Origin of the sequence: Ruoffia sp. FAM 20857, assembly GCF_045528645.1 — a bacterium.
Lineage (GTDB): Bacteria > Bacillota > Bacilli > Lactobacillales > Aerococcaceae > Ruoffia > Ruoffia halotolerans.
This window is the reverse complement of record NZ_JBGQRB010000004.1, coordinates 1-57,671: the sequence shown is the minus strand read 5'-3', so window position 1 is coordinate 57,671 and position 57,671 is coordinate 1. Positions and strand designations below refer to the sequence as shown.

Genomic DNA, 57,671 nt, shown 5'->3' with positions numbered 1-57,671 from the left:
ATGGTTGTTTGTAGTGAATTAACCATATCAGAAAGTGGTTCTTTTTTCATCACCTAATGGGTGATGAAGTAAGTTGCTTTAAATACTATTAAATTAATGTTTAAAAACAATATTAGTAAAACTATGAATTATTCAGGCTAAATATTAGTTCATCTGTTATTATTTATGCTTTTAATTTTTTCTTGCATAACTTTTAGCCTAGCCAAGCCAGCTTCAATCATCTTAGATTTTTCTTCTAAGTAGTTTACTTTATTATCTAATAGTTGGATGATTTCTTGATAATCATCATGTGTCATTGAGTAGATTTCATCAATTGATTGATATTTTTCATCAATATCAACAAGCAACTTTATTTCAGAAAGCGTAAAGTCTAAACCTTTTAATTGTTTAATTTGTTCTATTCTTTCTAAATCATGATCTGCATATTCTCTGGAATAACTTTCCCTATTAGGTTTCACAAGTCCTAATTTTTCATAAAACCTAATTGTATCTTTTGATAAACCAGATAACTTAGTAATATCTTTTGTTTTCATTTTGATTACCTTTCTCTTGACATAGACCTTACTCCATCTTTTAAGATAAGTATAACAAATAGTAAAGGAGAATTTCATGATTTTATTTAGAATATTTATTTTTTTGTATGGTTTACTTACTGTAATTGCTGTTGGGGAAGAAGTTAAGGTTGAACAATTCAATTGGTCGCATCCAATCTATATTTTGTTAAGTCTTTGCTTAATGATATTTGCGGTAAAAACTGATCCAGAATGGCTATTGTATTTTGGATTGATTGCTCTTATCATTTTTGCAGTATTCATGGGAGTGACAACAAACTCTTTTCACTGGATACATCTGATTGTCCGATTAATCACTTCAATTACGCTTATATTCGTATGGAATTGGTTGAAATAAGATAACTAATGATTGTTGAATAAATCAATTGTTAGATGTTATCTTACCTAAATTATGAAAAGTTTCTAAAAATTCAGGTAAAACACTAATTTAACAGTGTTTTACCTGATTTCTTGTTATTTTCAGTTTCTTACTATTGCTTGTGTTATATGTAACTATTATAAAATAAATGCTTATTACAGGGAAAGTATTAACCACTTAAAGTATCTTTTTCAATAATTCAAAAGAACGTTTGAGTTCCATTTTTTTGTAATATAATCCAAATAAAAGGAGACATGGATTGAAACATTACACTATAAAACAAGTGAATGCACTTGAATATCAAATTTTACAAAAGTTTCTTTATGAGGCATTATTTCAACCGGATCCCAAGAATCTCTTTCCATTTTCGATTGTCGAGACAGCAGAACTCAATAAATATATTGATAAATTTGGCCAATTGATAGGCGATTATGCCATTGCAAGTTATGATGGAGAAAATCCAATTGGCTTAGTTTGGGTACGACTTGTTGAAGGCTATGGGCATGTGGATAGTAAAACTCCAGAATTGAATATCTCTATCCTATCCCCATATCGTGGTAAGGGGATAGGGCGTACATTATTACAGAGTATGTTCCAATTACTAAAAGACAAAGACTACAAACAAGTATCGTTATCTGTGCAAAAGGCTAACCGAGCTTTGACGTTGTATCTAGCGCTAGGCTTCGAAATTTATACCGAGGATGAAGAAACGTTTACAATGATTTATTCATTGATTAATAATGATTAACTAGACTACCTCGAGTCCAGTTTGCTTTTTGTTTATAAGAAGTTTAATATGGGTAGATGATTAAGAAAAGAGGTTATTGTATGCATGATTTTGTCGCCTTAGACGTTGAAACGGCCAATCAGAATCGTTATACGATTTGTTCCATCGGGATGGTACGTTTCAAATATGGGGAAATACTGGACAGTTATTACCTACTGATTAATCCAGATGAAAGTTTCTCATTGGCGAATATTCATGTTCATGGCATTCAAGAGCATGAGGTCATTTCTTCGCCGAGATTTTATGATATAACTAAACAAATTGAAGATTTTATTGGAGGGCGACCGGTTGTTGCTCATAATGCAACGTTTGATATGGGCGCTTTGAAAGATAATTTTAATCGCTATGGTTTAGAAATACCTGCCTTTAAATATGCTTGTTCATATCAACTTGCAAGGGCAGTGCGTAAGAACTTTTATAATTATAAATTAAGTACGATTGCGAATTACTATGGCATACCTTTAACGCATCACGATGCTTTATCAGATGCTAAAGCGGCAGGGCTTATTGTATCTAAGTTTATACATGAAAATCGGTTTTCAAACTTAGATCAATTAGTTAGACCTGAATAATTCATACTTCTAAAATTTAAGTTATTTTCACAGTTCTTTTTCAATTTTGCTGTGTTTTGTAATTTTTTCGGATGTTTTAAAATTTCCCGAAATTTTTCCGTGCTGAAAAACATGAATTAATTTTAACCAACCAGATTTTGGGCGCACTTCACCCTTGACACCCTTATTTGTTTTTTTAAATAATAGCTTTTTAAATATATTGCCGAATCCTTTGGATTTGCCTGAACACAGCATAAAACTCTCGCTGATAAACATGCGAACTTGATAATTTTAAATACATTCGCCTGGCAGTAGTGACCAGTTTTCCCGCCACTTTAAACAATCGAAGGCGAATCGTGTTTACTCGTAGTCCTTTCCATTTTAAATCAAAACAGATGGTGCGTAAGAAGTTAACGATGTTGTAAGCCAGTAGGCTAATCATCATACGTGCTTCATTTTCAAGGAATTCAGGATTATCCGTCTTATCAAAAAAGAAACTGTTTTTTGCTTCTTTAATATAATTTTCCATCGTACCACGCTTGTTGTAAGTTTCAAACACTCGTTTGGCAGAGACGTTTTTTGAGAAGTTCGTGACAATAAAGGCATGGCGAAAAAGTAATTCGCCGACTTCTCGTGTTGATCGGACACAGACCCGGCGAGGTTTTGTCCATGAAGCGGCTTGATAAGGCACATTCTGATAGTAAACTTCTTTTTCATCCCATGGATGATTATTATCATAGTACACAAATTCTTCAGCTAAACGAGTCAAGTTTCGATTGCTTTTTAACCGAATGACATACTGATTTTCGTACAACTCACATAAATCATAAATAGCTGGGGTTGCGAATCCACTATCCCCACAAACGAGGATATCTGTCGTAGGCACCGCTTGGTTATAATGTTCCAATAAAGGTTCAAGAAACTCTTGACTCCATTGGAAGTATATTGATTTCCTGACCGAAGTTTTGCTTTCAAAAAGTCTCCGGTCAGCCCGTCAAAGGCCACCAAAGGGTGGTAACCATTCGTTCCATAATGGGCGTTGTAGGCAGTTTGTTCTTGATTGCCGAAAGTATCCGAATGTGTTGAATCTAAATCGATAATCATATTGATGTCATTGCGGACTAACCGTGCCTTATCAATTAATTTTTGATTGAAGACCTGTAAACTACGAATTGTTTTTTTCGTTATGCGATCAAAGAATCGGGAGATAGACGATTGAGAAGCAAACGGCTCATCAGATGCCAGTGTTTGTAAGACTGGATCAGCTTGTAAAATATTTGCCGCTGAATCTGTGTCATAACCGGCTATAATCTGTAAAACGAGCTGCTTTAAAATCTTATCAATCGTATGGGTCCAGTACTTACGCCCCTCATCAAACGTCACTATATTTTCAGAATATTTAGTGAATTGGAATGCATCCATCAATTCGTCGACGAGCACCAATCCAGAATCACTGGATAAACGACCACCTGTATGAGAGACATGTAAATTATTATTGAATTTTGCTACTGTTTCTTGTAAAGTATCCATTGAGAGAGCCCCTTTCTGTTGTTGTTGTAATGAACTAACCATATCAGAAAGGGGTTCTTTTTACATCACCTAATGGGTGCTGAAGCAAACAAATATAAAAGTGATAAAGTCAACGTTAACATAGCTTTTTAGAAAAACTATGAATTATTCAGGTTAAATTAGTCTGTTTGATAATTTTAACGAAAATTACAAGCTAAATCGTGGTCATTGATAATCCCAATAGCTTGAAGGTATGAGTAAATTGTGACACTGCCAATAAATTTAAACCCGCGTTTCTTCATATCTTTTGTCACTGCATCACTTAAGGGGCTTTGAGTAGGCCGTTCCTCATCTAATTGACTCACGACTTGCTCACCTGAAACAAAGCCCCAGATGTAAGCATCAAATGTGCCAAACTCTTCTTGAACTTTCATAAAAGCTCGTGCATTCGCAATCGCCGCTTTTATCTTCCCTTTGTGGCGAATAATTCCTGCGTCGTTCGCTAAGCGTTCAATATCTTCTTCACCGTATTCAGCAACTTTTTCATAGTCAAAGTGATCAAAGGCGTTTATAAAGTTCTCTTTTTTGGATAAGACGAGTTGCCAGGACAAGCCGACATGAAAGCTTTCCAATATTAACCATTGAAATAACAATTGATCGTCATGTTCCGGCACTCCCCAGATATGGTCATGGTATTCCACATAATAATCTGGTTTGTCCGCAATCCATTCACAGCGTTTGATTTCAGTCATTTTGTCCACTCTCCTTAATTTAAAATATCGAACAAGCCAATCGCAATTAATATGATGATAAAGGCGTAGTTCAGCTCGCTAGTAAGTAAAATATAAGCTATATATTCACGAATAATTGAGAATGGCCATAAATACGATGGTGTACCTGCGCCTTGATAGTAGGCTTTAAAGTGACTTTGGCGCGCAATATAGGTCGACCGCATCAAGTGAAAGCGGCTCGTAATGACCACCACTTTCCCGGACAGGCGATGTTCTTTAATTAGCTCATTGGCGAATTTAAAGTTTTCATCCGTATTTTTCGCTCGTGGTTCTAATAAGATATCTTCGGCTGGGATTCCTTTTTGAATTAAATAATTCTCCATCCCCTCAGCTTCTGAATACGTTGACTGATGCTGAGGACCGCCGGTAACAATAATTGTGATTTTTGAATGAGTTCGGCTCTTCTGTCTATAATACATTTGAATTGCCTCGTCTAACCGTCGTCTCAAGACATTCGTCACATTATCTATGTCATCTAACTGACTTCCTAAGACTAGTAAAATCGTTGCTTGCTTCCCTCTCGACCACAAACTAATCGCAAAATTTAGCGTAATATAGCACAGAAACGTCCCTACAAAGTAAATCGATAAGTAAATATAAATGCCAATAATTTCTTGGATTTGTATATCATTCAAGCGTAACATTGCCCAAATCGTTGCCCCGACAAAGACAAGCAAGGTAAAAGCTAGGATAAGATTAAAAATCGTCCTGGAAATCTTCGGTGAAGGTTGCCGGACGGTCTGATTAATTGCTAAGATCGCAATCAGTAATAAGACAAAGGGCACTGCCGCAATGAAAAAGCCACTAATAATATATAAAAAATATCGAAACATAAAGACAGGTGTCCAATTACTTTGTAAAACCAAGCCCATTAAGAAGCTATTTAAACCGTACAAAGCGAAGGCAGACGGTTGGAGCCAAGAATAATTCGTCAAAAAAGAGAGGAGAAATAGCACCAAAAACACAATGGCAATTCCATACAATAGCACTCTTTTCCCCCCTCTGAATATTTTTAAGTTAAGTTATGATAATCATTATAAACAATTTGCTTTTTAACTTCACGAATTTTTGCAACTTCTTTAATGGCGTCTTTCGCTTGAATCCCTTTGGTGGTCATCATTAATTCCACGTGTTCTTTATAAGGTAAATTCGATACCGCTTCGTCTATGGCTGTTTTCACAGAGCCACCTTCGATTAAGAGGACGCATTCCCCTTTAAGTTCACGGTCTTTAAGATGTTCACTCACTTCCGCTGCACTCGCGCGAATGTATTCTTCATAACGTTTTGTTAGTTCACGCGCGATGACAACCTGCGTGTCTTCTCCTAAATGCGTCACAACTTGCGATACAGCTTGTTTAATCCGGTAAGGTGATTCATAAAAAATCGCCGTCTCATCTCTTTGCCCGACAATTTCTAAAGCCGCTTTTTGATCTGCCTTCCCTCGTGGGAAAAAGCCGTAATAAGTAAACTGTTCACTTGGTAAACCTGAAGCAACTAGGGCAGTTAAAGCCGCATTCGCTCCTGGTAACGCCACAACTGTCAAATCCTCTTCCAGACAAGCTTGAACTAGAGGTTGCCCAGGATCATTAATTAAAGGCATTCCGGCATCACTGACTAAGGCAATTGTCTTACCTTCATGTAATTCATTAACCCAAGCTGTGACTTCATGACTGCGTGAATGTTCATGAAAACTACGTAAATTCGCTTGAATATCAAAATGATTTAATAACTTAATCGTATTTCTTGTATCTTCAGCTAGGACAATATCAGCCTCTTTTAAGATATTGACGGCCCTAAACGTCATATCTTCCAAATTACCAATCGGTGTTGGCACTAAATATAATATTCCTGCGTCTTGTTGTTGGAAACTATGTTGTTGCACACTGATCCTACTCCTCTATTGGCTCTTCGTCTTTATTATCGGTAAATTTATTTACAAAGACAAGTTGTTGGCTTCTAACATCTGCTTGTCCATGCTCTTTTAAGTATTTTTCCTTTTGGGGGCGGGTTAATCGTTTAAATTTTGCTTCAGCACTCATTGCTAACGACTTGCTCTCCCAACGTTCCGCATAGATCATGCGAACCGGAAGTCGTTTGCGAACACGGGTATATTTCGCTCCCTTACCCGCATTATGGGTAGCCAAGCGGTTAGCTAAGTCAACGGTATAACCTCCGTATAGCGTGCCGTCTTGACAGAATAAGACGTAGAAATAATATGCCTGTTTACTCGCCATTATACATCGCCATCAATATCGGTGTATATTCATTGTTATCTTCATGAACAACAATTACCGGTTCAATCTTCACACCGCGACGTCCTCCACGATATATCGCTTCAATTAAGACACCATTCGCATTCATGTCTTTCTTCGGATGAATAAACTGAATACGGTGAATACTGAAATGGTGATTTAGCAATGTTTCGATTAAATCATCCAAACGGCTCGGACGGTGAACGATAAATAACTTACCTTTTTCTCGCATAATTTGACTTGCCTTTTTGACCCATTGTTCCATCGTCAGCATCAATTCATGACGCGCTAAAGCATGACTTGTCAAACGGTGGGTCGCATTACTACTTTCTGCTAGAAAGTACGGTGGATTACAACTAATAATGTCATATAATTGCCCTTGTGTATGTTTAAGATCATTAATATCTCCTTGAACAAAGGTAATTTGGTCCTCTTTACCATTCCACTTCGCACTGCGTCTTGCCATATCTACTAAAGGTTCCTGCAGTTCAATACCGTTTAATGGTGCCTCTGTTCGATGGGACAGAAGTAGTGGGATGACCCCATTGCCACTACAAAAATCCAAGTATTTAAATTTATTTCCTTTAGGTAATTTAATGAAGTTTGCTAGCAATAAAGCATCCACTGATAAAGTAAAATACTCTGTACTTTGAATAATACCTAACTTTCCACCTAAAAATGAATCAACTCGTTCAGTTGAATGAACGAGTTGAGATTTATTTTGAACATCCATGAACAAGCCTCCTCAAAAATGTATGTTATGAACGATTTCCTAAGCGTTCTAGAATTTCCTGACAGAACAGACATTGCTCATTAGAAGAACGACGTGATCCAAAAAACTCATGACACACATGAATCCCTTCGTTATAAAAGCCTAGAAGACTCTCACGCCCACTACTTGTCTGACTATCCTCTTCCCCTTCAGTCACGTCTTCTTGAGCGTCTGTTTGAAATTTAATTAACAGACTTTTCAAATCATTGTTACTCATACGTAGTTTATTGTTTTCCTCAACTAAGTTGTCAATGACTTCTCTCAGCTGTGCCACTGTATCACTTAACTGAAGCAAATGTGTCTCTGCTTCATCAAACATTTCTAAGTAATTATTTTTGTCTCTCATTGTTTGGCACACCCTCTCTTCTTCGTATATATTATTGACTTGCTAAGATAGCAAGGCGTTCCGTAGCTAACTGAGGCGCAACATTTGCCTGTAATCGTTGTTTCGTCTCAAGAATCAAATCATTTAATTCTAAAATATGTGCTAGCGACGGTTGTTTCGTTTTAATCACTTCGTTAATAAAATAAGCTTGGGTTAAATTCTCTATTTCAGTATTTGACAATATTCTCAACATACTATGATTTAAGATTAATAAATAATCCATACCGTCTAAAGCCTGTTGAACACTCAAGGAGTTTTTTAGTTGGGTTTGAACTAAGATCACTGCATGAAGATTCCGATGAGCCAGTGTTGAATAAAAATAATTCAACGATTTAAACCAATTCGTTACGTCTGCTTCTTCATAATCGCTCACAAGTCTTTGGGCAGTTTCCGAAGACATCTTTGCGAAAATACGGGCATGCGCCTCGGATACCCCAGTTTCAATATAGTAAGCTACTCGATCACTTACATTCGCTCTTGGAAAGTGAACACTTTGAACACGGGATTGAATCGTTGGCAGCAGATTACTTTTGTCTTGAGTATAAAGAACTAAGTAAACTCCTTCAACAGGTTCTTCTAAAAAGGTCAGTAAGGCATTCGCACTCGAAGGGTTCATTGTTTCAGCACTTTCAATGATTGCTAACTTGAAGTTACTTTCAATCGGACTGGTTGATAACCATTCTTTCAGTTCACGAATTTGATTCACTCGAATGGATTGCCCGTCCGGTTGAATTGAAACGACGTCAGCTAATTGATGATTTTGTGCCTTTTGACAATGTTCACATACGCCACAAGGTTGACCTACCTCATCCTTATTCAAACAACCTAATGCTTTAATCAGTTCGGTTGAGACATGCTCTTTACTTTCATAATCATCACCCGTAAATACATAGCCATGCACGAGTCGGTTTTGGTGAATTAATTCATAAAAATAATGACTTAATTGCCCCATATAGACACCTCTAGACTAGAATCGGTAGAAACTATCAATTGGTAATACGAATACAATCGCTCCACCTACTTCAACTTTCATCGGAAATGACGTTGCGACGTCTAAGTTCATATCTAAGTTCGCTGGGTAAGCAACGACTTGATCTCTTTGCTCTGAACAATCGCGAATAATATCTAAGACTTTATCAACGTTATCGTCTTCCACTCCAACTAAAAAGGTCGTATTTCCGTGTTTTAAAAATCCACCTGTACTACTTAATTTAGTAGCGGAAATATTGGCCTCACGAAACGCATTTCCTAATACAGCTTCATCCTGGTCTTGTACAATTGCAATGACTAATTTCATGATGATCCTCCTCTCAATCTATAAGTTCCTTGTCTTTTAATATTGCGATACACTCTTGTGCAACCTCTTCAACACTTTGGTTGCCGCTCACTAATATAATTCGTTCATTCTCTTTTTCAAAATTCAAGAAAGCTTCTCGCACCATTTGGTGGAAATCAATACTCTCTTGATCTAAGCGGTCAAATTGACGTTGGCCTTGGGCTTTATAAATACGCTCCAAACCAACTTCTGCTGAGACATCAATGAGCAATGTTAAATCAGGCATATGGTCTTCAATCCCAAATTTGTTAATCGCCCAAATATCTTCAACTGGAATGCCTCGCGCAATGCCTTGATATGCAATAGAGCTATCTACAAATCGGTCTGTAATAACGATTTGGCCTTTTTCTAAGGCTGGTAAAATCGTCTCTATTAAATGTTGACGACGACTCGCAGCGAATAGTAAAGCCTCTGTTCTTGCATCCATAGCGGTATTATCCACATCTAGAATCACTTCTCGGATACGTTCCGCAATGGGGCTCCCACCAGGTTCTCTCGTTGTTAATACATCGTACCCAGATGCCTCTAACATTTCTTTTAGTGTTCTTACTACACTTGTCTTACCTGAGCCATCAGGTCCTTCAAGTGAGATAAATTTTCCTTTAGTCATCTCTACACTCCAACTCATTTATAACTCACGCCTACCTTCAATGGCTCTAAATAAAGTCATTTCATCTGCGTATTCAATATCACTACCTACAGATAAGCCGTGGGCCAGACGTGTTACTTTAATCCCGGCAGGTTTGATTAAGCGTGATAAGTACATCGCCGTCGCTTCACCTTCAGCGGTAGCATTGGTCGCTATAATCACTTCTTTAATTGTCTCATCCTCAAGTCGTTTAATTAAACTTGGGATATTTAAATCCTCTGGCCCTGTTCCTTCCATCGGTGACAAAACGCCACCTAACACATGGTACAGGCCACGGAATTCTTGCATTCGTTCCATTGACATGACATCTCTAGTATCTTCTACAACAAGCACTTGGCTACGGTCACGACTTTCATCCGTACATACAATACATGGATCAGAGTCTGTAATATTTCCACAAATACTGCAATGCGTTAAGTCACGCTTTGCGTTAATTAAGTTTTGTGCAAATTCCAAAACATCTGCTTCGTTCATATCAAGCACATAGAAAGCATGTCTTGCGGCTGACTTTGCTCCAATCCCTGGTAATTTCGTAAAGGAATTAATCAACTTCGCAATCGGCGCTGGATATTGCATACAGTCTCCTACTTTCTACTAAAACGGTAAGTTTAATCCTTGAGTGAATTTCCCTAAACGTTGTTCAGTTGCTTTATCAACTTGTGCTAAAGCATCGTTCACAGTCACAATGACTAAGTCTTGTAACATATCGATATCTTCTGGATCCACTAAATCTTCTTTGATTTCTAATTCAACGATACGTTTTGCTCCAGTTACTTTAACTGTTACTAATTTATTGTTATCAGATGCTTCAAAAATTGACGTTTCAATCGCTTTTTGTTCTTTCTCCATATCTTTTTGCATCTTTTGCATTTTTTGCATCATACCTTGCATGTTTCCCATTTTCATAAATATATCTCCTTTTTGTGCTTTCTGGGCGAGCAATATTTTACTTAAATATTCGCTCACTCGGCCTCTCACTTTTAATTTTGTTCATTATATATACTAATATAATGTTTATCTCACTTATGTTAGTGCGGTAGAGCCAATGATTTCATCCGCTCGTCAAACGATTCATCTTATCTTTCTTTTTATGCATCATTCTGTCATTTTTGCACAAACAAAATAAGCTTAAATGCTTAGCTCTATTATAACATAATCTGATATTTTTCGGACTACCAACGGCATTTTTCATATAATAATCTATAAAGGCTTCCCTTATTCCTAGATTAACAATATTATTGCTATAATTTTCAAAATACTATACTAAAAAAACCATTTAGCTTATTTCTTGTCAGATATTGACAAGGCCTAAACTAAACGGGTTTTATTTAAGTATTTTATTTAAAACGGTTAAAGACCGGCTTTATTGGCCAATATAGTAACGGGACTAGAATAGCTGTGACAACGCCAGTAAATAAAGAAGCTGGCAGTGCTGAAATCGCGCTAGCCACTGCGCCACCAAGGATTGAACCTAACATCAATTGTTGGATGATATATTTGAAAAATATCACCACAATCTTAGTCACTGCTCCGACAATACCTAGTGTGATAATGTTTCGCATTCGGTTATCGTAATGAAACACGTAACGAAAGATGCATTCTACCACTAATAGAACGATAAAGTTCTCAATTAAGGTGAAAAGTACGACTGGTAAATAACCGGACGTAATATCAAAAATCGCTAAGCCAAGTAAAGCGGCGATGGTTCCCTTTTTAAAGCCCATAAACAATATAGCTAATATCACTAAGGCGTTCCCTGGATGGACAAACGTATTGCTAATTGCTGATGGCATTGGGATTCGAATCATATAAATTGCCAAGACAATTAAGGCAGCATACGTAGCCATCTGAGTTAAATCTCTTGTATCAATCTTTTTATTATTCATATTCAATACCTCCTCTCATATCTTTAACGATCATAATAAATATTTACATTCTCTTCACCGAACAATTCGATGGCTTTGCTCACAATCTCAGGGGGTCCTTCCTCTTCTTCGGGTTCATTATTATCTAATTCCCTAGTGCGATGACTGGGTGATCCTTCTTGCGAGAAGATGTCATCAATACTTCTCGTCGAATTCGGCAAAGACGCTTCAAGTGAATCCATCGAATGATTTGATTCTTGGAGCTCTTTTGCTGGAGCTTCCTGACTCTCTTCTCTAACAGGCGTTTCTTGTGTCTTTTCAGACACTTCTTGAGTAGATGTTGCTTGCTCGTCAACGACTTCCTCTGTATCAGTTTGGTTATCTGGCACTTCACTTTCAGCTATTGTCTCGACTTCGACGGTTTCTTCTACGTCGTCAGTTTCATCTTCTTCAATTGGAATCGGTGCGCCGTTATTTTTCTTACGTAACATCGCATAGTTCTTACGGACATCCGCCCATTCACTTGCTAAGATGAGTATGATTTTCATTGACATGCCAGTTTTTTGCTCGACAGTTTCTTCAATGAACTTCATTAGTTCATGGTCGTGTTGAACGTCTCCAGCATAGGCTGGATTCGGAAAGCTAATTAAGGCACTGCCTTCACCGGCTGCTAAAGGTTCTGTTTCAAAGAATTTTGCTCGTTGTTGAGGTGACAATTCACCTAAGACCGCTGGCCAATGCTCTTTCATCAAACGAATATGTTGATGTGTCGCGGTATTCAATACACGGTATACATGATTTAATCTCAATTTATAGCGCGCTTGTTGGCGAGCGGGTCGTTTACGTGGGACTTTCGGTGCTTCTTCGGCCACTGGCTTCGCATCATTAGTCAGTTCCCCGTTACCTTCTTGATTAATCGGTTGGACACCTTGATTAGTCGGCTGGTTCTCTAAGTAAGCACGAATTAATTTATCCTGACTTTGCACTTGTTGGGACAAGGCCGCAAGTTTTTCTTCCAACTGACGCACTGTATCCATTAAAGCGCCATTAACTGCTTCATTGGGTGCGCTAGCAGTATTAGCTTGTTGCCTACCGCTCACCAATTGTTTTTTATCCGTTTGGGCTAATTGAATCGTCATCACTTCAATATATAAGTTTGGTGAGGTACTAAAACGCATTTTTCCTTGTGTTTCATTCAATGTATCAATGAGTATATAATAGAAATTTGCGGGAACTTCTTCACGTAAAGGTTGAATTTCTTGCTCGCTAAGGAGTGTTTGGTTTTGCTTAATATGTAAAGTTAGTAACATATCACGACTGAATAAGATTACTTCATCAATAAAGCGGGCCGCTTGTTTCCCTTTTTGTAGTTGGTCATTGACGATTTCTAAGGCCTCTTCAATATTTTGACGGTAAACCGTTTGAATATAGTTTAATAAAGCCATTTGGTTTAAGCTTCCTGACACCTCAAGTGCGGTTTCAACAGTCACTTCTTCCGTATTAAAAGAAATCGCTTGGTCAAGTAAACTTACGGTGTCACGCATTCCACCATTAGCTGAACGCGCAATGATTGCTAAAGCTTCTTCGTCATAGTCGATGTTGTCATGGTTAAGAATCTCTTCCATTCTTCCAATTAACTCTTGATCTGTATAAAGTTGGAAGTCAAATCGTTGCGTACGCGACAGGATTGTAGCTGGAATCTTATGGGCTTCGGTCGTCGCTAGGATAAATACCACTTGCTCAGGCGGTTCTTCCAATGTCTTCAACAGAGCATTAAAGGCTGCTGTCGTAAGCATATGAACCTCATCAATAATATATACTTTATAACGAGCTTGGCTAGCTGCATAGCGAACGTTCTCACGTAATTCACGGATTTCATCTACCCCATTATTTGACGCGGCATCAATTTCAACCACATCACCTAACTGACCTTCGGTAATTAAGCGACACATGTCACAGTTATTACATGGGTTTCCATCCGTTTGGTTCGGACAGTTAATCGCTTTTGCTAGAATCTTAGCAGCACTGGTCTTACCTGTTCCACGCGGTCCAGTGAATAAATAAGCGTGACTAATATGAATCGATTTGATGGCATTTTTTAGTGTTTCTTTAATAATGGGTTGTCCAACCATCTCGTCAAATGTTTGCGGGCGCCAAACCCGGTAAAGTGCTTGATAACTCATTTATTTTCCCCTTCCACATGTTCATAGTCTACTCATTATAAACAAAAATACCCTTCATGACTATGAAATAAAATATATTTCACAGTCATAAGGGAAGTCATCTCTTGCTAATATAATCTTACCATATTACAACGCGGTCTTCTGGTGCAAAATACATTTTGTCGCCTTCTTTAACATCAAATGTTTCATAAAACTCATCCATATTACGCACTTGGATGTTCGCACGTAATTCTGCTGGCGAGTGAACATCAATCGAAAGAAGTAGTTGTTGGTACTCAGGACGGGCTTTCAAGCTCCAAATACGCGCCCAGTTCATAAAGAATTCTGCTAAGTTCGCATCATCTTCTTGTTTTGTTGCTTCTAGCGCTGCAGTTAAGCCACCGCCATCGGCGATATTTTCTGAGACAGTCAATTTACCGTTTACTTTTCCACCCGCAAATTCAATGCCATCCCATTGCTTAATCATCGCTTGCGCTCTTTGATCAAAGGCTTCCAGATCTGCTTCTGTCCACCAATTATTCATATTTCCTTGTGCGTCAAATTTTGCTCCATTATTATCAAACGCATGCGACACCTCATGAGCAATCACTGCCCCAATTCCTCCGTAATTTTCACTACGAGATTGATTCACATTATAGAACGGCGCTTGTAAAATCGCAGCAGGAAAACAAATTAAATTGTGGTTCGGATGGAAGTAAGCATTCACAGTTGCAGCACTCATGCCCCATTCAGTACGGTCTACTTCCGTATTCCAACGTGCAAAATCACGTTCATTAAACTGACGAGTAAAGGTCGCAGTATTTGCATAAAAACTCGCATCTTCATCAACTTTTAACTGAGTGAAAATCGCTGGATATGTATCAGGGTATCCAACAAAAATATCCAACGCATCCAATTTCTTAATCGCTAGGTCAATCGTTTCCGGTGTCAGCCACGTATTTGCTTTCAAACGATTTTGATAGACTTGGATCATCGCTTCAACCATCTCGCGCACGTCTTGACGAGCTTTCTCTCCAAAGTATTTCTTGCCGTAATAACCTCCAACTACTTGACTAAACGTATTAATTGCAAAATAATAAGCATGCTTTTCGGCACTTTGTGTCTTAGGACTTCCCGACAAAGCCAATTGATATAGACTTCCCGCTTGACGAATCTCTTCAGATAACATTGTAGTTTGGCTGTTGGCTAAATTCACAATCATCCACGCTCTGAGTAATTCAATCTGTTCATTATTAACAATGCCATGGAAAGCTTCAAAAAAATCTGGCTCAGAAACAATGGCTTTATCAATATCTTGACCGATAAGTTCTTTGAATAAAGCTAAGAAGTCAAAGTCTTGTGAGTAGTTTTTGATCTCCTCTGCTGTACGTGGGTTGTATGTAATCGTATAATCCGCTAATTCTTCCGAACTTTTCATATGTGGAATAAATAAAGCATCGAACTCAACTGCTTGTTCAACTAAGTTTGCAGCTTCAACTGACTCAAATCCCATTAATTCAAGAACCTTTTGACTCATATCTTTATACACCACTAACAAGCGCTCTCCCGCTTCATTACCTTCTTGGTAATATGTTGTATCTGGTAAAATCGTACCCGGCACAGATAAACCTAAGATGTATGTGGATGTATCTTTCATATCCGGCCCAATGCCTAATGAGAAAGGTAAAGGTAAGCTGTAACGTGCCCACTCTGGTGCAAGTGTCTGCAAGTCTTGAATAGATTCTAAAGCTTTTAACTTTTCTAGTAACGGTTGAACAGGTGTCTCCCCAAGCGCATTGCGTTTGTCGAAATCCATCGCTTGTTTGTAATACTTAAGCATTTCAACTTGTTCACCGTTTGTTAATTCAATTTCTCCAGCAACCATCTTTTCCAGATCAGTCATTAATAATTCCTCTACGCCATCACGCAGATTCATAAAGCCTCCGGTTGACGATTTGTCATCTGGAATTACAGCCGTTTCAAGCCATTCTCCGTTGACCGCTTGATATAAATCATCTTTAATGAGTTCTTTGTCTATTGCCATTCGTTTCACTCCTATTTGAATATTTAGTCTATTATAGCACTTTTATATTAAGCTAGAGTGAAGTGACGCTCACACTTGCTAATATTTTCCCATAAAACATGAGCCAAGACAATCGACAGAATGTCAGCATCTAACCTCATAAAATATCATTAAATTTCTAATTCTTTACGAAGATCAGAAGCCATCTTCTCGTATGCTTCTTCATCGAGGAATGTTTCACCTTGATTCATCGCAAAGCGTGTTCACCACTCAAATTCGCCTTCATATTTAGGTACAACATGGAAGTGAAGATGCGAACCACTGTCGCCGTAAACACCATAGTAAATTTTATCTGGTGGAAAAAGTTTATACATTGCTTTAGCAACTTTAGATATATCAGCAAAGTAGTTATTTCGCTCTTCGTCTGTAATATCGACCATTTCACTCACGTGATCTTTTTACGCAACAATGGTACGACCTGGGTGACTTTGCTCACGGAAAATAATAACCAATGACGTTTCCAGCTCACCTACAAGATAGCCAAACTCATCTAATCATTCACCTTTTTGACAATAACCGCAATTTGGATCCAAACCATGTAACATACCTCCATATTCTTATTCCACACTAGTATATTGAAGATTTAACAAACATCCTACTCTGAAGTAAAATATTTTGAAACTCAGTGCTTTATGCTAAATGTGAGGCATTCTTACCAGCAATGCGCCCGAACGTAAAGATATCCGATAATGCATTCCCACCAAGACGGTTTCCGGCATGAATTCCGCCCGCAACTTCACCGGTAGCATATAGACCCGGAATAATATCGCCGTCTTTAGTCAATACATGTGTATTTGAGTCGATTTTTAATCCACCCATTGTATGATGGACCGCAGGTTTTCTTGGTGTTGCATAGAATGGTGCTTTCTCAACTTTATATTCAAATGCTCCTTTATGAAACTCTGGATCTTCCCCGACATCTACATACGAATTATATTTATGAATTGTATCAACTAATACCGATGGCTCCATACCAATCATCTCAGCTAATTCTTCAAGTGTATCTGCTCGGAATAAAACGCCTTGCTCGACTTCTTTCTCAATCTTCTCATCATTGGTATTCATGGCAGTACCTTTGATGTTCTCATCTGCGATTAAGTAGAATAGTCCACCGTTATCGATTGCTGCTTTAGATAACTCATCTCGACTTCCATATTCGTTAACGAATCGTTTACCTTCTTGGTTCACCATAATAAAGTTTGCAGGAGGCACTTGTAGCCCTGAGAATAGCGCTCCAGTATTTGGATCGGTTGTTGGTAACATTTGAATATAACCCATATCAACTAAATCTGCGCCAACACTCTCACCTAAACGAATACCGTCACCCGTAATAGCAGGTGAATTCGATGTTTTAATATCATCCGCAATCTCAGCCCAATATGTATTATATTTTTGAAGCATCTTCGTGTTTGAACCAAATCCACCTGAAGCAAGAACGACTGAGTCTGCATGAACGATAACTTTGCGCTTGTTGGGTCCATTAGCAATTAAGCCGACAACTTTACCGTCTTCAACGATTAATTCTTCCACTGACGTATCTGTTATAATCTCTCCATCGTGAGCAAGTACGTATTTCTGAAGGGCATCAACATAAGCAAATCCTTCATTCTCTTTCGGTTTGTGACCTCTTCTCCAGTTCGCTCCCACTGGCATTTGGACATTCTCTTTATCGAATTCAACCCCGATATCTTCTAACCAGTGAACTGAGTCTAAGACATTATCCGTTAACGTCTTCACTAAATCATAGTTTCCGTAAGCTTCATTGCCTTCTAGGTCATGTCGTTTACCACCTAGATATGTTTGAATTCGATGCCATAAAGTTGAATCAAATAAAAATTCTTCTTTCCCATCAACTTGGTTGAAATAGTCTTGAATTTGTTCTTTAAGCATATTAAAGTCTTCACGGTATTCCTCGTGGATTTCTGCTTCATCCAGCTCAAGAATGCCTTTTAACGTTGTATCTTCACCGGCTAAAGCTGTCATCCCATTTTGCCAGACAGGGTTGGCCGCATTCATTGGTCCACCCGTTCTAACTGTGTTACCACCAATCGATGGGAATTTTTCAAGCAATGTTACTTTTTTGCTTTCTTGAAGTGTACTTGCGGCTGCACTTAATCCCGCTCCCCCACCACCAATAACAACCACGTCAGTTGTGATTTCAAGTGGTTCTTCTTGAGGTTGTTGCGTTACTCGACGACGTTTTCTCATAACTTCTGCATCTGCTCCAGCTAATTCAACCGCAGTAGCTACTCCATCAATAACCCCTTTACTTGTCACTGTTGCGCCAGAAATAACGTCAACGTTTAACGTTTGACCGTCTAGAATTTCTTCTGGAATACGTGTGAATACAACATCCGCAATTCCTGCTGACTCGCCTTCAGTATCAATTTCAATCGCTTCAATACGGTTCTTTGATAAGCGAACCACCATTGGTAAATCACCATTATGCCCAGGTGTTGTTACTGAGTATTCCCCTGGTATAAATTCGATTTCTTCAGGAATATTCAATAAGTTCGCCACATCAGTAAAGCGGACGAATTTTTTGAAGCAACTTTCTAAGAATTTAATGGTTCCTTCATCTTTTAATTGCTCGTTTTCATCAAAGACTTCATGCACACGTCCTAGTAGAAATTCACTTCCCGGCATTACTGTCGCATTCACACCTGGTGCGTCAAGGACTTGGCGTAAATGAAGTTGCGAACGTGACGATCCTTGAACATCATAAGATGCACCGACAATCATCACAGGTTTACCATCGAACGGGTGCACTTTGAAAGATAGCCATTCTAAAGTACTTTTTAACGCAGATGGAATCGAGTGATTATGTTCAGGTGTCGCAATAATGACCCCATCAGCTTCCATAATTTTTTGGTTTAACTCTTGAATCACTTCACTGTCTGTTTGATCATCTGATTGGTTAAACATTGGCACTTTATCAATTTCTAGTACTTCAATGTCAACATCAGTAAAATGTCCCTTCATATAATGAAGTAACATTCTGTTATAAGAAAACTCAGCGTTTGTTCCAACAATTCCAACAAATTTCATAATTAATTACCTCCTATATCTTAATTATTTCCAAGTAAATGACATTTGACTCTTTCTGATTTTAGACGATGATTCTAATAACTTATTTGTTATTTCAACAAACTCGACGAATTCTTCAAAAACTTCTTCTAATTCTTCAACTTTTGTTTGGTCTTTTAAATTACCTTCCTCATCAAAAGCTTGGCTAGAACGACCTAATAGGAATTCAGAACTCGGCATAATACGCGCTTTAAGTTCAGGCGCATCTAGAATCTGACGTAAATGTGCTTGCGCTCGTGACGACCCAAGTGAGCCTAGGGAAGCTCCTGTAATTAACACTGGTTTGTTTAATAAAGGCTGAGTTGTATATGAAAGCCACTCTAGTAAGCTTTTCAATGCAGCTGTAATCGTGTGATCATATTCTGGGGTACTAATAATAACGCCGTCTGCGGCGAGTATTTTATCTGATATTTCTTGAATGCCTTTTGGAGCAATTCTTTCTTTAGGTTCATTAAAAGCAGGGAAATCTTTAATTTCACAGAGTTCAATATCCGCTTGTGAATTAAAATGCTTTTGAATATATTGTAATAATTGGCGGTTTGTCGACTGATCTGAGTTTGTACCTACAATTCCTATCAATTTCATCTTTAAAATCCCTTTCTATTCATTGTGCATGTGGCAAAATGAGCATGATATTGTAAAAAATTTAGCTCATGAACTTCAATACTTTATACCTATATAATAAATATTAATGACCTATTTGTGAAATATTTATTTAGTTATGGTATCATAAGTAAAAAGCAATAAGAAAGAAGTGTAACATATGACTTTGAATAATTATCAAGATATCTTGCAATACATTGATGTGCTACTCAAACATAATTCATTCACTAAAGCAGCCAAAGATCTGTACATTTCTCAACCTTATCTCACTCAAATTATTAAGAAAATCGAAGATGACTTAGGCACCGAAATCATTAATAGAAAAAGCCCTCAGCTACAATTAACTGAAGCAGGAAAAGTGTATTATCAATATTTGGAAAATTCAGATGCCGAATTAAATCAATTGAAAAACACGTTAATTCAATACAATGAAGATTCTCCCATTTCTCTCAGTATTGGTGTCTTGTCTAGTCTCGCAACCTTTATCTTACCGATTACTTTACCAAAATTTGTTCAAGCACATCCCGAAGTCACGTTAACGATTCTAGAAGATTTACCAAGTAACAGTGAAGCGAAAGCAATGAATCAAGAGATTGATTTCTATATTGGTCAAAATCCAGAGACAGTCTCCCCTTCGTTGATAACACATCTTTGTGGAACCCATCGGTATTATGCTGTGATTCCACCTAGTTCGGATTTATATATCAGTGGCTCTGTTGAATTGAGCTCGAATACAATTGCGATTGATAAATTATTAAGCCAAGACTTGGTGCTAACATCAAGTGGATCTGCAATTCGCCGTCAAATTGACCGCCTTTTAAAACGCTATAGTATCACGCCTAACATTGTCTTAGAGTCCACAAATATTTATACTGTTTCAAAATTTGCAGAGCACGGTTCGGGCGTTGCTTTTATCCCAGAAAGTGCTTTGCCTACTTTACAGGAAGATTTAGAATATAATTTATATCCCATCTCCCTCGACTTAATGTCGGTTGATTTTTTTATCGCTTACTCTTCACGACTATACTTAACTGATTTACATCATGATTTCTTAAATAGATTCATTACGAACGTGCAGACGCATTTGATTGTATAAAAAAATCGTTAGATTCATCGATGAATCTAACGATTTTTTATAAGTTATTTTCTTTATATCTTTTTACAATAATCGGTGTCATGAGACTTGTAACGACCACGACTGTTAGTAGTTTTGCGGTCGCATTTAGGACATATTCCATAAGCACGGGTTTCATTGCCCCTATAACAGTGGGCGTTCTGACCGAGGCTCCAGCTGCTGACATCTTTGAAAGCGAGGCAACTCCATTATTTTTCAATACTTTTGTGTCAAGTGAGAGTTGGTATAGGTTAACTAAATAGTAATCCCACTAAACCGGACTGCGTAGCTTCAATTAAATTTTAACCTTGTCCAATATTCCATCCTAATAAAAGTAGTAAAGCTGCAACTCCTGTCCCGAAAATTTTACGGAACCCTTGTACGATATGTCCAAGTATTATTCCTAAAATCACTGGAATCAGCGTTGAAACGAGTAACATCCATTCACATCCATCAGCATACGATAAACTATAGATAAATACCGGCACTAATGGTATTCGGCAAACAAAGAGGTAATACCAAAGACTGTCTTGTCTTTCTCTTTTCCAAAATCATTAACTAAGGCTAAATAAACCGCAGGATTAATACTTCCAATCGCAACAATGAAGTGCGCAAGTAATAGCACACCATGATTTTTGATTACTTTCTTTAAAGCACCAAGCTTCATACCTGTCCCTGAAAAGAAGCTTATTGATCGACTTCAACATCTTATCATCCCCTATTTGATATTATTTAATTATGTTCAATATATACTATTGTTAAAGGATAATCTTGATATAGTCTAGTTTGAAAGGTCAAATGTGTTTTAGTAATAAAAAATAGAACGCTTGGATTTACAAGCGTTCTTTCATTTAAATAATTGCACAAAAAAAAGGCACATAGCTTCACCACTTATAGCTGCTACCTTCCGGTCCTGACTCATTCATGGTTCCACTATTGCCAACACTTATAATAGCATAAAAGACACTCGAATGCAAAATCTTTTTAGCATTAATTATCGATTTCTAATATTTCTTCCTGCACTAATTTACGAAGGACTGGAATAACCTCTTCTTCAAACCACGGATTAATCTTTAACCAGCGCTGATTCAAAGGCGATGGATGTACTAGTGGGAAGAACTCTGGCAAGTAATCTTCATAATGGCGAACAGTCTCTGTTAAATTTCGTTGACGTGTTTTTTTAAGATAATGCTTTTGTGAGTAATTTCCAATCAACAGAATTGTCTTCAGATTTGGTAACTCATCGATGATACGTGGATGCCATTTCGGTGCAAACTCTTTTCTAGGCGGAACATCCCCAGTCTTAGCCTTACCTGGATAATAAAAGTCCATAGGTAGCTGAGCAATTTTATTTGATTCATAGAACTGTTCACGAGTCAGTCCCATCCATTCCCGCAAACGGTCCCCACTGGGATCATTCCAGAATAATTGCGTTTCTTCCGCTTTACGTCCTGGTGCTTGGCCAATAATCGCCATTGTTGCTTCTTTCGGCGCTTTGAATAAAGGTGGTACCCCGCGTTCAGTATAGGCTCGATTCAATTCATCTTCCATGATTTCTTGATAGATCTTATCCATCATACTGTTTGTCATCCTTCCATTTAATTAACAAGTTGTCCACAATTTACTTTATGTTAAAAATACAGCCCCAAATCCTATCATTATAGGGTAATTTCTATTAAAATATGTGATTAATGCTTCAATTTATCAACAATTAGGTAGTTATCAACAGCTCAGTCTGTGCATAAGTCTGTTGATAAGTCATTTTTCTGTGCATAGTCGAGAGTTTTGAACAGATGTTCCCGTTTTTATGGGGGTTATGCACATCAATCTGTGGATAACTTTATTTTTTTCTTATTTTCACGTAATTCTCTAAAGAAATTGGTTAAAAGTTGTCCACATTCCTCAGCTAAAACTCCTTTAATCACTTGAGGTTGGTGATTAAACCGCTCGTCTTCCAATAGATTCATGAGTGTTCCACCACAACCAGCTTTTAGATCCACTGCTCCGTATACTACATTCTCTACCCGTGAATTGATAAGGGCTCCCGCGCACATTGGACAAGGTTCTAATGTGATATACATTGTTGTCCCTTCCAGTCGCCAGGCATCAAGCGCTTTATTCGCGGCCTGAATGGCCTTAATTTCTGCATGACCTGTAGCATCTAACTCCAACTCACGGACATTATGCCCTCTGGCAATAATTTCACCGTCTTTAACGATAATCGCGCCAATCGGGACTTCTGCCTTCTCTTTAGCCACTAGCGCTTCTTTTATCGCTTCTTCCATCCACTTTTCATGCTCTAATCGCACCGCTTCTTCCATTTCAATTGCCTCTAACATATTTCACCTCGTAATATTTATATCTTTTCATTCGTTATGCACAGCTTCAATTATTTTTCACACAAAAAACCGAGCAAACCACTTCACTCTTCAGTGTACATGATTCACTCGGATTTATTAACTCTTTTAGAGATTATTCAAAATACTCTTGAACACGGTCAGTCACGTCAGAAGACATGTCTTTTGCACGATCCATAATTGAAGAGAATGCATCAGATGCTTGGTCTTTAACGTTTCCAGCACCACTTGCTAACTTAACGATTGTATTTACTTCAGAATCACTTAAGTTATCAACAGCATTTACTAAACTATCTGAACCATTTAATTTATGTTTTACAAATAATTTAGCGCGCTCACGGTTCACAACACCTTCAACTCTATGACGCACGTCATCGTTGTAGTACATCATCGCTGCAATTCCGGCAACTGTTGCAGCTGAACCAAGTAATACTAAGCCAAGTGACACATTATTTCTTTTTTTACTCATTTAAAATTCCTCCTTTTATGCTATATAAATTTATAACATCTTCATATTCAATGATAAGTATATTATAGCATAAAACGCTATCACAACCTATTAAAGCGACTTGCTATAACGCAATGTTTTATATTATATTGCGGTAAGATACTATTAGAACACGTTATTGTAGTAAATTTAATTTTAAAATTTATAGTTGAAAATTTATTTAATATCGCTTACCCTTATCTAGCAAGATTTGCGCGAACAAAAGGCGAACAAAAAAATTTGATTCTTAGTTTACTCTGGATAAATACGATATATTGGGTTAGAATACAGTAGCAGCACAATATATAGTGCTAACGGAACATTTTCACAAAGGGGTAATATAAATATGACTCAAACAACACATCAACATGTGACATGGAACAAAGAACAATTAAATAAAGCTATCGAAGCATTTCCACAAATCTTCCCTATGACAAGCGATATGAATATTACGCACAGCGGGGTTTCAAGAATGGTTATGTTAGATCGTTACTCATTTAAAGATGCGGCTAAATCAACGTTAGCGGTTGGAGACCTCGTTATCTTAACGGTTAAAGCAGATCCTAAATACCCAGCGAGAGGGATTGGGATTGTGCAAGCCATTGATACGGCTAACAACGAAGTCCTTATTTGGATTGAAGAAGAATACCGTGGTTCATTAGAAGATGAAACTGAACAAAAGACCGGACTTGTCACTCGCAAAATCGAAACGATTGATAAACCGTTAGAAATTTATTATGAACAGATTGCAAAGCGTACTGCCAAAGGTCTTTCGGATGTTGAAACAGATACAGTTAAACGTGAAGAATTAAATGGTCAATACTATACACAATTGAAAGAAATGAATTTTGTTCCCGCGGGTCGTGTGCTTTACGGGGCAGGAACAAATACTGATGTAACTTACTTTAACTGTTATGTGATGCCTTTCATTCCAGATTCACGTGAAGGTATCTCAGATCACCGTAAAGAAGTGATGGAGATTATGAGCCGTGGTGGTGGTGTCGGAACGAACGGTTCAACACTACGCCCTAGAAACACTCTAGCTCGCGGGGTTAACGGTAAGTCATCTGGTTCAGTTTCTTGGTTAGATGACATCGCTCAACTAACACATCTTGTGGAACAAGGTGGTAGCCGTCGTGGTGCACAGATGATTATGTTAGCTGATTGGCATCCAGATATTATTGAATTTATTATCTCAAAAATGCAAAACCCACGCGTTCTACAATATTTAATCGAACAAACTGATGACGAACAGATTAAAACATTAGCAAAAGAAAAACTGAAGTTCACACCATTAAACCAAGCTGAAGTAACGATGTACGAAAATATCGTTCGTTACAAAACAATGCCAGGTTTAGGTGGCTTTTCAGAACAAAATATCAAAGACGCTCAAGCTAAACTACGTGATGGCGGAACTTATAGCGTGAATAACCCAGAATTCTTAACAGGAGCGAATATTTCCGTTACTTTAACTGATGACTTTATGGAAGCCATTGAACAAGACGGCGACTGGACATTAAAATTCCCAGATGTTGAGAACTATACACCTGCTGAAATGGCTGCTTATAATGCAGAATGGCCTGATTCAGGTGATGTACGTGAATGGGCTGACCAAGGATACGGCATTAGAGATTACCGTACGATTAAAGCGAAAGAACTTTGGAAATTAATCAATATTTGTGCAACATATTCAGCTGAACCCGGTATCTTCTTTATCGATAACGCGAATAATGATACAAATGCGAAAGCATACGGTCAAAAAGTTGTCGCGACAAACCCATGTGGTGAACAACCCTTAGCACCATACTCTGTATGTAACTTAGCTGCCGTTAACTTAGCGAATATAGTAAATAAAGACACACATACTATGGATTATGACCGATTAATTGAAACAGTGAAGACTGGTGTACGTATGCAAGATAACGTGATTGACGCGACGCCGTATTTCCTAGAAGAAAATAAAAAACAAGCCCTGGGCGAACGTCGTATCGGTCTAGGTGTTATGGGCTTAGCTGACTTACTCATCTATACTGAACACGTTTATGGATCAGAAGAAGGAAACAAAATTGTTGATGAGGTATTCAAAACAATCGCAGTATCTGCTTACGAAGAATCGATTGCTTTAGCAAAAGAAAAAGGTAGTTTCCCATTCTTAATCGGCGAAAATGATGAAGAAACTCAAGTTCTTCGTCAAAAATTCGTTCAAACAGGCTACATGCAAAAAATGCCGGATCATATCCGTGAAGGTGTCTTAGAACACGGTATTCGTAATTCACACTTATTAACTGTTGCTCCAACTGGAAGTACAGGAACAATGGTTGGTGTAGCAACTGGATTAGAACCTTACTTTGCTTTCAAATACTTCCGTAGTGGACGACTTGGTAAATTTATCGAAGTGAATGCTGAAATTGTTCAAGAATATCTTGATGCACACCCAGAAGCAGACGCTGAAAATTTACCAGAGTTCTTCGTTGAAGCTATGTCACTTGCGCCAGAAGCACACGTTGATGTTCAAACAACGATCCAAAGATGGGTTGATAGTTCAATTTCTAAGACTGTAAACGCACCTAAAGGATACCAAGTCAGCCAAGTTCAAAGTATTTACGAACGCTTATACAAAGGTGGCGCTAAAGGTGGAACGGTCTATGTGGACGGGTCTCGTGACTCACAAGTATTAACACTTGCGGCTGAAGAGAATGAAGCAGAAAATATCGAATTATTCCCAATGGAAGAGGCGCGTATCGTTGATGACAGTAACGAATTAAGACAATTAGTTGACCTAGCTGAGTCAGAGCACGTTAAAACACAAGGGCATACAGATGACGTTGTCTTTGGTTCAGATATCGGAGATACTTGCCCAATTTGTCGTAGTGGAATCGTTCAAGATATTGGTGGATGTAATACATGTACTAACTGTAACGCTCAATTACGCTGCGGTTTATAATAAGGAGTATACTTATGCAAATTTACACACGGACAGGTGATCACGGTACCACTCGCATCATCGGTGGAAAGTCTGTTCATAAAGATAGCCAACAAGTCGAGGCTTACGGAACGGTGGATGAATTAAACAGTATTATCGGGATGATTGTTGCTTTAGAAGAAACGCCTAGTGATATGAAAGAAGAGCTCATGCGCATTCAACACTATTTATTCGACTGCGGCAATGACTTAGCAACACCCGAAAAACATGATAAGTATCCATATCGTACGAATGCAGACCTGGTAACTTGGTTAGAAAGCCGCATCGACGAGTATGCACCGATACCTCCAACAGTTGAATCATTTATTTTACCAGGTGGAACACAACTCGCTGCTCAACTTCACTTTGCACGCACCGTTACAAGACGCGCCGAGCGTCGGATTGTTAGCTTGCAACAAGAACAGACGATTAATCAGCACGTATTAAAGTTTATTAACCGTCTATCTGATTACTTCTTTGCCCTAGCACGTGTGGCTAATAGCCAAGCTGGTGTCGAAGACGTCTTGTATGAACGAAGCGGACGTGTCTTCCATACTGAATTGACAAAAAAAGATATACCAAAATAATTTCAAAAGAGCCATCAGAAAAATTTCTGATGGCTCTTTTATGTGTTACAGTTGCAAAGTTTCCTATTCGTTATCCTTTTGAAGTTATAAATCGTTTTTGAATAATTGGCACCAGTGTCGGCTCCAGCACTAAAAAGAAGGCCACATTCCCAGCCGCATGCATTAAATCAAATGTAATCCCTTGGGCATAATAAACCCAGAAATTAACGACACCAAACATTTGTGATGAAAATAGTGAAATAACAAACCCGTAAATTAATCCAGTCGCTCCAGCGAACAGCGCAAAGATTACTCTTCGCGCACTCTGATGGTCCTTTAATCGATTGTATAAAGCCTTTAGAGCACTTGTAAGTAATACAATGATGCCATAGGCCATAATTTGATAAAGTGTCCAAGGACCCATTCCAAGTAGCATATTCGAAATGACCATCGAAGTGATAGCTACTAGGAGTCCATCCAAAGTTCCCATCGTTAAAGTAATAATTATTAAAATCACTGTGACAGGTTGTACATTTGGTATAAATTGAAAGGCAATTCGCCCAATATGACACAGAGCGGTCAGTAAGGCCAGTACTGCTAGACGCTTAACTGTGAAATACTTACTCATCCTTCGAAGGCTTCAAGTTTCCACTCGACTAAGTCACCGTCTGATAACTCTAATTCAGCCGCTCCAACTTCAGCCATCTCTCCGTTTAAGTCAAACAACCAGTATTTCCCTGCCTCTTCATCCTGTTCGTATCCGTTAATTGCAGAGATAAAGCCGTCAGCTTCTTCAAGTTCATAATGCTCTTTCATCACATCTAATAGAATCGCACCTTCTTCAACTTCTAGAACTTGTTCGCCTTCGTCAATTTCTTCTCCATCAACTGTTACTGATACAGTCACTTCAGCTAATACCGCTTGTTCACTTGATTCAACCGGTGTTGAAGTAACTTCTTCTGTCTGTGTCGTTTCACCACAACCAACTAATACTAAAGTTGACGCTAATAATAGTAACCATTTTTTCATTCTAAATGCCTCCCATATGATTTTGTGACAGATGACAGTATTCACTTCAAACTATTTGGAGAGAAAAGCATGGGTTTATTCGAATGGATCGGATATCACTCACTATTTTGCCTCGAAATAGTATGTCGGATAAGTATGCTTGAATAAAGATCTGACTCCATGCTTTTCGCATGATTACAGTGGCGGGACCGTCTCGGAATTTAACCGAACTTCCATATTCAAACTACTTTAAATTTGTATCTATCTCTCTTTATAATAATTATTAATGAAGGACAATGCAAGTTAATTGTCAGTAAAAATAATTGGTCAAATGATGAATTGAGTATTATAATCTTTATATTCGCATTTTTTGATTGCAAATTTTTAGACGAAGGAGTTAATTGATTGGACAATTTTATGATCGGATTCAATGCAGTCATGCCAATGATGCTTTACATGGCTTTAGGTCAGTTTTTTACACGCGCAGGTTTCATTAAACAAGACGCTTATGCTCAGTTTAATAAAGCGATTTTTTCTATTTTACTGCCATTGAATTTATTCTCAAATGTTTATAATACGAATATTGCGACGGATTTTAATGGGTTAACTTTATCTTTTAACATTATTTTTGCTATTGTTGCATTTATTATTTTGGCTTTTATTGTACCTATTTTCGAAAAATCAAATGCAAAACGAGGGGTCATTCTTCAAGGTTCGATTCGTTCAAACGCGATTTTATTCGGTTTACCAATGGGAATAGCTTTACTCGGTCAAGAAAATTTAGGGATGGTAACGATTGTTCTAGCAACCATTGTGCCTTTAAATAATATCTTCTCTGTAATTGCTTTTTCAATTTATACTGATGAGAAATTCTCATTGAAACGAACAATTAAACAAGTATTGACTAACCCAATGGTTATCTTTACTTGCGCAGGGGTAATTGTTGCAGTATTAGGATTCAAGTTCCCTAATGTGATTGAAACGACGATGGGAAATTTAACACGTATGACGCCGCCGCTTGCACTCATTGTTATGGGTGGAACGTTTAACTTTGGTAAACTAAAGGATGCTGACTGGTCTCTTTACGGAACTGTTCTTGCACGATTAGTAATTATTCCTACGATTGCTTTATTTATTGCAGGTGGTTTATTAGACTTTCGTGGAGCTGACTTAATATCAGTCTTAATCGCGACGGCTGGACCAACGGCTGTATCTAGTTATGCTCAAGCAGTTGTCGCCGGCGGTGATGGCGATTTAGCAAACCAAATTGTTGTCTTCACAACGGTCGCTTCAATGTTCTCGCTTGTTGTGTTTATTATGATTTTAAAGAATTTAGCTTATTTCTAATACGATGGGCTATCAAGGAAACACCAGACTTTTCTGAAGTTTGGTGTTTTTTATGCTTTTTGGATCTTAAGACAAATGGACTTGCGGTTCGTCTTTAGTTGAGCTAACTCAAGACAAATGGACTTGCGGTTCGTCTTTAGTTGAGCTAACTCAAGACAAATGGACTCGCCGTTTGGCTTTAGTTGAGCTAACTCAAGACAAATGGATTCGCCGTTCGTCTTTAGTTGAGCTAACTCAAGACAAATGGATTCCCCGTTTGCCTTTAGTTGAGCTAACTCAAGACAAATGGACTTGCTGTTTGGCTCTTGTCACAGAAAAAAATCGTGTCAGCGAGATTCCTCTCACCGACACGATTCATCTGTATTATTTAGAACGGTTATTGATATTGATTGCTCCTTGGCGGCCACCAATGGTGATGTTATCACCTAGTTTGATATCTCCACTTAGCATCATTTCACTTAACTCGTCTTCTATTTGTTTTTGAATTGCGCGACGGATTGGTCTTGCTCCATATTCTGGATCGAAGCCAGCGTCAGCAATAATTTCTAGAGCTGTCTCTGTTACACGGGCTTCAATCTCAAGATCATGTAGACGGTTGATGATATCTTGCGCTTGTAATTTAACAATCTCTTTAATTTGATCTTTAGATAATGGGTGGAAGACAATAATTTCGTCAATACGGTTAATGAATTCTGGACGGAATCCACGTTTTACTTCTTCCATAACGCGTGCTTCCATTGCCTTGAAGTCATCTGTATAGTCCACAGCACCGAATCCGACTGATTTGTCATCACGAAGAGCTGTTGCTCCCATGTTCGAAGTCATGATGATAATTGTGTTACGGAAGTCGACACGACGCCCTTTACCATCTGTCATATGACCATCATCAAATACTTGTAATAACATGTTAAATACATCTGGATGGGCTTTTTCAACCTCATCTAAGAGAATCACACTGTAAGGTTTTTGACGAACTTGCTCAGTCAATTGACCTGCTTCATCATAACCAACGTATCCTGGAGGTGAACCTACTAAACGAGACACACTGTGTTTTTCCATGTATTCAGACATATCCACACGGATCATATTGTCCTCGCTACCAAAGATAGATGAAGCTAAAGATTTCGCTAATTCTGTCTTACCTACCCCAGTTGGGCCTAAGAACATAAATGACCCAATTGGTCGTTTAGGACTCTTCAAGCCACTGTATGCGCGGCGGATCGCTTTAGATACTGATACAACAGCATCATCTTGACCGATAACACGTTCATGCAACTCTTCTTCTAAGTGAACAAGACGTTTTGATTCGGCAGCATCTAATTGTTTTACTGGGATACCTGTTGAAATAGTAATTACTTCTGCGATATCTTCAGGACTCACTTTAAGAATTGCTTCACCTTCACCCTTATCTTTGCTTTCTGCTTTCGCAGCTGCTTCGATTTGAGTTTCAACTTTTTGTTCTTCTTCACGGATTTTGGCTGCAGTGTCAAAATCACGGGCTAAGATAGCTTTTTCTTTTTTATCGGATAATTCGCCTAATTTTTTCTCAAGGTCGCTTAAGTTTGTACTGTGCGTCGTTGCATCAATACGTACTTTAGCTGAGGCCTCATCAATTAAATCAACGGCTTTATCTGGTAAGCGACGTTCAGTTAAGTAACGTGTACTTAATTTAACCGCTGCTTCGACCGCTTCATCAGTAATTTCTACATTGTGGTGTTTTTCGTAACGTTCTTTAAGTCCATGAATAATTTGAACAGACTCTTGTTGAGTTGGCTCATCGATTTGAACTTTAGAGAAACGACGTTCTAAGGCTGCATCTTTTTCAATGTGTTTTTGATATTCATCTAAAGTAGTTGCACCAATGATTTGAATTTCTCCACGAGCTAATGCTGGTTTCAGGATGTTTGCTGCGTCAACAGCACCTTCGGCTGATCCTGCCCCAATTAATGTATGTAACTCATCAATGAAGAGAATTGTATTACCATCTTCAGTAATTTCTTCAATGATTTTCTTCATACGTTCTTCGAATTCACCACGGTATTTCGTTCCCGCAACAAGTGAACCCATATCTAACATCATTAAACGTTTGTTAGCAATGTTTTCAGCCACTCCACCAGATACAATACGTTCTGCTAGACCTTCGGCGATTGCCGTTTTACCAACACCAGGCTCCCCAACTAATACGGGGTTATTTTTTGAACGGCGACTAACAATTTGTATGATACGACGGATTTCATTCGCACGTCCAACCACTGGATCTAACTTCCCGTCACGCGCTAATTGTGTTAAGTCACGTGCAAGTGAATCTAAAGTTGGTGTTGTCGAACTTGTCGCTCCATTTTGTTGCTGTTGTTGTTTTTGACGTCCACGACGGCTATTTTGAACGCGTCCTGTTGAATCGTTCACACCAACCATTTCGTAGATTGTTTTTCTTAATTCATTTAAGTCGATACCTAAGTTCTTTAATAGAACTGTTGCTAAAATTTCTTCTTTTAACATGCCTAGTAATAAATGCTCTGTTCCAACTTTTGGCACACCTAAACGTTTCGCATCATTCGATGCATTCATAATAATTTTCTTCGCACGTGGTGAGTATGGAATAACAATATCCCCTTGCATACGTGGAGCATTCACTTTACCGTGAATAATTTCTAATTCAGTTAGTAACGTTTGGTAATCTGCACCCATGCCACGTAAAGCTTTTCCGGCAATACCTGACTCTTCACGAGCTAGACCTAATAAGATATGTTCTGTGCCTACAGCCTGATGTCTTAAGTAATACGCTTGCTCAGCAGCAAAAATCATTACTTGGCGAGCACTTTCAGTAAATAATTCTTCAAACATACTTTCACCTCTTTATTTATATGTAATTCGTAATTGTTCTAAAAACTTCGACAGAATCAAAGCTCTTGCTTCTTGTTCATGTAACGAGATTGTTTGTAGTAATGCTTTATCAATCACTGATAGTATTAATGCGCCTTCTCGTTCTGTCATTATACTATGGTTGACTAATGTTTCAATAATATTGATTGCACTGCGGTGATTTATACGCGGTCCTATCATTTGGATCATATCGTCAAGGGCGTCGATTTCATCAACTAACTCAACTTTTAGAATCCGTATATAGCCCCCACCACCTCGTTTACTTTCTACCATATAGCCATGTTCTTGAGTAAAGCGTGTATTAATAACATAGTTAATCTGTGAAGGTACACAATCAAATTGTTCTGCAATATCACTTCGTTTGATTTCAATTCTTTCACTATTTTTCAAAAAGCTTTTTAAATAAGCTTCAATAATATCCGACATATTTCTTTGTGCCACTATGATCCCCCTTCCACTAACATTGACTATCTTTGACTATTATATAATAAAAAGACTTTCTCGACAACTATTCAGTTTAAGGAAAGAGGACTTTAATGAAGTGAGTATGTGTCTTCTGACCTTCTTTGACCATTATAGCATATCTATTAAAAAATCAACATTTTGAATTGAAAAAGAGCCCTAAATCTATCTTAGATAGACATCAGGGCTCCATTTTGTTTAAATATCTTGAATATCTTCTGGTGTCAATATTTTATGACGGAGGGCTTCAAAGGGTTTCAATCTTAAGCCTTCTTCTTCATATTCATTCATTAGAGAACGCTCTTTGGCTTCTTCCCGAATCTGTTTACGGTAGCTTATATCCAAACTAAATAGTTTATAGATTGTTGCAAAGACCGGTACCCCAAGTAAAATCCCTGAAATTCCGAACAAGCCCCCACCGACAGTTACCGCTGCTAAGACCCACATACCTGGAAGGCCGATTGAATCACCGACCACACGCGGATAGATCAAATCTCCTTCGAGTTGTTGAACAACAATAACGAAAATGAGATAGATTAATGCATTAATTGGCGATACGGCAAATTGAATAATCACACCAACAAAGCCGGCTAGAAAGGCACCTACTAAAGGAATAAACGCTAAAGCTCCTTGCAAGGCTCCGAGCATGGCTGCATATGGCATTTGGATGGCCCAAAGTCCAAGCGATACGATGAAGCCTAGAATAAAAGCCTCAATGACCGTTCCTGTAATATAGTTGGAAAAGACATCGTCAGTCACATTCAAGATGTTCTTAACAATTCTTACTTGCTCATCACTCAAATATGAAATCAGGATATCATTGAAATTTTTACCCAGCTTTTCTTTCGACACTAAAATATAAAGGGCAAACATCACTGACAATACAAAGGTTGTCACAGCTGAAGCTGAACTAGATAAAAGTGATACAGAAGACTCCGCTACACCTCGAAGCAGTCGGTTTCCAATCTCAGCAAAACTAGACATCACACTACTCCAATTAAAGTCCACTTGTTCTATTAAATCATTAAACATCGGAATAAGATGCTGTTGCTCTTCAACCCAAGTTTGTAAGGAATCTGTCACTGTTGGTACAGCCTCAACTAAAGTAATAACAGCCGTTACAAGTTGCGGAACAACTAAACCAATGATTCCCGCAACGACTAAAGTAATGACTAAAATTGAAAGTACAATCGCCAGCGGACGGCGAGTGTGTTGCAACCATTTTTTATCCGTATTGGGATACAATCTTTTCTCAAACTGGTTCATGAGTAAGTTCAAAACGTAAGCCATCATTCCCCCTAAGACAACTGGGAAAGCAACTTGCCAAACAACTCCAAAGGCACTTGCTACTTGTGACCAATTGAAAATAATTAAAATAATAACCGCAATAAATAATATCTTTGCTATAAATTGCTTCTCAAGTTTAAAATGATTCAAAAAAACACCTCTCTCTTAGTTATAGAATAGGCTAAGAGAGAGGTGTAGTCAATTAAATTTGTTTATTGTTTCTAGTCTTTATTAGACAGCATTATTATGTGTTTCGCTTGCTGTTTTAGCACCAGCATGTCCAGCAAAAGCTGTAATAAACATCGCTACTAAAAGTCCAACAAAGATATACAATGAGTATTTAGATGTTTGGTTAGAGACATCTTCAGCAACTTGTGCACTTTCAGCAAAAGCTTGTTCAGCTTGTACTTGTAAGTCTTCAACTGCTGTTTGTGCATCATTCAATGCTTGTTCAGCTTCTTGACTTGCTTGTCCATAAGCTTCTTGGATATTCGTTACTGCTTCTTCTGCTTCTTGTTCAGATAAATCAGTATTATTTGAGATTGCTTCAGTTAAAGCATCTTCATCTAATTCTTGACCGATTTCGTCAATACGACCTTGGATATTGCTAGTTACGTTCTCAATCTCTTGTTGTGGATCTTGTCCATTAACAACAATATTATAACCTGCTGTGGATACATCATCCATTGTCGCTTGAACTTGATTATCTAAGTAATCAGGTTGTAATTGTTCAATTTCAGTATCTTCTAATACATCTGTCACAGTTTGTTCTAAATCTTGTGAATCAACATTGATTTCTTGAGCGATTGAATCAAATGCCTCTTGAGATAATGATCCAACAGTATCAGCTGTTCCTGAGATTGCATCTCCTGCAGCTTGTCCCGTATAGCCTAAAACTGTTCCTAAAGAATTAAATGCCATACCAACTGCGGATGTCATTAAAGTAAACATCACAATGACACTGACTGCCCAAGTTAAGAAACCATGGATAAAACCCGCTCGATTAGCTGTAATCCCTGTTACATAACCAGCGACTGCTAGCGATACGATTAATGCGATAATGATCCAAATAACTAAACCAATCCCGACACCATCTAATGGGTTTTGGCTTGTAAAATCAGGTACGCCAAAGCCAACCGCTGCTCCAATTAGGGAGAATAAAATACTAATCGCCACGAACGTTACAACTCCAGCGAAAATCGCACGCCAAGACATGTTATTACCCGCTTTTTCATTAATTCCATCTAATATATATTTCTTCATCTTCTTCACTCCTACTTCATAATTATTACATAAATAATCATATTACATTTAGATGACAAGGTCAATTATAACAGCTTGAATACAGCAACTACCTTCATTCTGTTTATTGAATATTGCAACAATATATATATGCATAAGGCATAATATTGTTTCGATTAAATGATAGTTTAAGCCTGTCAAATCCGTGTTATACTATAGCAAAGAGGTGAGTAAAATGATTGAAACAATGCTCGGTGATATTACTCAAGTCGATCAAGTAGATGCGATTGTTAATGCTGCCAACCATAGCCTTCTGGGCAGAGGTGGTGTCGATGGTGCGATTCATCGCGCGGCCGGCCAAAACTTTTAGAAGAAACTCGAACACTTGGCGGTTGTCAAACAGGCGAAGCAAAAATTTCTCAAGCTTACCATCTCCCCGTCGAACATATTATTCACACCGTTGGCCCTGTCTAGAATGGTGGTTACTCTAACGAAGCGAATTTGTTAGAAAGTTGTTACCGACAATCTTTACTACTAGCCATGGAACATGGTATTCGCAAAGTCGCTTTTCCTTCAATTTCAACGGGTGTTTATCACTTCCCTGTGAATCTAGCTGCAGAGATTGCAATTTCGACAGTTAAAGAAGTGATGAACGAACACCCAGATGCGTTTGATTTAATTATTTGGATGCCATTTGATTCAGACACTAAGAAAGCATACGATGTCGCGCTTAAGAATGCTTAACAAGAAACTCCCGCTTCAAGCTAGATTGAGGCTGGAGTTTATTATTCTTCGATTTTTAACTGATAGCCGGCTAAAAAGCTCGCTTCAAAATTTCCCTTTCCACGTAAGTATATTTTTCCAAACTCATCAATTAACCCATGAAACTCTTTAGCTTCCCATGTTGTAAACTGCTTATCTAAAGAGACTATCTTTCGCATCGCCCTGTAGTTATCCATCCCTGATACACCTAATTCTGTATATAGTTTTTGAGCGTATTTATCCGAGACAAACACCGGTTGTTCAAAGACATAAAGTAAAAGGACATCTGCTGTCTCATCGCCAACTCCATGTAATTTTAATAACTCTTGGCGCAAATTAATTTCATATTTTTCTGTAATTGCTTCTAGATTGTTATCGTGCTCTTGAAACCAATTTAATACCGAATGGACCGCTTTACTTTTATTTTTAAAGAAGCCGGCGGGTCGAACTAAGTCTTCTAATGTTTCTAAAGGTAAATTTAAGATGGCTTGTGGGTTAAATTGCGTGGCGCTTCCGATATTGTTAACCGCACGTTTTGCGTTCGCTGCATTGGTATTTTGTATCATGATGGCGCCAATGATAATCTCAACTTTTGAGTCAGCTGGCCACCACCCTGTTTCACCCATGTCATTGAGTAAAAGCTTAAATAATTCATATTGATCAATTGTCTTCATGTGCGCGCTCGCCTCACTTTCAAAATGATTGTATCAAATAAACACCCAAACACTAAGCAGAATACTTAGGTTTGGGTGTCATTTTATTGATGTATAATTCGATAATAGACTTGTGAAGTAATGAGGTAGAACAGTAAGTAAACGACAACAAAGATGGCTAAAACTGATCCATAACCGATCATAAAGGTTGTTATGTTATTGACGGCTAATAGCCCTAGTAAATTAAACATTATTTTTGATGCAAAGAGCGAATGAATGACTGCGATCATAATTGGCAGTGCAAAAATCCAAAAGATTTGTGATCGAATCGTTTGTTTAATTAAATGATCAGGCAAGCCAACTTTTCGCATAATTTGGAATTTACCTTGGTCTTGGTAACCTTCAGATACTTGTTTAAAGTATAACATTAAGACCGTTCCAATAATTAGAACTGTTCCGACGATAATTCCTAAGAATAATAAGCCCCCATTCATCGTATATAATTCTTGCGAGGTTGTTGTTCTTGTTACGACTCGAACTACACCCAAGTCCCCTTGATCAAAGATTGTATCGGTTGAGATCGCTGCTTCAATACTTTCACGAGCAGAATCATCAACGGCATTGAACACCATCGTCTGTTCTAATAGTGCTTCAGAACGCTCTCCCGTACTGATATAATTCGGGAAGGTTGATAGTAAACTTTCGACCTCTTCTATGGTTGGAAACACGACATAAGCAATTTGTCCGATGTAGTTTAAAGGCATGTAACTAGAACTGATTTGTTGAACCTGATATTCCTTGTCAGCAAATTGTAGTGTATCATCTTGTTCTTGTTGAATATTTGCAGTTGTCGTTGTAAACAACACTTCATCTGGCTCTAGGTGAATATTTTCTCCATTGAGCTGGTTAAAATCCTCTAAAGGAACGCCAATGATGTAGGCAAAATCAGTTGGTAAGAGTTCCTCACCCTCAGTTGTTTCACTAGGAGCTGGCATTGGTTGGAAAGATTTGTTTTGATAAATAGCCGTGACAAAGGCACTTCGAGATAGACTCACATCTTTAATATCACCGTGCGTTTGTAATTCTTCCATGATATTTGTTAAAGCTACTTCCGCATTTTCCGGACTCGCGCCATCGGCGTATTGCATGTACCGCAATTCAATATCATGTGTCGACATTTGCTCCACTTGATCTTCCATACCTATATAAAGAGTTAAAGTCGTTCCGAGAGTTAACACAATCCCTGTACATAAGACCGCAATTCCAGCTAAGCTTGTCGCGTTCGCTTTCATACGATATAACATCCCTGATATCGATAGAAAATGTGTCGGCTGGTAATAATATTTTTTATTCCTTTTCATTCGTTTTAAGAAAATAATACTTAAACTTGTTAAGAGCGCGTAAGTTCCGATAATCACTAGGAAGATCGCTATGAACACTTTTAACAGCGCGTCTAAAACATCTGTCGTTGTCAGTGCTACATAATAACCGGCGACTAAAGTGATTAAACCAATCAAAAGGATGAACCAACGAGATTTCGGTTCAGCTTCTCCCGCATGCGTTTGGCTTAATAATTCAGATGGGTTCAATCTCGCCAAGCGGATACTATTAATTAAGAAGATAATAAATGTGATACCACCAATAATAATGATTGTTCCAATCGCCGCTAAAGGACTAAATGGATAATCCATTAAGTCAGCACCAGTATCTTGAATTAATCTGTTTAAGACGATAAACATCACATTTCCTAAAGCATAACCAACCCCAATGGATGCAAGGCTACCAATCACCCAAGTTAATAGTTGTTCAAAGAGGATGACGCTTCGGATATGCTTGTCTTCTAAACCTAAAACGGTATATAAGGCAAACTCCATTCGCCGTTGTCTTTGAATAAAATTATTGGCATACAGAATGAAAATAACTGCCAGTAAGGACGTAAAGAACACACCCATCAGGATGATTGTTGGCAATGTGGCATGTCGTGACTGCACATACTCATTGGTAATCAATGAAATCATAATAAAATCTAAGGACATTATTAAGACTAACGCAAGAAAATATGGAAAGTAAACGGTCCGGCGTTTGACTATTCCTTGAACAGTCAATTTAGTTAATAATGAAAGTGGCATCTTACACACCTCGATCCGCAAGCATGGTTAAACTTTGTGAAATACGCTCATTAAAGTTTTGATTCGTTTCCTGTCCGCGGTATAACTCGTGATATACGACCCCATCTTTAATAAATAGAACGCGATTGGCGTAAGACGCTGCTTGAATTGAGTGTGTCACCATTAAAATCGTATTTCCTAAGTGATTTAATTCATTGAATAAGCCTAATATTTGCTCAGACGATTTTGAATCAAGTGCTCCTGTAGGCTCATCTGCCAGTAATAAAGGTGGATTAGTAATAATTGCTCTTGCAATGGCAACGCGTTGGCGTTGTCCTCCTGAGATTTCGTAGGGGTATTTTTCTAATAAATCTTGAATTCCTAATATTGGCGCAATCTCAGCGAGGCGGCGCTCCATTTCATTAATATTGGCATTTGATAACACCATCGGTAGTAATATATTGTCTTTATTTGAGAAAGTATCTAATACGTTAAAGTCTTGAAAGACGAAGCCTAGCTGCTCACGTCTAAATTCAGCCACTTTATTTTTCTTAATATTCGCAATATTTGTCCCTTTTAAATGAACGGTTCCTTGAGATGGTTTATCAAAAGTGGCGATAATATTCAGTAAAGTTGATTTCCCTGAACCTGATTCCCCCATAATTGCCACAAACTCACCTTCGTTTACACCAAAATCAATTTGTTGCAAGGCTGTCGTTTGGTTGCCTCGTGTCTTATATACTTTTTTTACATTTTTTACATCTAATAACATGATTTTCCTCCATTATTTTGTCTATTCGCTAATCTCTGTTATAAGTATATGCGACCGCGTGACATCTAGCCTTTAACTAACATTACAAAAAAGGAGCCTAACCTTACACTTTTGAAAGATTAGGACGTTTGATTAAATTGGATCGTAAATTGTGTCTCCTGACCAAATGTCGACTCCACGGAAACTGGTTGAGTCAAGCGTCTGGCAACGAGCTCAACTAAGTACAAGCCTAAGCCACTCGACTTTTGATTCAACTGTCCATTAAAGCCTGAATACCCCTTATCAAAAATCTTTGGCAGATCCTCTGCTTTTATTCCTCTACCACTATCTTTAATTGTTAAGGTGGCGTTTTGGGAATCATAAGAAATCCAGATTTCCTTTTGTTTCGCGTATTTTAGTGCATTATTTAAAATTTGTTCAATCATTAGACTCGTTAAATTCGCTTCAGTGACGACCTCAGCTTCAATTGGTTGGTAATGCAGTCGAATCCCATGTTGAATGAATTGCAGACTGTATTTTCTAATGAGTGGGGTGATAATATCATCCAGTTTTCGTTCTGAGAAAACCATGTCTGTCGCGGGGTTCGAGAGTTTTAAATAATTTAACGCCATATTTGTATAATTTTCAATGGAGACCATTTCCTGTCTTAAATTGCGTATGGTTGCGTCGTCAGGATTTTTAAGTATTAGTTGGCTGGCTGTAATCGGCGTCTTCATCTGGTGCACCCACATAATAAAGTATTCTTCTAATTCGTTTTGTCTCATAACACTGGCGTCTTGCAGGTCAATGAGTTCCTCTTGAAGTTGCTCTACCTTAGTTTCGAGGCGCACCTCTTCTCTAAATGAGAGGATTTGATAGCCTAAAAATACTGACATGATAATTGTTAAATTCCAAAATAATACCCAAAATACATCCATGGGGAGCGAGAAGAGTAGAAATACAAACCAAATGACAAGATGCAGTAATATAAACACTGATAGCAGGCCCCAATTCTGATTAAGAAAGCGTCCCATCATAAGGACTCACCTTCTGCATTTAATCGGTAGCCGTAATTTTTCTTGGTCTCAATGAACGAATCTAATTGGATGGCTCGCAGTTTCTTCCGGATACGGGTCATGTTTACTGCTAAAGTGTTGTCATCGATGAATTGATTATTCTGCCAGCAGTAATCTAGAATTGCTTCCCGGCTTACATACTCGCCCTTGTGCTGGAATAAAGCTGTCAGTATTTGTAATTCTGTAAAGGTTAAGCTTGCCTCGGCGTTCTTGTAGGTGATGCGTGATTTAGCCACATCTAGAATGGCACCTTCGTATTCGAAAGCATCGGACTGGACAGAGAAATCATAGGTGCGACGTAAGAGTGCTTGAATTTTGCTGACGGTAAATTGGGTGTCGATGGGTTTGGGAATGTAATCGTCGGCGCCCATCTGCATTGCCATAATCATATCCATGCGATCTGATACAGACGAGATGAAAATAATTGGCACGTCTGATTCTTTACGTATTTCGCCACACCAATAATAGCCGTTATAATATGGTAGATTCACGTCTAGGAGGATTAAGTGAGGTTGACTTTTTCTAAAAGCTTCTATTATATGTTCAAAATTCTCAACAATATCCACCTCGAATTGCCAGCGTTCTAAAACCTTGCCCAACTCGCGCGCAATTATTAAATCATCCTCAATAATCATAACCTTCAATTGTCTCCACCTCTTTCTATATAAATCGGCATTTGATAAACTTTGCCAGTGTTAACTTGTTCTGAGTTTCTTATACAAATAATACCACAAATCTTAATGTGTACACATTGGACTCAAGAAGGAGGCGGGCAGGTGTAGGCGAGTGGGGACACGAAAAAACACGAAGTTATGGAGGACTTCGTGTTTTTGGGGGTGGTGGTATGTGGATTCACCAGTTCAGAAGTGTGAGCTACCGAAGTTGGTCTGGATTCGCCAGTTCAAGAGTGTAAGCTAGCGAAGTTGGTCTGGATTCGCCAGTTCAAGAGTGTGAGCTAGCGAAGTTGGCTTGGATTCACCAGTTCAAGCAAACAAGCTGGCGAATCCAAGTCCCCCATATTATTCCCCACCAAATGTATGTAACAACTGAATAATATGCTCTACACCTTGATAGTAATCTTCAACCCGAATATTCTCATTTGGTGCATGTGCGCCAGACTCGACCCAACCTGTTCCAGCACCTAAGATAGGTACATTTAGGTATTTTCCGAACCCATACATCGGCCCTGTTCCTGCAGAATTTAATTCTAAGATGACATTCTCTTCTCCGTAAACTTCTTTGGCAGAGTTTATCACTTGTTCTGTGAATGGATCGGATATATCCGTTCTAAATGGCTTCACTCCAGTTAATAACTCCAAGTCAACATCTTTAAAGCCATGATTATCAAAGTGCTTGCGCAACACATCATAAACCGTTTTAGGTTCATAGCCTGGAACAAGTCGCACATCAATTTTCGCCATCGCTTTACGTGGTAGGACCGTCTTCGTCCCTTGACCCGTATAACCTGATAACAAGCCACTAATTGTCATCGTTGGATAAAGAATTAATGCCTCTTGGGCAGAATAATCTAAGCCATCCGTAATTAAAGGCTGCTTTAATCCATAAGTATCTATCGTTGCGGCTTCATTATAAGGAAATGCTGCAACACTCGCCTTCTCAACGTCGGTTGGTTCTGTGCGCATTTCTTTGAATCCATCAACCGTAATATTATTATCCGCATCACGCAAAGTTGCTAAAGCATGGACTAAACGCCAAGCCCCATTATCAATCACCGCAGCTTGTGAAGAGTGAATATCAATATCCGCACTGACAACGGATGCTTCGAAGTAGGCAATCCCTTTAACCCCCGCACTAATTACCATTCGCTCTTCGCTATCTTTACTGCCCGATTCCCAAATACAGGCATCTGCGCTGAACTTATCTGCATAATTCTCTAAATACTTGTCAATATTAGGACTTCCAATCTCTTCCTCACCTTCAACAAAGAACTTTACATTACAAGGTAAGCCGCCTTCAGTATCTTGAATGGCCTTAACCGCGACAATCCGCGACATAAAGTTCGCCTTATTGTCAGACACACCACGAGCAACAATTTTGCCATCAACAACCGTTGGTTCAAAAGGATTTGTCTTCCATTCATCAATTGGATCTTCTGGTTGAACGTCGTAATGGTTGTAGAATAGTAATGTCTTGTCACTATTGCCATTAGCGCCGGCTTTGAAATAGCCGTAAACGACAGGATGCCCCCCTAGATCTCCTAGAATTTCACTCTCACCACCAGCTTCAATAATAGTATCTCTAACAAAATTGGCAGTCTCAGGAATTTCACGACCTTGCGCTGAGACGGTCTCATAGCGCAAGTACGTAAATAAGTCCTCCATATATTTGTCTGCGTAATCTTTTGCGATTGCTTTATAATCTACTGTCATAATTATTACTCACCTTTCTATATGTCTTGACTATTCAGTTATTGTAACTTCCTTCAATTGTACATCAACCATACCATCTACGAACAAGTTATTCATACGCTCACTCTTAACTTGCGGGTTACTGTAGTAGTAGATTGGAATAAATGGCATCTCATCCATTAGAATGCGTTCTGCTTCTATATACATCTCATGTTGCACAGCTTCATCTTCTTCAAACAATACTTTATCGAGAATTTCTTGATACTCGGCATTCTCCCAACCCGTTCTGTTCTGGCCTGTATCTGCTGAATAGTAATGTTCTAGAAAAGCATAAGCTGAGTTAAAGTCAACGGTTGGTCCGATGCGTCCGATTTGGTAATTCAATTGATTCATACTTTCAAAATGAACATTAATCTCAGCTGTTTCAATCGTTGCTTGAACACCTAGTTCACGTTCCCACTCACTTTGTATAAATTGCGCTACTGCCAAATGTGAATCATTATCGTTCGTTTGAATAACAATGGGCATAGCGGCCGTATCATCATAACCCAACTCTTCCATACCTTGAGCTAAGTAGTCACGCGCTATATCATAATCTGCATCTTCAAAGTATCCACGGTCTTCTTCAAAGCCAGCAACAGTTGGTGCAATGCCACCTTTAGCTGGCGTTTGCTCTCCTTTTACGACATTATCAATCAATTCTTGACGGTTAATCGCTAGTGACAAGGCACGACGAATATTGACATTCGACATAATCTCATCCGTTGTATTCATCTTGTACATATAGGTTGCACCGATCTCAGTCACATCCAAGTCACCATTCGCACGATAACTATCAATCGCATCAGCAGGAATGGTATTGAACGGAATACCAATAAAGTCCAATTCACCACTTTCAAAACTCATGTTCGCTGTCATTGAATCTTCAATAATACGTACATAAACCCCATCTAAATCAACATTATCAACATCCCAATAGCCTTCGTTCTTCTTTAGCGTATAGTCCCCGTTATGATTCCACTCAACAAAGTTAAATGGCCCATTCGATACAAACTGCTCACCAGCTTCCGTTGCCCAAGAAGGGTTTTCTTCAACGGTCGCTTGATGTACCGGCATCATCGTTGTTTGACGCGCCGTTAATTCAATAAAGTATGGTGCAGGTTCAGTCAATGTCACTTCAAATGTCTCCTCATCCACGGCATTGACCTTCACATCTTCTTCGGACCCTTCACCCATAAAGTAAGCTTCTGCCCCTTCGATAATGAACATCTTAGACGCATTCGCTGCTGCCGTCTCAGGGTTAATGATTCGTTTCCATGCATATTCAAAGTCGTTCGCCGTTACCGGATCCCCATTAGTCCACTGAATCCCTTCACGAAGATGGAATGTATACGTCTTACCGTCTTCACTCACATCCCATGATTCTGCCATTGCCGGTACGATCTCACCGTCATTCGTTGGACGAGTCAAACCTTCCAAAATGTTCTTAATCATTGGCATGGAATAAGAATCTGTTACAAAAGCTGGATCCATAACTGGATCTGAAGCAACGGATAAGTTCAAAACTTTATCTTCCTGGGCTTCTCCTGTAACATTTGAGGTAAATTGATTGTAAACTTGAAATCCAATTACTGCGACAATCATCATCACAATAATTTTTTTAATATGTTTCATATGTTGTATCCTCCTAAAATTTATAAAAACAAAAAACCTGCTAAGAATGACGAAAATCTTAGCAGGTTCAAAGATACAACACAGCGTCCCATGTTATCTAAACTTAATATTCCCGCATAAGATTTTCGTCCTATGCGGCTACATGCTTAATTAGCACACCACATAGAACCTGAGTAATAATGCTGCGTCTAATAATAAGCTATTTAATTGTAATGAGTTTAGATTATTCATGAGTAGGCTCCTTCGCTTTATTTGTAACTAGTATAAATGATGATTAATTAGAAAACAACCTTTTTATCTCATTTATTTTTAATTAACTAATTTAGGTTGAAACAAAATTGCCTTATGCCCTTGTTAAATCAATACAAAGGAGAATATTTTAATTTTATAAAATTAAAAACACTCTCATCATTAGAATCCAATCTAATAATGAGAGTGCCTTCTATAACTCTTTTAGCATAATATAATCCACTTGCGCATCGTCTCCCATAATGAAAGTATGCTCACTAACTCGTTGGAAGCCCATCTTCTTATAGAAAGCTAAGGCATTATAATTATGCTCCCAGACCCCTAACCAAATACCAGTTCGGTTAAGTTCTTTTGCTCGAGCATGAGCGAATTCCAACAGTTCTCTTCCATAGCCTTTACGCTTATGCTGTGGTAGTACATAAATTCGTTCTACCTCTAATGCTAGCGGATTATCTTTCTCTGATTGCGCATCATCAATATTCAGCTTTAAGTAGCCAACGACCAAGTCTGAATCCTTCAGAAAATAAAAATCTGTACCAACCTGGTTGATTTCAGACGTTAGTTGCTCAATAGAGTAGGCCCGTTCTAAATATTCATTTAAATTCTCTTCGGTATTTTGGTCTTTGAATGTATCAACAAACGTTTCAATACTAATATCGCGTAATTGTTCAACATCACTTGGTTTGCATTTTATCAGTTCTGCCATCTTTATCACCTCGTTACATAATACTCACTCATTAATTATAACAAAAAATCCTCCATCCTTAACATATTTCCTAAGAATGAAGGTTATTATACTATACTTATTCCGCCAACTGTTCGGTTGGCTTCTTCACAAGGAAAATTATTACTCTGTCTCTACAAATTCAATTGTCAGCGCAAATACATCCTTTACGCCTTCCACATCGAACTCTGGGTTCTCATAATCAGAATTGATTTCTTCGTAATTTAAAGAGTACATATGATTAGAGTCTGCTAAAATAAGGATTGTTAATGGCTCTCGATTATTAGCTTCTATCTCAATAGTATCTTTCCAATCGCCTAATAAAGATTCTCTGCTATTCTCTCTCTCAATACGATTAGGCAAACTTGAAGAAAGAAATTCATAAGTATTTAATGTGCCATCCTCTGATCGAATACCTATACGAATAAAATCCTCAAGATTGATCGCCACCTGTAAATTACCGCCATCATGTTTTTCATTTATTAATTCCATCGCCTGCCAATTTCCATCATTTTGTAATTTTTCCCATCGTATAATATATGATGAATTTGAGTTTTCATAATCGATTGAATAGAAATTAGTTTGTCTTAAGCGAAGTAAAGAAAATATCTCTTGCTGTTCATCGGTTAACTTAACAAGTTCGCCCAATCCATCAGCTGAAACTTGAATAGAACTAATAGAAATAATCAATAAAAATATAACAAATGATAATAGATATTTATTTTTCATACTTTTTAGCCCCTTGTACCTCTAAGCCCTTAATTGTCATTCAACTTATGTAATTATTTTGTAAATATAATGTCCATTGCGGGACATGCTTAATTAGCACACCACATAGAACCTGAGTAATAATGCTGCGTCTAATAATAAGCTATTTAATTGTAATGAGTTTAGATTATTCATGAGTAGGCTCCTTTGCTTTTATTTGAGATTAGTATAAATGATTATAAATTAAAAACAACCTTTTTATCTCATTTATTTCTAATTAATTTATTTGAGGCGCACTTCAATATCACGTAAATGTTGATATAACAGCACAAAAAGCCCTGTCTTGATATCAGAGAATACTAAAACACCCTTATCATTAGAATTTATTCTAATAATCAGGGTGCCTTCTATAATTTTTTCAACATAATGGAATCCATCTGCGCGTCGTATCCCATATAGAACGTGTGCTCACCAACCCGTTGGTAGCCCATCTTCTCATAGAAAGCTAACGCATTATAATTATGTTCCCACACCCCTATCCAAATTCCAGTTCAGTTAAGTTCCTTTGCACGAGCGTGAGCGAATTCCAGTAGCTGGTTCCCATAGCCTTTACGCTTATGCTGAGGGAGTACATAAATTCGGTCCAATTACACCTTTAAGTCTTCTTCGGTATTTTGGTCTTTGAATGTATCAATAAACATTTTAATGCTAATAACTTGTAACTGTTCAACATCACTTATCTTGCATTGAATAAGCTCTGTCATCTTTATCGCCTTGGTCTGTTTATTATACTAAAATGATGTATTGAGCTGACTATTCATTACTCAATAATTGTTCTTTCACAAATCTTGCGTATGAAGCGTGCGTTTTAAGTAATTCTGAATGAGTTCCACTTCCAGTTACTTTTTTATTATCAATAAAATAAATATTATCCGCATCCATAATCGTTGAGAGGCGATGCGCAACAACAATCGTCGTTTTTGAACCCATTAATCTTTGTAAACTCTGATTGATTTGATACTCCGCATCCGCATCTAAGTTTGACGTCGCTTCATCTAGCAAGAGGATTGGTGTGTCTCTTAGGACAGCTCGAGCAATATGTATTCTTTGCTTTTGTCCACCTGAAAGTCTTGACCCTGCTTCCCCTACCACCGTTTCTAGCCCATCATGCAGCTTTGCTATCGTTTCTTCTAGATGAGCGAATCGAATTGCGTACTGAATTTGATTTTCACTTGGAGAGTAATCTAAACCAAATACTAAATTTTCTCTTATAGTTCCACTGAGAATTGAAATATCTTGAGATACAATGGAGATGTTGTCGCGCCAATCAGATAGTTTAAAAGAATCAATCTCATTCTCTTTTGAGATAATCTTACCATTTTTAATGGGATAAAATTGCATTAATAGATTTAATATTGTTGACTTCCCTCCACCAGAAGGACCTACAATCGCAGTCTTCTCTCCTTCTTTAAAAGTCATGCTAACACCTTCCAAAATGGGCATTAGGTTTAATTCATCAGAATATATTGATTTCATATTCACAATTAATTCCTCTGAATTCGTGTTTATCTTTGGATAACCAAATGATACATCTATAAAATTAATTTCTCCGTAATTGAATAGTTTGCCTTCATCCAGATTTTCTACCTCAATATCTTGTATTTTCGATAGCTTCTGTATGGCCCCTTCCATCTTCCCTTTTTGGGCAAAAAAACCTGAAAAAGATCCTAAAGGATTAATTAATTGAAATAAATAAATTAAAAATGAAATTAAAGTTCCTACTGATAGAGTTCCCTGGTTAACCCTTAGACCGCCATAACTGAAGATTAAGGCAATTGAACCAAATATAAGAAGTAACCCAATAGGTTGTACAACTGCATATAGTGTAGTGTTTTTTGATGAAATATGCCTTAAGTCTTCAGTATAACCTTGAACTTCCTTGTATGCGAATTCCTCAGCTACACTACTCTTTATTAAAGACATATTTTGTAAATATTCTAAAATCAAGCTACTCAGTCTACTCAAAGAGTTTTGTTGTCGAATTGAGTAACGAGAACTTAATTTCGTTAAAGGAATCAAAGGAATTGCAACGAGTGGTAAAGATATTAGAAGTATGCTAGTTAATTGCCAGTCTAAAAACAGTAAAGCGATGAGTGTACCTACTACCGTCACAATACTTGAGATAAATGTTGGTAATGATTGTGTAATGAATTGTTGAATGTGATTAGTATCATTAATAATTCTATTCGCTAACTCACTAGGACTATTTAAATCAAAAAAAGCCTTTGGGGCGTGAAGTAATCTATTCATAAAACTATTTCGTATGTGCTTAATTTGATAATCTCCATCACGTGCCATCATTGTATGACCCACTGCTACCATAATTGCTTGAAGAATAAATAAAATAATAGTTAAAACAATCGGCGATAGAAAGTTGATTAAGCGAACTTCCTCCACCAATGCACTTACAGATATCGGTATCAACACGCCAACAATACTTGAAAGAAAAATAATTATTAAACTTATAATCAGTATGGGCGTGGCTTTTATAATTCGCTTTTTCATTTAATCTACTCCTTCATTAATTGCTGTAAGATGGGATTGTAATGCTTATATAATTCTTTCTCTTGGGAATTGAGTGAATAATCTGGATTAAATATCAAAAGGGAATGTAATAAATTAATCAAAAAAATTAAGTCTGTGTGTGAAAGAACAAAATAAGCAATGATTAAGGTTTTTAATATATCCTCTAACTCATTTCTAAATAATTGATCAATAATAATTGCTTTTACTACATGATTACATGATTTTAAACAACTTAATTGCTTCAAGGTTAATTCATCAAACCTACTAAGATTATATAAAAAAGAAGAAATGACTTCTCCTCTAAAACCCTCAAGTACTTGTATTGCACTTTTCGGGGATAACATATATTCATTCACTGATAAATATTCTTTAATTCTCTGTTTATTACTTATAATTGTATCTGGAGTCAATTTTCAATAACCTCTTTCAGTAATTTACCTACAAGAGTTGTATGATAAACATAATCAAACTGTTCTTTATGATTGGTAAAGTTTTGCTTACTCATTGTTGTAGGATATATAAATCCGTCTTTTGCTTGATTGTCTTTAATTGTTTGAAATGTCATCTCCATAATTAAGCGATCTACTTTACCAGACAAATTTAAAATATAGACACAAACAGCCACTTCTAAAAGAACATCAATGTCTCCTTTTCTTATTGATATTAATAAACAGTCCGTCAATATTTTTACTAACTCTGAATAATCTTCTTCAAAACAAAAATTTGTACAATTGAAGTAAGTACAGTAAAAAATGGTATGCGTAATTGAATATATATAATTTCTGTTTGCTAACAATACTAAAAGATTCTTATCTTTAATCAGTTTATACAGAAAGCTATTAAAATATGATTGTTGCATATTTTCGCTATTATTTTCTTTATTGTACAACGAGTCAATCGCCAATACTTCTGAAATACGATAATTAGGAAAATTATTATAAGTTAAATATTCAATTTTTTCTTCAATAGATTAATTATTCAAATAAAATTCGTACATATATTTCAATGCTTTTGAATAATGTATCTTATCCTTACTATACAATAAAATTTGATAATATTCAGCTTCAGACTTACTATCTTTATTAAAATGGTGCAAATTGTCTTCAACCCAACAATTTGCACCATTATAAATATTACTAAAATCTAACATAATTAGTTTATTGACCAATCCATATTTAAGAGGTCTTTTTGAGGTTTTTTTAGTTCAAATTCTAACATATAATCAGTCGTTAGTAATTTTACAGAAGCAAAAACTCCATTTGGCTCAATATCAAATTTTGCACCATTGAATTTGTTTTTTAATTTATTCATATAATTTTTTTCCATTGTTTAATTCTCCTCGTATACATATATTTTACTGTGATTTTTTAACACAGCACTTTAAATTCTATCTAATCTGTGTATGTCGCAGATATTACGTTATCTTGTTTATTATTCTTCTTACACTATAGATTTCACAAAATATGCTTTATACTAATTACTATGATTTTCTATACTAAGAATATAATTTTTTAATTAACTTAAGGAATATTTTTGTTGTAAATTAAAGTACAAATAACCTATATTTAATTAGACACTAATTAAGTTAGATACATTTAATATCAAGTCATTTTTTCAATTAAGATAGAATTACCTTTTTCATACTTTTTGGAAACGTATTCTCAGAGTCAATATCAATAATTTCTATAATATCAGAAATTATAATCTGTCTATCATTAGAGTTATAACTTAAATTGCATGCAACAAAAATCAGAATCACTAAAAAAATCGATTAAGATATCTTATTATTATTCACCTCCATTAAGTAACAAGTTGGAAAGCATTCACTTTCTATATTAATATTATCTCTCAAAAATGATTATAAGCAAGCCTCGTTAACTATATTAAACTGTCATTAGTGCACATCACATTATTCTAATCATAATCTTCAAAAAAATTAGACTTTCCTTGTTAAATATATTAAACTATGCATTAATAACTTAAAGGAGGCTATCTATGGATTCAATTGGCCACAGACTTAAAGTAATTAGGCTAAGTAAAAAAATGACACAGCAAGATCTGGTAACCGAAAATATTACTAAAGGATTCATTTCCTTAGTTGAGAATGGAAAGTCTAACTTATCAGTGGACAAATTTAGAGAAATATCTTATCAATTAAATCTTTCCTCTAAAGAAATAGGTTATTTAATCATTAACAATCAAATGCTAGATCAAAAACAATTACTTTCAAAACTATCTACGGCAATACTACATGATGATCTTTATTTACTTAACTTACTTTATAAACAAGAGACGGACTATTTTAGCAAATCAGGTAATATCAGACACAAGCACAACATTGATTTCATTATATTACACATCTATAAAATAAAAAAAATTCAAAACACTGAACCTTTAGACAGAATTTTGAATTATCTGGATAGTGTTGAGGAATGGATGACTTATGAACTAAACCTAATAATTAATTTATTACCCTTTCTTACAGAACAAGTTTATCCTCATTGGTTAACCAAAGTCGAGCATCACATTAGTAATAATATGGAAAGTAATAAACTACGACAGACTTTTTCTAAGATTTACATGAATCAAATATGGATGATATTACGCGAAGGTCAGTCTGAAAATTTACCTACTGTAAAAATTTATATTCACGAAACTGAGAAATTAATACAAGATACACAACTATACTACGATAAGAATAAATTATCTTTTTTGAAAGGTCTTTACACAATTTCTCAAGGTCAATATCAATCTGGCCTTAGAGTATCTGAAAAAGCAATCGAATTAATGTATCATTTTAATGACGAGCACACAGCAAGAGCTCATTCTAAATCTCTGGATGAATTTGTTAATATCATCAAAGAAAAACATCACATTAATACTTTCGATTTAATGTGACGCAAACTAATAGTCTTAATCATACAAAAATACACTTAAGTTTGAATAGTTCAAATTTAAGTGTATTCTTATATTTATTCCGCCAACTGCTTAACTACTTTTTTCAACAAATTTATCCATCGTTCAGGCACTACAGACTTATCAAGCAACACTGCATATTATGTTCTATCATTATTGTAGAAAGATTAAATATCCGAATTAATTATTTTTATCTGTCTCTTTATCTTCAGTTAGTTTATACATCACATCAAACTCATCAGCAACTTCTGAAAAATCTTCGCTAAACTCTAAAGAATTAATTCTCTGATCTCCTACTCTTAATGTCCAACTGCCATTATTCTCTGAATACCGATAAGTTGGATTCGTAATGATGAAAACATGTAAAGCGTATTCTTCATATTTTTCATTTGACTCCTCGTCCACATATTCAATAGTAGGTCTGTCCTCAGATGTATCATTATTTTTAGTCGGATCTGATAACTTAGTTAGTTGATTATTATTAGTTAAATAAGCTCCAAGATCATCTGTAACCAACTTTCGATTTGTTGTTTCAGTTGTATATGAGTCTAGGTCATTTAATAACAATACAACTTCTTCTTCTGAAAATATATACCCTTTAATCGCAGAATCCTCATCGGTCATATATATGCCATCAATATCAAACTCTTCATCACTATTTGCGAATACAATATTTTGTTCTAAATTACCAAATGTAAATAGAACACAAATTGCTATAATAAATCGTATACTTTTTTTCATTTTTATTATCCTTTCGATTCTTATTAATAAGTTAACCTTTAATAACTAAATGACATTATGAAATAGTGTACTACTACACAAAACAATGAAATTGTTCATTTTTTACCTTTATATACGAAGAATCAAAATCTATAATCTCAGTCATATAAATAGGCATGAATTTTGTATAGTTAATGGAAGCGGTTAATTTATAATTTTATTATATAATAAAATCAACTATAAACAACCCTAGTTAATTATTTTAAACTTTAAATAAGGTGATTTTTGAGAATTTATTTCGATTCTATTAGGTGATATAAAATTCCTCCCGAAAAGTCGTTGACATTTTCAATGTATCTACTTTTGAGGGAGTATATCAATATGCATAAACTAGGCTTTATTAGGCTACACAACTACAATTTCGAAAAAGCATCATTAAATTCACATCTAACAACAAGAAAATATTATTCTCGATACCAGCTTTGGAATCATTACAACTTAACTGTTTCCAATTTAATTGCTATGATAACCGTTTCGGTCGTTGACTGCGTTTAATTTTTCAAAAAGCTATTTCACTTTCTATAAAACAATCGAGTTGATGTATTATTTTATGATGCACTTACACATCCCTGATACAAATTTTAAATATCCTATAATCACTTGTTAAACTGTATTTATAATAACTAAAAACCCCTCATCTCTAGACATAAATTCTAAAGCGAGGGGTATTCATATTTTTTTGATTTTATTACTCAGCTAATTCTTCAGCCGGTTTCTTTACTAACACACTTAATAAGATAGCTCCGACAATCCCACCAGCAAGCCAAGCCACGAGATACATCCATGGATTCGTTACACCACCGGCAAGAACCGCAAAGATTCCGCCGTGAGGAACATAACTCACACTACCAAATAACATACTTAATGCTCCAGCAACCCCACTACCTACTGCTAATGAAGGAATCACACGAAGTGGATTCGATGCTGCGAATGGAATAGCTCCTTCAGTTATGAAAGCCGCACCCATCACATAGTTCACTAAAGCACTGTTACGTTGTTCTGGCGCCCAAAGATTTTTGTTAAATGTTGCTGAAATAGCAATCGCTAACGGGGGAACCATCCCACCGATCATAACGGCTGCCATCACATCTGATCCTGCACCATTTGATGCTGTAACCAAAGCTGTACCAGTAACATAAGCTGCTTTATTAAGCGGTCCGCCCATATCAATTGACATCATAGCCGCAGCAACAAAACCTAGAACTACAGATAATTCAGATGGAATACTTGTTAATAAGTCTTGTAAACCTAACATGACTGCTCCCATGGGTGCATTCACGATAAAAAACATGATGAGACCCATGGCTAGAACACCTAGCACAGGATATAAGAAGATTGGCTTCATACCTTCCAGTGATTTTGGTAACCAACTTAAGCCTTTACGTAAGCACCAAACAATTCCACCCGCTAAGAAACCAGCGACTAAAGCACCTAAGAATCCTGATGCAACTGCATCTTCAAAGATTCCACCGGCATTAAAGGCTGTTAGAATACTTGGGTTAGCAAAAACCCCACCCATGAAACCAATCACTAAACCAGGTCGATCAGCAATAGATTGCCCAATATAACCTGCTAGTACTGGTAACATCATAGCGAAAGATAAATCTCCGAAAGTTTTTAAAGTATGAGCAATCGCATTATAACTTGCATCATCTGGATTCGCTGAGTTGATTCCCCAAAAGAATGATAAAGCAGCTAAAATCCCACCTGCGACGACGAACGGTAACATATGAGATACACCGTTCATTAAGTGTTTATAGAACTGACGTCCTAAAGATTCATTCTCCTCAGAATCGTCGGCTGACTGATCATATTGACTCGCGTGATAAATACGCGCATCAGCATTTGCGGCACGCTTCACTAATTCATCGGCTTTATTAATTCCGTCGGCTACTTTTGTTATAATAACTGGTTTACCATTAAAGCGCGCCATATCTACTTGCTTGTCAGCTGCTACAATAATCGCTGTTGCGCGTTCAATATCCGCTTTCGTTAATTTATTACCAACACCTGTTTGCCCATTTGTCTCAACTTTAATCGCATAACCGGCTTTATCCGCTGCTTGATTCAGTTTCTCTTCCGCCATATAAGTATGCGCAATCCCTGTTGGACATGCCGTTACAGCTAATAAGTATACATCATCCGCGTCTTGTGCTTGAGTATCTACTGCAGCAACTGTTTCTTTTGCTTGGTTTTCTTCTTCTTTTTCTGCTTCATATTCCGCAATGATATTTACAACATCTTCTTGAGTTTGAGCATCAAGTAAAGCTTGTTTTGCTTCTGGATTCATTAAGATACTTGATAATTTTGCTAAAGCTTGTAGATGTTCTCCGCCACCTTCAGGTGCAGCAATCATAAAGATTAATTTTGCTGGTTGACCATCGAATGACTCCCATTCAATTCCTTCTTGTGAGCGAGCAAAAACAATCGCTGCTTCTTTAATTGAAGCATCTTGAGCATGTGGAATCGCAATTTCGTCTCCTACACCTGTTGTAGATTGGGCTTCACGCGCTTCTAGTTTCTCAACATAACTGCCAACATCACTCACGCCACCTGCTTTGGCGAATTGTTCTGCCAAATGACGTAAAGTACTTGCTTTATCTGTTGTTGATAAAGTTAAATCCATCGCATCTTTTACAAATAATTGTGCTAGTTTCATTTTATCCACCTATCCTTTTTATTTCTATTTCTTTAATTAATTGATCTATCAATTCTTTTGTTGCGATTCCAACTGAAAACGCCGTCGCACTTCCTGATGCCGCTCCTTGCTTTAAACTGTCCTCGTACTGACCACTTTCAATATATTTTGCTATAAATCCTGCGACCATTGAATCTCCGGCACCTACGGAATTGACGACTTCGCCTTTAGGCACTGATGATTGATACACTTCTCCCGTCTCTGTGAGTAACACTGCGCCTTCGCCACCTAATGACACGATAACATTACGCGCGCCTTTTTCTTGGAGCATTTTACCGTAATGAATCACTTCTTCAATAGAATCTACCTTGACATTGAAGATTTCACTGAGCTCTTGCGCATTCGGTTTAATTAAAAATGGCTTATGTACTAAACAAGCGGTTAAAAGATCTTTATTCGAATCCAATACAAAATCAACCTGTTTACTTGCGCATAACTCAGCCACTTTAACGTAATGGTCGCTAGTCATACCTGGCGCAGCATTACCGGCTAGTAAAACCGTATCTCCTTTGACTAATACTTCATTAAAATAATTAAATAACTTCTGAATATCCTGCTCTTGAATAACTGGTCCATTAGCATTAATTTCAGTTTCTTGATCTGCTTTTATTTTGACATTAATGCGCGTAATTGCATCAATGTCAACAAATTCAGGTTGTATGCCTTCTTCTTTTAATGATTTTTGAATAAAATCACCTGAGAAGCCTCCTAAAAAGCCTGTCGCAATATTGTGATGTCCTAGTCGCTTTAAGATAACGGACATATTAATACCCTTACCTCCAGCCACATATTCATCTCGCTTCACGCGATTCAATTCACCTAGGTGAATCACATCTGTATTCATAACTAAATCCACTGCGGGATTAAATGTAATTGTATATAGCATTCTTTAAACTTCCTTCACTTTTGTATGTTTTTCGTATTTTAATCTCACGGGTTCTGGCAATGTATTTGTAATAATCGATGCATCTTCCAGTTCAACTATTCGACAAAATGATATTTTATCAAACTTACTACTATCAGAAAGTACATAAACTTGATTCGCTTGTTGAATAGCTGTCTGCTTAACACTCGCCTCCTCACGATCAGGCGTTGTAAAGCCGTACTGAATATCAATTCCGTTTGTCCCCATAAAAGCTTTCGAGAATTGATACTGTTTCAATTGATTTTTCGCGTCAGTTCCAATCATTGCGCGTGTTTTAGGCTTGATAAACCCACCAACTAAAATCGTCTGTATATCCATCTCTGTTAATATATTCGCAATTTCTAAACCATTCGTCACAACTGTAATATTTTCTGCTTTGATAAAAGGCAACATTGAAAGTGTCGATGTTCCGGCGTCTATATATATAAAATCATTCATTTCTATTAACGTCGCTGCGTACTTTCCTATATGTTCTTTTTCAGTCATAAATTGCTGTGACTTCTCTTTCACACTCGGCTCTGTGTCTACTGAGAAAATGCGTTTAGCGCCCCCGTGAACTCTCACTAACTCGCCTAACTCTTCTAACTGAGATAGATCTCGTCTCGCTGTGGATTCAGAAGTCCCCGTTGCTCCAACGATTTCTTGTAGCTTCACAATTGAATTATCAGCGAGTAACTTGCGAATCGCTTGATATCTCTCCTCTGTAAGCATTTTCATCACTTCCTTACTAATAAGATACACCAAAACCAATCATAAATCAATCACTTTCTTTCAAATAACGTTACATTCATTCAACTTCAATCATAAATGCGGATGTGATATGTGGATTCGCCAACTCAGGAAAACGAGCTAGCGAAGTTTTGCTGGATTCACCAGCTCAAGGGCACGAGCTAGCGAAGTTTGGCTGGGTTCACCAGCTCAAGGGCGCGAGCTAGCGAAGTTCGACTGGATTCGCCAACTCAAGGGCGCGAGCTAGCGAAGTTTGGCTGGATTCGCCAGCTCAAGGGCACGAGCTAGCGATTCCACACAATCCCAACTTATTTTTAAAAAAATAATGGCCAACCTAATTCGGTTAGCCCTTTATATATCGCCGATTGTAAAATTAAGCTAGACAACTAAAACAGCCATTTGTGGTACACTCAACTTGTAATTCCGACCAAAGAATACAAAGGAGTGACCACAAATGACCTACACCCATCTTACCACGGATGAACT

Annotated in this window: 55 protein-coding genes, 1 other RNA gene, 3 pseudogenes and 1 riboswitch; of the genes and pseudogenes, 9 read left to right on the top strand and 50 right to left on the bottom strand. The window is 37.3% G+C overall.

Annotated features, from left to right (window positions below):
* Positions 1 to 149: 149 nt before the first annotated feature.
* Positions 150 to 533, bottom strand: coding sequence for a MerR family transcriptional regulator (locus ACEN4N_RS01935; protein ID WP_407090317.1), 384 nt, complete (start codon positions 531 to 533; stop codon positions 150 to 152).
* Between the two features lie 76 nt (positions 534 to 609).
* On the opposite strand from ACEN4N_RS01935, the gene ACEN4N_RS01930 reads away from it, so the two are divergent.
* The 3 genes from ACEN4N_RS01930 (at position 610) to ACEN4N_RS01920 (ending at position 2,289) form a co-directional block, all read left to right on the top strand.
* Positions 610 to 909 carry a hypothetical protein gene (locus ACEN4N_RS01930; protein ID WP_153861772.1) on the top strand — a complete coding sequence of 100 codons (300 nt, stop codon included), beginning with the start codon at positions 610 to 612 and terminating at the stop codon, positions 907 to 909.
* Between the two features lie 280 nt (positions 910 to 1,189).
* On the top strand, positions 1,190 to 1,678 hold the full coding sequence (locus ACEN4N_RS01925; protein WP_407090318.1) for a GNAT family N-acetyltransferase: 489 nt from the start codon (positions 1,190 to 1,192) through the stop codon (positions 1,676 to 1,678).
* A gap of 80 nt (positions 1,679 to 1,758) precedes the next feature.
* Complete coding sequence (locus ACEN4N_RS01920; protein ID WP_407090319.1) at positions 1,759 to 2,289, top strand: 3'-5' exonuclease; 531 nt, start codon at positions 1,759 to 1,761, stop codon at positions 2,287 to 2,289.
* A 190-nt stretch (positions 2,290 to 2,479) separates the two neighbouring features.
* On the opposite strand, the pseudogene ACEN4N_RS01915 reads toward ACEN4N_RS01920, so the two are convergent.
* The 18 genes and pseudogenes from ACEN4N_RS01915 to ACEN4N_RS01830 form a co-directional block, all read right to left on the bottom strand.
* A pseudogene (locus ACEN4N_RS01915) lies at positions 2,480 to 3,798 on the bottom strand (IS1380 family transposase).
* 176 nt (positions 3,799 to 3,974) lie between these two features.
* Positions 3,975 to 4,529, bottom strand: coding sequence for a DNA-3-methyladenine glycosylase I (locus ACEN4N_RS01910; protein ID WP_407090320.1), 555 nt, complete (start codon positions 4,527 to 4,529; stop codon positions 3,975 to 3,977).
* A 14-nt stretch (positions 4,530 to 4,543) separates the two neighbouring features.
* A complete protein-coding gene (locus ACEN4N_RS01905) occupies positions 4,544 to 5,503 on the bottom strand; it encodes a YdcF family protein (protein WP_407090321.1) in 960 nt (319 codons plus the stop codon).
* A gap of 77 nt (positions 5,504 to 5,580) precedes the next feature.
* Positions 5,581 to 6,450, bottom strand: coding sequence for a 16S rRNA (cytidine(1402)-2'-O)-methyltransferase (gene rsmI / locus ACEN4N_RS01900; protein WP_407090322.1), 870 nt, complete (start codon positions 6,448 to 6,450; stop codon positions 5,581 to 5,583).
* A 7-nt stretch (positions 6,451 to 6,457) separates the two neighbouring features.
* Positions 6,458 to 6,802, bottom strand: a complete 345-nt coding sequence (locus ACEN4N_RS01895; protein WP_138403891.1) for a GIY-YIG nuclease family protein — start codon at positions 6,800 to 6,802, stop codon at positions 6,458 to 6,460.
* Positions 6,792 to 7,553: a tRNA1(Val) (adenine(37)-N6)-methyltransferase gene (locus ACEN4N_RS01890; RefSeq protein WP_407090323.1), complete on the bottom strand. Its 762-nt coding sequence runs from the start codon at positions 7,551 to 7,553 to the stop codon at positions 6,792 to 6,794. The genes ACEN4N_RS01895 and ACEN4N_RS01890 overlap by 11 nt, the downstream gene beginning before the upstream one ends.
* A 25-nt stretch (positions 7,554 to 7,578) precedes the next feature.
* Positions 7,579 to 7,938 carry an initiation control protein YabA gene (locus tag ACEN4N_RS01885; RefSeq protein WP_338486702.1) on the bottom strand — a complete coding sequence of 120 codons (360 nt, stop codon included), beginning with the start codon at positions 7,936 to 7,938 and terminating at the stop codon, positions 7,579 to 7,581.
* 31 nt (positions 7,939 to 7,969) lie between these two features.
* Positions 7,970 to 8,929 (bottom strand): hypothetical protein, encoded by a 960-nt coding sequence (locus tag ACEN4N_RS01880; protein WP_407090324.1) that lies wholly within the window; start codon positions 8,927 to 8,929, stop codon positions 7,970 to 7,972.
* A gap of 15 nt (positions 8,930 to 8,944) precedes the next feature.
* Positions 8,945 to 9,274 (bottom strand): cyclic-di-AMP receptor, encoded by a 330-nt coding sequence (locus tag ACEN4N_RS01875; protein WP_338486704.1) that lies wholly within the window; start codon positions 9,272 to 9,274, stop codon positions 8,945 to 8,947.
* A gap of 13 nt (positions 9,275 to 9,287) precedes the next feature.
* Complete coding sequence (gene tmk, locus ACEN4N_RS01870; RefSeq protein WP_407090325.1) at positions 9,288 to 9,923, bottom strand: dTMP kinase; 636 nt, start codon at positions 9,921 to 9,923, stop codon at positions 9,288 to 9,290.
* Between the two features lie 18 nt (positions 9,924 to 9,941).
* Complete coding sequence (recR, locus tag ACEN4N_RS01865; RefSeq protein ID WP_138403897.1) at positions 9,942 to 10,538, bottom strand: recombination mediator RecR; 597 nt, start codon at positions 10,536 to 10,538, stop codon at positions 9,942 to 9,944.
* An 18-nt stretch (positions 10,539 to 10,556) separates the two neighbouring features.
* Positions 10,557 to 10,862 (bottom strand): YbaB/EbfC family nucleoid-associated protein, encoded by a 306-nt coding sequence (locus ACEN4N_RS01860; protein ID WP_407090331.1) that lies wholly within the window; start codon positions 10,860 to 10,862, stop codon positions 10,557 to 10,559.
* A gap of 437 nt (positions 10,863 to 11,299) precedes the next feature.
* Entirely contained in the window at positions 11,300 to 11,848 is a 549-nt protein-coding gene (locus ACEN4N_RS01855; RefSeq protein WP_407090326.1) for an ECF transporter S component, read from the bottom strand.
* Between the two features lie 23 nt (positions 11,849 to 11,871).
* Entirely contained in the window at positions 11,872 to 14,010 is a 2,139-nt protein-coding gene (gene dnaX / locus ACEN4N_RS01850; protein WP_407090327.1) for a DNA polymerase III subunit gamma/tau, read from the bottom strand.
* Positions 14,011 to 14,128: 118 nt separating this feature from the next.
* The gene (locus ACEN4N_RS01845) at positions 14,129 to 16,033 is read right to left on the bottom strand and encodes a M13 family metallopeptidase (protein ID WP_407093574.1); all 1,905 of its coding nucleotides are present in this window, start codon (positions 16,031 to 16,033) and stop codon (positions 14,129 to 14,131) included.
* A 242-nt stretch (positions 16,034 to 16,275) separates the two neighbouring features.
* Positions 16,276 to 16,461, bottom strand: coding sequence for an HIT domain-containing protein (locus tag ACEN4N_RS01840; RefSeq protein WP_328590763.1), 186 nt, complete (start codon positions 16,459 to 16,461; stop codon positions 16,276 to 16,278).
* Positions 16,462 to 16,702: 241 nt separating this feature from the next.
* Entirely contained in the window at positions 16,703 to 19,120 is a 2,418-nt protein-coding gene (locus ACEN4N_RS01835; RefSeq protein WP_138403901.1) for a flavocytochrome c, read from the bottom strand.
* A gap of 24 nt (positions 19,121 to 19,144) precedes the next feature.
* A complete protein-coding gene (locus ACEN4N_RS01830) occupies positions 19,145 to 19,744 on the bottom strand; it encodes an NADPH-dependent FMN reductase (protein ID WP_407093573.1) in 600 nt (199 codons plus the stop codon).
* Positions 19,745 to 19,922: 178 nt separating this feature from the next.
* Between ACEN4N_RS01830 and ACEN4N_RS01825 the strand changes: the two genes are divergently transcribed.
* Entirely contained in the window at positions 19,923 to 20,858 is a 936-nt protein-coding gene (locus tag ACEN4N_RS01825; RefSeq protein ID WP_138403903.1) for a LysR family transcriptional regulator, read from the top strand.
* A 37-nt stretch (positions 20,859 to 20,895) separates the two neighbouring features.
* On the opposite strand, the pseudogene ACEN4N_RS01820 reads toward ACEN4N_RS01825, so the two are convergent.
* From ACEN4N_RS01820 to ACEN4N_RS01790, 7 genes and pseudogenes are all read right to left on the bottom strand, one after another.
* Positions 20,896 to 21,108 (bottom strand): annotated as a pseudogene (locus tag ACEN4N_RS01820) (2-keto-3-deoxygluconate permease); the annotation flags it as partial.
* Between the two features lie 70 nt (positions 21,109 to 21,178).
* Positions 21,179 to 21,364 carry a 2-keto-3-deoxygluconate permease gene (locus tag ACEN4N_RS01815; protein ID WP_268951492.1) on the bottom strand — a complete coding sequence of 62 codons (186 nt, stop codon included), beginning with the start codon at positions 21,362 to 21,364 and terminating at the stop codon, positions 21,179 to 21,181.
* Positions 21,364 to 21,543: a hypothetical protein gene (locus tag ACEN4N_RS01810; RefSeq protein ID WP_138403906.1), complete on the bottom strand. Its 180-nt coding sequence runs from the start codon at positions 21,541 to 21,543 to the stop codon at positions 21,364 to 21,366. The genes ACEN4N_RS01815 and ACEN4N_RS01810 overlap by 1 nt, the downstream gene beginning before the upstream one ends.
* Before the next feature lie 188 nt (positions 21,544 to 21,731).
* An RNA gene (gene ffs / locus ACEN4N_RS01805) (signal recognition particle sRNA small type) lies at positions 21,732 to 21,825 on the bottom strand.
* Between the two features lie 41 nt (positions 21,826 to 21,866).
* The gene (locus ACEN4N_RS01800) at positions 21,867 to 22,451 is read right to left on the bottom strand and encodes a uracil-DNA glycosylase family protein (protein WP_407090614.1); all 585 of its coding nucleotides are present in this window, start codon (positions 22,449 to 22,451) and stop codon (positions 21,867 to 21,869) included.
* Positions 22,452 to 22,699: 248 nt separating this feature from the next.
* Positions 22,700 to 23,215, bottom strand: coding sequence for a tRNA adenosine(34) deaminase TadA (gene tadA / locus ACEN4N_RS01795; protein WP_171031393.1), 516 nt, complete (start codon positions 23,213 to 23,215; stop codon positions 22,700 to 22,702).
* Between the two features lie 133 nt (positions 23,216 to 23,348).
* Entirely contained in the window at positions 23,349 to 23,702 is a 354-nt protein-coding gene (locus ACEN4N_RS01790; protein ID WP_138405535.1) for a hypothetical protein, read from the bottom strand.
* A 364-nt stretch (positions 23,703 to 24,066) separates the two neighbouring features.
* On the opposite strand from ACEN4N_RS01790, the gene ACEN4N_RS01785 reads away from it, so the two are divergent.
* Together ACEN4N_RS01785 and ACEN4N_RS01780 are read left to right on the top strand one after the other, a co-directional pair.
* On the top strand, positions 24,067 to 26,664 hold the full coding sequence (locus tag ACEN4N_RS01785) for a vitamin B12-dependent ribonucleotide reductase (RefSeq protein WP_407093572.1): 2,598 nt from the start codon (positions 24,067 to 24,069) through the stop codon (positions 26,662 to 26,664).
* Between the two features lie 14 nt (positions 26,665 to 26,678).
* Positions 26,679 to 27,269, top strand: coding sequence for a cob(I)yrinic acid a,c-diamide adenosyltransferase (locus tag ACEN4N_RS01780; protein WP_407093571.1), 591 nt, complete (start codon positions 26,679 to 26,681; stop codon positions 27,267 to 27,269).
* Positions 27,270 to 27,339: 70 nt separating this feature from the next.
* On the opposite strand, the gene ACEN4N_RS01775 is transcribed toward ACEN4N_RS01780, so the two are convergent.
* Together ACEN4N_RS01775 and ACEN4N_RS01770 are read right to left on the bottom strand one after the other, a co-directional pair.
* Positions 27,340 to 27,876 carry an ECF transporter S component gene (locus ACEN4N_RS01775; RefSeq protein ID WP_407090612.1) on the bottom strand — a complete coding sequence of 179 codons (537 nt, stop codon included), beginning with the start codon at positions 27,874 to 27,876 and terminating at the stop codon, positions 27,340 to 27,342.
* Positions 27,873 to 28,277: a DUF4430 domain-containing protein gene (locus ACEN4N_RS01770; RefSeq protein WP_407090611.1), complete on the bottom strand. Its 405-nt coding sequence runs from the start codon at positions 28,275 to 28,277 to the stop codon at positions 27,873 to 27,875. Before ACEN4N_RS01770 ends, ACEN4N_RS01775 begins: the two co-directional genes overlap by 4 nt.
* A 92-nt stretch (positions 28,278 to 28,369) precedes the next feature.
* Positions 28,370 to 28,518: riboswitch (adenosylcobalamin (AdoCbl) riboswitch) on the bottom strand.
* Positions 28,519 to 28,661: 143 nt separating this feature from the next.
* On the opposite strand from ACEN4N_RS01770, the gene ACEN4N_RS01765 reads away from it, so the two are divergent.
* Positions 28,662 to 29,603, top strand: coding sequence for an AEC family transporter (locus ACEN4N_RS01765; protein WP_407090610.1), 942 nt, complete (start codon positions 28,662 to 28,664; stop codon positions 29,601 to 29,603).
* A gap of 363 nt (positions 29,604 to 29,966) precedes the next feature.
* Here the strand turns inward: ACEN4N_RS01765 and ACEN4N_RS01760 are convergent, their stop codons facing one another.
* The 4 genes from ACEN4N_RS01760 to ACEN4N_RS01745 form a co-directional block, all read right to left on the bottom strand.
* Positions 29,967 to 32,447, bottom strand: a complete 2,481-nt coding sequence (locus ACEN4N_RS01760; protein ID WP_407090609.1) for an ATP-dependent Clp protease ATP-binding subunit — start codon at positions 32,445 to 32,447, stop codon at positions 29,967 to 29,969.
* Between the two features lie 12 nt (positions 32,448 to 32,459).
* Positions 32,460 to 32,927 (bottom strand): CtsR family transcriptional regulator, encoded by a 468-nt coding sequence (locus tag ACEN4N_RS01755; RefSeq protein ID WP_197103169.1) that lies wholly within the window; start codon positions 32,925 to 32,927, stop codon positions 32,460 to 32,462.
* 219 nt (positions 32,928 to 33,146) lie between these two features.
* Entirely contained in the window at positions 33,147 to 34,385 is a 1,239-nt protein-coding gene (locus ACEN4N_RS01750; RefSeq protein WP_407090608.1) for an AI-2E family transporter, read from the bottom strand.
* 81 nt (positions 34,386 to 34,466) lie between these two features.
* Positions 34,467 to 35,498 (bottom strand): hypothetical protein, encoded by a 1,032-nt coding sequence (locus ACEN4N_RS01745; protein WP_407090607.1) that lies wholly within the window; start codon positions 35,496 to 35,498, stop codon positions 34,467 to 34,469.
* A gap of 214 nt (positions 35,499 to 35,712) precedes the next feature.
* Between ACEN4N_RS01745 and ACEN4N_RS01740 the strand changes: the two are divergent.
* Positions 35,713 to 36,221: pseudogene (locus tag ACEN4N_RS01740) on the top strand (macro domain-containing protein).
* Positions 36,222 to 36,262: 41 nt separating this feature from the next.
* Here the strand turns inward: ACEN4N_RS01740 and ACEN4N_RS01735 are convergent.
* The 14 genes from ACEN4N_RS01735 to ACEN4N_RS01670 all read right to left on the bottom strand — a co-directional run bounded on the left by ACEN4N_RS01735 (position 36,263) and on the right by ACEN4N_RS01670 (position 50,463).
* Positions 36,263 to 36,913: an endonuclease III domain-containing protein gene (locus ACEN4N_RS01735; RefSeq protein ID WP_407090606.1), complete on the bottom strand. Its 651-nt coding sequence runs from the start codon at positions 36,911 to 36,913 to the stop codon at positions 36,263 to 36,265.
* Between the two features lie 83 nt (positions 36,914 to 36,996).
* Positions 36,997 to 39,021 carry an FtsX-like permease family protein gene (locus ACEN4N_RS01730; protein ID WP_407090605.1) on the bottom strand — a complete coding sequence of 675 codons (2,025 nt, stop codon included), beginning with the start codon at positions 39,019 to 39,021 and terminating at the stop codon, positions 36,997 to 36,999.
* Position 39,022: 1 nt separating this feature from the next.
* Positions 39,023 to 39,772, bottom strand: a complete 750-nt coding sequence (locus ACEN4N_RS01725) for an ABC transporter ATP-binding protein (protein WP_407090604.1) — start codon at positions 39,770 to 39,772, stop codon at positions 39,023 to 39,025.
* 119 nt (positions 39,773 to 39,891) lie between these two features.
* Positions 39,892 to 40,689, bottom strand: coding sequence for a sensor histidine kinase (locus tag ACEN4N_RS01720; RefSeq protein WP_407093570.1), 798 nt, complete (start codon positions 40,687 to 40,689; stop codon positions 39,892 to 39,894).
* A gap of 95 nt (positions 40,690 to 40,784) precedes the next feature.
* Complete coding sequence (locus tag ACEN4N_RS01715) at positions 40,785 to 41,462, bottom strand: response regulator transcription factor (protein ID WP_407090927.1); 678 nt, start codon at positions 41,460 to 41,462, stop codon at positions 40,785 to 40,787.
* A 384-nt stretch (positions 41,463 to 41,846) separates the two neighbouring features.
* On the bottom strand, positions 41,847 to 43,217 hold the full coding sequence (locus tag ACEN4N_RS01710; protein WP_407090923.1) for a M20/M25/M40 family metallo-hydrolase: 1,371 nt from the start codon (positions 43,215 to 43,217) through the stop codon (positions 41,847 to 41,849).
* A 30-nt stretch (positions 43,218 to 43,247) separates the two neighbouring features.
* Entirely contained in the window at positions 43,248 to 44,870 is a 1,623-nt protein-coding gene (locus ACEN4N_RS01705; protein WP_407090924.1) for a peptide ABC transporter substrate-binding protein, read from the bottom strand.
* 442 nt (positions 44,871 to 45,312) lie between these two features.
* A complete protein-coding gene (locus tag ACEN4N_RS01700) occupies positions 45,313 to 45,825 on the bottom strand; it encodes a GNAT family N-acetyltransferase (RefSeq protein ID WP_407090925.1) in 513 nt (170 codons plus the stop codon).
* Between the two features lie 141 nt (positions 45,826 to 45,966).
* Positions 45,967 to 46,572 (bottom strand): hypothetical protein, encoded by a 606-nt coding sequence (locus ACEN4N_RS01695; RefSeq protein ID WP_407090926.1) that lies wholly within the window; start codon positions 46,570 to 46,572, stop codon positions 45,967 to 45,969.
* Positions 46,573 to 47,102: 530 nt separating this feature from the next.
* Positions 47,103 to 47,198 carry a GNAT family N-acetyltransferase gene (locus ACEN4N_RS01690; protein WP_138405341.1) on the bottom strand — a complete coding sequence of 32 codons (96 nt, stop codon included), beginning with the start codon at positions 47,196 to 47,198 and terminating at the stop codon, positions 47,103 to 47,105.
* A gap of 166 nt (positions 47,199 to 47,364) precedes the next feature.
* The gene (locus tag ACEN4N_RS01685) at positions 47,365 to 49,116 is read right to left on the bottom strand and encodes an ABC transporter ATP-binding protein (protein ID WP_407090781.1); all 1,752 of its coding nucleotides are present in this window, start codon (positions 49,114 to 49,116) and stop codon (positions 47,365 to 47,367) included.
* A gap of 5 nt (positions 49,117 to 49,121) precedes the next feature.
* Positions 49,122 to 49,547: a hypothetical protein gene (locus ACEN4N_RS01680; protein ID WP_138405343.1), complete on the bottom strand. Its 426-nt coding sequence runs from the start codon at positions 49,545 to 49,547 to the stop codon at positions 49,122 to 49,124.
* On the bottom strand, positions 49,544 to 50,026 hold the full coding sequence (locus ACEN4N_RS01675) for a DUF6895 family protein (RefSeq protein ID WP_407090780.1): 483 nt from the start codon (positions 50,024 to 50,026) through the stop codon (positions 49,544 to 49,546). Before ACEN4N_RS01675 ends, ACEN4N_RS01680 begins: the two co-directional genes overlap by 4 nt.
* 263 nt (positions 50,027 to 50,289) lie before the next feature.
* Complete coding sequence (locus ACEN4N_RS01670; protein WP_171031374.1) at positions 50,290 to 50,463, bottom strand: hypothetical protein; 174 nt, start codon at positions 50,461 to 50,463, stop codon at positions 50,290 to 50,292.
* A 669-nt stretch (positions 50,464 to 51,132) separates the two neighbouring features.
* Here ACEN4N_RS01670 and ACEN4N_RS01665 point away from each other — a divergent pair.
* Positions 51,133 to 52,035, top strand: a complete 903-nt coding sequence (locus ACEN4N_RS01665) for a hypothetical protein (RefSeq protein WP_407093569.1) — start codon at positions 51,133 to 51,135, stop codon at positions 52,033 to 52,035.
* Positions 52,036 to 52,233: 198 nt separating this feature from the next.
* Here ACEN4N_RS01665 and ACEN4N_RS01660 read toward each other — a convergent pair whose 3' ends face one another.
* The 4 genes from ACEN4N_RS01660 to ACEN4N_RS01645 all read right to left on the bottom strand — a co-directional run bounded on the left by ACEN4N_RS01660 (position 52,234) and on the right by ACEN4N_RS01645 (position 57,167).
* Positions 52,234 to 52,794, bottom strand: coding sequence for a hypothetical protein (locus ACEN4N_RS01660; protein WP_407090778.1), 561 nt, complete (start codon positions 52,792 to 52,794; stop codon positions 52,234 to 52,236).
* 727 nt (positions 52,795 to 53,521) lie between these two features.
* Positions 53,522 to 55,492: a fructose-specific PTS transporter subunit EIIC gene (locus tag ACEN4N_RS01655; protein ID WP_407090777.1), complete on the bottom strand. Its 1,971-nt coding sequence runs from the start codon at positions 55,490 to 55,492 to the stop codon at positions 53,522 to 53,524.
* Position 55,493: 1 nt separating this feature from the next.
* Positions 55,494 to 56,417, bottom strand: coding sequence for a 1-phosphofructokinase (pfkB, locus tag ACEN4N_RS01650; RefSeq protein ID WP_407090776.1), 924 nt, complete (start codon positions 56,415 to 56,417; stop codon positions 55,494 to 55,496).
* 3 nt (positions 56,418 to 56,420) lie between these two features.
* Positions 56,421 to 57,167, bottom strand: a complete 747-nt coding sequence (locus tag ACEN4N_RS01645; RefSeq protein WP_407093568.1) for a DeoR/GlpR family DNA-binding transcription regulator — start codon at positions 57,165 to 57,167, stop codon at positions 56,421 to 56,423.
* Positions 57,168 to 57,671: the final 504 nt, after the last annotated feature.

Excerpts from the sequence above, each read along its gene's own strand:
- ACEN4N_RS01920 (WP_407090319.1), top strand. The coding sequence starts at position 1,759 with ATGCATGATTTTGTCGCCTTAGACGTTGAAACGGCCAATCAGAATCGT.
- dnaX (WP_407090327.1), bottom strand. The coding sequence starts at position 14,010 with ATGAGTTATCAAGCACTTTACCGGGTTTGGCGCCCGCAAACATTTGAC.
- ACEN4N_RS01695 (WP_407090926.1), bottom strand. The coding sequence starts at position 46,572 with ATGAAAAATAAATATCTATTATCATTTGTTATATTTTTATTGATTATT.
- ACEN4N_RS01930 (WP_153861772.1), top strand. The coding sequence starts at position 610 with ATGATTTTATTTAGAATATTTATTTTTTTGTATGGTTTACTTACTGTA.
- ACEN4N_RS01855 (WP_407090326.1), bottom strand. The coding sequence starts at position 11,848 with ATGAATAATAAAAAGATTGATACAAGAGATTTAACTCAGATGGCTACG.
- ACEN4N_RS01875 (WP_338486704.1), bottom strand. The coding sequence starts at position 9,274 with ATGAAATTAGTCATTGCAATTGTACAAGACCAGGATGAAGCTGTATTA.
- ACEN4N_RS01825 (WP_138403903.1), top strand. The coding sequence starts at position 19,923 with ATGACTTTGAATAATTATCAAGATATCTTGCAATACATTGATGTGCTA.
- ACEN4N_RS01655 (WP_407090777.1), bottom strand. The coding sequence starts at position 55,492 with ATGAAACTAGCACAATTATTTGTAAAAGATGCGATGGATTTAACTTTA.
- ACEN4N_RS01745 (WP_407090607.1), bottom strand. The coding sequence starts at position 35,498 with ATGAAGAAATATATATTAGATGGAATTAATGAAAAAGCGGGTAATAAC.
- ACEN4N_RS01660 (WP_407090778.1), bottom strand. The coding sequence starts at position 52,794 with ATGAAAAAAAGTATACGATTTATTATAGCAATTTGTGTTCTATTTACA.
- ACEN4N_RS01735 (WP_407090606.1), bottom strand. The coding sequence starts at position 36,913 with ATGAAGACAATTGATCAATATGAATTATTTAAGCTTTTACTCAATGAC.
- ACEN4N_RS01800 (WP_407090614.1), bottom strand. The coding sequence starts at position 22,451 with ATGGATAAGATCTATCAAGAAATCATGGAAGATGAATTGAATCGAGCC.
- ACEN4N_RS01730 (WP_407090605.1), bottom strand. The coding sequence starts at position 39,021 with ATGCCACTTTCATTATTAACTAAATTGACTGTTCAAGGAATAGTCAAA.
- recR (WP_138403897.1), bottom strand. The coding sequence starts at position 10,538 with ATGCAATATCCAGCGCCGATTGCGAAGTTGATTAATTCCTTTACGAAA.
- ACEN4N_RS01830 (WP_407093573.1), bottom strand. The coding sequence starts at position 19,744 with ATGAAATTGATAGGAATTGTAGGTACAAACTCAGATCAGTCGACAAAC.
- ACEN4N_RS01670 (WP_171031374.1), bottom strand. The coding sequence starts at position 50,463 with ATGGAAAAAAATTATATGAATAAATTAAAAAACAAATTCAATGGTGCA.
- ACEN4N_RS01725 (WP_407090604.1), bottom strand. The coding sequence starts at position 39,772 with ATGTTATTAGATGTAAAAAATGTAAAAAAAGTATATAAGACACGAGGC.
- ACEN4N_RS01885 (WP_338486702.1), bottom strand. The coding sequence starts at position 7,938 with ATGAGAGACAAAAATAATTACTTAGAAATGTTTGATGAAGCAGAGACA.
- ACEN4N_RS01665 (WP_407093569.1), top strand. The coding sequence starts at position 51,133 with ATGGATTCAATTGGCCACAGACTTAAAGTAATTAGGCTAAGTAAAAAA.
- ACEN4N_RS01935 (WP_407090317.1), bottom strand. The coding sequence starts at position 533 with ATGAAAACAAAAGATATTACTAAGTTATCTGGTTTATCAAAAGATACA.
- ACEN4N_RS01705 (WP_407090924.1), bottom strand. The coding sequence starts at position 44,870 with ATGAAACATATTAAAAAAATTATTGTGATGATGATTGTCGCAGTAATT.
- ACEN4N_RS01770 (WP_407090611.1), bottom strand. The coding sequence starts at position 28,277 with ATGAAAAAATGGTTACTATTATTAGCGTCAACTTTAGTATTAGTTGGT.
- ACEN4N_RS01685 (WP_407090781.1), bottom strand. The coding sequence starts at position 49,116 with ATGAAAAAGCGAATTATAAAAGCCACGCCCATACTGATTATAAGTTTA.
- ACEN4N_RS01780 (WP_407093571.1), top strand. The coding sequence starts at position 26,679 with ATGCAAATTTACACACGGACAGGTGATCACGGTACCACTCGCATCATC.
- tadA (WP_171031393.1), bottom strand. The coding sequence starts at position 23,215 with ATGTTAGAGGCAATTGAAATGGAAGAAGCGGTGCGATTAGAGCATGAA.
- ACEN4N_RS01890 (WP_407090323.1), bottom strand. The coding sequence starts at position 7,553 with ATGGATGTTCAAAATAAATCTCAACTCGTTCATTCAACTGAACGAGTT.
- ACEN4N_RS01715 (WP_407090927.1), bottom strand. The coding sequence starts at position 41,462 with ATGATTATTGAGGATGATTTAATAATTGCGCGCGAGTTGGGCAAGGTT.
- ACEN4N_RS01880 (WP_407090324.1), bottom strand. The coding sequence starts at position 8,929 with ATGGGGCAATTAAGTCATTATTTTTATGAATTAATTCACCAAAACCGA.
- ACEN4N_RS01895 (WP_138403891.1), bottom strand. The coding sequence starts at position 6,802 with ATGGCGAGTAAACAGGCATATTATTTCTACGTCTTATTCTGTCAAGAC.
- ACEN4N_RS01860 (WP_407090331.1), bottom strand. The coding sequence starts at position 10,862 with ATGGGAAACATGCAAGGTATGATGCAAAAAATGCAAAAGATGCAAAAA.
- ACEN4N_RS01700 (WP_407090925.1), bottom strand. The coding sequence starts at position 45,825 with ATGGCAGAACTGATAAAATGCAAACCAAGTGATGTTGAACAATTACGC.
- ACEN4N_RS01790 (WP_138405535.1), bottom strand. The coding sequence starts at position 23,702 with ATGAGTAAAAAAAGAAATAATGTGTCACTTGGCTTAGTATTACTTGGT.
- ACEN4N_RS01910 (WP_407090320.1), bottom strand. The coding sequence starts at position 4,529 with ATGACTGAAATCAAACGCTGTGAATGGATTGCGGACAAACCAGATTAT.
- ACEN4N_RS01720 (WP_407093570.1), bottom strand. The coding sequence starts at position 40,689 with ATGGATGTATTTTGGGTATTATTTTGGAATTTAACAATTATCATGTCA.
- ACEN4N_RS01810 (WP_138403906.1), bottom strand. The coding sequence starts at position 21,543 with ATGAAGCTTGGTGCTTTAAAGAAAGTAATCAAAAATCATGGTGTGCTA.
- ACEN4N_RS01710 (WP_407090923.1), bottom strand. The coding sequence starts at position 43,217 with ATGACAGTAGATTATAAAGCAATCGCAAAAGATTACGCAGACAAATAT.
- ACEN4N_RS01775 (WP_407090612.1), bottom strand. The coding sequence starts at position 27,876 with ATGAGTAAGTATTTCACAGTTAAGCGTCTAGCAGTACTGGCCTTACTG.
- ACEN4N_RS01845 (WP_407093574.1), bottom strand. The coding sequence starts at position 16,033 with ATGGCAATAGACAAAGAACTCATTAAAGATGATTTATATCAAGCGGTC.
- tmk (WP_407090325.1), bottom strand. The coding sequence starts at position 9,923 with ATGACTAAAGGAAAATTTATCTCACTTGAAGGACCTGATGGCTCAGGT.
- pfkB (WP_407090776.1), bottom strand. The coding sequence starts at position 56,417 with ATGCTATATACAATTACATTTAATCCCGCAGTGGATTTAGTTATGAAT.
- ACEN4N_RS01760 (WP_407090609.1), bottom strand. The coding sequence starts at position 32,447 with ATGTTTGAAGAATTATTTACTGAAAGTGCTCGCCAAGTAATGATTTTT.
- ACEN4N_RS01645 (WP_407093568.1), bottom strand. The coding sequence starts at position 57,167 with ATGCTTACAGAGGAGAGATATCAAGCGATTCGCAAGTTACTCGCTGAT.
- ACEN4N_RS01835 (WP_138403901.1), bottom strand. The coding sequence starts at position 19,120 with ATGAAATTTGTTGGAATTGTTGGAACAAACGCTGAGTTTTCTTATAAC.
- ACEN4N_RS01785 (WP_407093572.1), top strand. The coding sequence starts at position 24,067 with ATGACTCAAACAACACATCAACATGTGACATGGAACAAAGAACAATTA.